At 72.9% G+C, this 55,727-nt stretch carries 56 protein-coding genes and 1 pseudogene (1 of these 57 cut by a window edge); 38 read left to right on the plus strand and 19 right to left on the minus strand.

The features are described 5' to 3' along the window. The 5 genes from ACVJO7_RS17565 to ACVJO7_RS17585 all read left to right on the plus strand — a co-directional run. Positions 1–314, plus strand: partial view of an acyl-CoA dehydrogenase family protein gene (locus ACVJO7_RS17565; RefSeq protein ID WP_491673755.1) — the end only. The gene continues 865 nt to the left of window position 1, outside the view; only the last 314 of its 1,179 coding nucleotides appear in the window; its start codon lies beyond the left edge, outside the window; the stop codon is at positions 312–314. Then, the gene (locus tag ACVJO7_RS17570) at positions 311–1,114 is read left to right on the plus strand and encodes an enoyl-CoA hydratase/isomerase family protein (protein ID WP_491673756.1); all 804 of its coding nucleotides are present in this window, start codon (positions 311–313) and stop codon (positions 1,112–1,114) included. Before ACVJO7_RS17565 ends, ACVJO7_RS17570 begins: the two co-directional genes overlap by 4 nt. A gap of 49 nt (positions 1,115–1,163) precedes the next feature. After that, the gene (locus tag ACVJO7_RS17575; RefSeq protein WP_491673757.1) at positions 1,164–2,330 is read left to right on the plus strand and encodes an acyl-CoA dehydrogenase family protein; all 1,167 of its coding nucleotides are present in this window, start codon (positions 1,164–1,166) and stop codon (positions 2,328–2,330) included. 62 nt (positions 2,331–2,392) lie between these two features. Then, on the plus strand, positions 2,393–2,524 hold the full coding sequence (locus ACVJO7_RS17580) for a hypothetical protein (protein WP_491673758.1): 132 nt from the start codon (positions 2,393–2,395) through the stop codon (positions 2,522–2,524). Continuing rightward, positions 2,524–3,294: an SDR family oxidoreductase gene (locus tag ACVJO7_RS17585; RefSeq protein WP_491673759.1), complete on the plus strand. Its 771-nt coding sequence runs from the start codon at positions 2,524–2,526 to the stop codon at positions 3,292–3,294. The genes ACVJO7_RS17580 and ACVJO7_RS17585 overlap by 1 nt, the downstream gene beginning before the upstream one ends. A 19-nt stretch (positions 3,295–3,313) precedes the next feature. Here the strand turns inward: ACVJO7_RS17585 and ACVJO7_RS17590 are convergent, their stop codons facing one another. Together ACVJO7_RS17590 and ACVJO7_RS17595 are read right to left on the minus strand one after the other, a co-directional pair. Further along, complete coding sequence (locus tag ACVJO7_RS17590) at positions 3,314–4,780, minus strand: aldehyde dehydrogenase family protein (protein ID WP_491673760.1); 1,467 nt, start codon at positions 4,778–4,780, stop codon at positions 3,314–3,316. After that, the gene (locus ACVJO7_RS17595; RefSeq protein ID WP_491673761.1) at positions 4,777–5,910 is read right to left on the minus strand and encodes a zinc-binding dehydrogenase; all 1,134 of its coding nucleotides are present in this window, start codon (positions 5,908–5,910) and stop codon (positions 4,777–4,779) included. The genes ACVJO7_RS17590 and ACVJO7_RS17595 overlap by 4 nt, the downstream gene beginning before the upstream one ends. Before the next feature lie 325 nt (positions 5,911–6,235). On the opposite strand from ACVJO7_RS17595, the gene ACVJO7_RS17600 reads away from it, so the two are divergent. The 8 genes from ACVJO7_RS17600 (at position 6,236) to ACVJO7_RS17635 (ending at position 11,958) form a co-directional block, all read left to right on the plus strand. Then, positions 6,236–6,400, plus strand: coding sequence for a hypothetical protein (locus ACVJO7_RS17600; RefSeq protein WP_491673762.1), 165 nt, complete (start codon positions 6,236–6,238; stop codon positions 6,398–6,400). Beyond that, positions 6,397–7,431, plus strand: coding sequence for an LLM class flavin-dependent oxidoreductase (locus ACVJO7_RS17605; RefSeq protein WP_491673763.1), 1,035 nt, complete (start codon positions 6,397–6,399; stop codon positions 7,429–7,431). Before ACVJO7_RS17600 ends, ACVJO7_RS17605 begins: the two co-directional genes overlap by 4 nt. After that, entirely contained in the window at positions 7,424–7,873 is a 450-nt protein-coding gene (locus ACVJO7_RS17610; RefSeq protein ID WP_491673764.1) for a MaoC family dehydratase N-terminal domain-containing protein, read from the plus strand. Before ACVJO7_RS17605 ends, ACVJO7_RS17610 begins: the two co-directional genes overlap by 8 nt. 4 nt (positions 7,874–7,877) lie before the next feature. Next, a complete protein-coding gene (locus ACVJO7_RS17615) occupies positions 7,878–8,318 on the plus strand; it encodes a MaoC/PaaZ C-terminal domain-containing protein (protein ID WP_491673765.1) in 441 nt (146 codons plus the stop codon). A 70-nt stretch (positions 8,319–8,388) separates the two neighbouring features. Beyond that, entirely contained in the window at positions 8,389–8,928 is a 540-nt protein-coding gene (locus ACVJO7_RS17620; protein ID WP_491673766.1) for an FAS1-like dehydratase domain-containing protein, read from the plus strand. Further along, a complete protein-coding gene (locus ACVJO7_RS17625) occupies positions 8,925–9,368 on the plus strand; it encodes a MaoC/PaaZ C-terminal domain-containing protein (protein WP_491673767.1) in 444 nt (147 codons plus the stop codon). The genes ACVJO7_RS17620 and ACVJO7_RS17625 overlap by 4 nt, the downstream gene beginning before the upstream one ends. A 2-nt stretch (positions 9,369–9,370) precedes the next feature. Beyond that, the gene (locus ACVJO7_RS17630) at positions 9,371–10,768 is read left to right on the plus strand and encodes an OB-fold domain-containing protein (protein WP_491673768.1); all 1,398 of its coding nucleotides are present in this window, start codon (positions 9,371–9,373) and stop codon (positions 10,766–10,768) included. 2 nt (positions 10,769–10,770) lie between these two features. Further along, on the plus strand, positions 10,771–11,958 hold the full coding sequence (locus ACVJO7_RS17635; RefSeq protein ID WP_491673769.1) for an acetyl-CoA acetyltransferase: 1,188 nt from the start codon (positions 10,771–10,773) through the stop codon (positions 11,956–11,958). An 86-nt stretch (positions 11,959–12,044) separates the two neighbouring features. On the opposite strand, the gene ACVJO7_RS17640 is transcribed toward ACVJO7_RS17635, so the two are convergent. Both ACVJO7_RS17640 and ACVJO7_RS17645 read right to left on the minus strand, forming a co-directional pair. Continuing rightward, on the minus strand, positions 12,045–13,664 hold the full coding sequence (locus ACVJO7_RS17640) for a flavin-containing monooxygenase (RefSeq protein ID WP_491673770.1): 1,620 nt from the start codon (positions 13,662–13,664) through the stop codon (positions 12,045–12,047). A gap of 135 nt (positions 13,665–13,799) precedes the next feature. Next, the gene (locus tag ACVJO7_RS17645; RefSeq protein ID WP_491673771.1) at positions 13,800–14,132 is read right to left on the minus strand and encodes an acyl-CoA dehydrogenase family protein; all 333 of its coding nucleotides are present in this window, start codon (positions 14,130–14,132) and stop codon (positions 13,800–13,802) included. A 669-nt stretch (positions 14,133–14,801) separates the two neighbouring features. On the opposite strand from ACVJO7_RS17645, the gene ACVJO7_RS17650 reads away from it, so the two are divergent. Together ACVJO7_RS17650 and panC are read left to right on the plus strand one after the other, a co-directional pair. Beyond that, positions 14,802–15,143, plus strand: coding sequence for a hypothetical protein (locus ACVJO7_RS17650; RefSeq protein ID WP_491673772.1), 342 nt, complete (start codon positions 14,802–14,804; stop codon positions 15,141–15,143). A gap of 64 nt (positions 15,144–15,207) precedes the next feature. Beyond that, positions 15,208–16,083 carry a pantoate--beta-alanine ligase gene (panC, locus tag ACVJO7_RS17655; RefSeq protein WP_491673773.1) on the plus strand — a complete coding sequence of 292 codons (876 nt, stop codon included), beginning with the start codon at positions 15,208–15,210 and terminating at the stop codon, positions 16,081–16,083. Between the two features lie 66 nt (positions 16,084–16,149). On the opposite strand, the gene ACVJO7_RS17660 is transcribed toward panC, so the two are convergent. Next, the gene (locus ACVJO7_RS17660) at positions 16,150–16,923 is read right to left on the minus strand and encodes an SDR family NAD(P)-dependent oxidoreductase (RefSeq protein ID WP_491673774.1); all 774 of its coding nucleotides are present in this window, start codon (positions 16,921–16,923) and stop codon (positions 16,150–16,152) included. 107 nt (positions 16,924–17,030) lie between these two features. On the opposite strand from ACVJO7_RS17660, the gene ACVJO7_RS17665 reads away from it, so the two are divergent. Genes ACVJO7_RS17665 through ACVJO7_RS17700 form a run of 8 tightly spaced genes read left to right on the plus strand, consistent with a single transcriptional unit; the run spans position 17,031 to position 25,343 of the window. After that, positions 17,031–17,840 (plus strand): enoyl-CoA hydratase-related protein, encoded by an 810-nt coding sequence (locus ACVJO7_RS17665; RefSeq protein WP_491673775.1) that lies wholly within the window; start codon positions 17,031–17,033, stop codon positions 17,838–17,840. Next, the gene (locus ACVJO7_RS17670) at positions 17,831–19,015 is read left to right on the plus strand and encodes an acyl-CoA dehydrogenase family protein (protein WP_491673776.1); all 1,185 of its coding nucleotides are present in this window, start codon (positions 17,831–17,833) and stop codon (positions 19,013–19,015) included. Before ACVJO7_RS17665 ends, ACVJO7_RS17670 begins: the two co-directional genes overlap by 10 nt. After that, positions 19,012–20,094 (plus strand): acyl-CoA dehydrogenase family protein, encoded by a 1,083-nt coding sequence (locus ACVJO7_RS17675; RefSeq protein WP_491673777.1) that lies wholly within the window; start codon positions 19,012–19,014, stop codon positions 20,092–20,094. Before ACVJO7_RS17670 ends, ACVJO7_RS17675 begins: the two co-directional genes overlap by 4 nt. A 1-nt stretch (position 20,095) precedes the next feature. Then, complete coding sequence (locus ACVJO7_RS17680; protein WP_491673778.1) at positions 20,096–21,271, plus strand: acyl-CoA dehydrogenase family protein; 1,176 nt, start codon at positions 20,096–20,098, stop codon at positions 21,269–21,271. After that, complete coding sequence (locus tag ACVJO7_RS17685) at positions 21,256–22,338, plus strand: acyl-CoA dehydrogenase family protein (protein WP_491673779.1); 1,083 nt, start codon at positions 21,256–21,258, stop codon at positions 22,336–22,338. The genes ACVJO7_RS17680 and ACVJO7_RS17685 overlap by 16 nt, the downstream gene beginning before the upstream one ends. Then, entirely contained in the window at positions 22,335–23,510 is a 1,176-nt protein-coding gene (locus ACVJO7_RS17690; protein ID WP_491673780.1) for a CaiB/BaiF CoA transferase family protein, read from the plus strand. Before ACVJO7_RS17685 ends, ACVJO7_RS17690 begins: the two co-directional genes overlap by 4 nt. Before the next feature lie 22 nt (positions 23,511–23,532). Continuing rightward, positions 23,533–24,276: an enoyl-CoA hydratase-related protein gene (locus tag ACVJO7_RS17695; RefSeq protein ID WP_491673781.1), complete on the plus strand. Its 744-nt coding sequence runs from the start codon at positions 23,533–23,535 to the stop codon at positions 24,274–24,276. Next, on the plus strand, positions 24,273–25,343 hold the full coding sequence (locus ACVJO7_RS17700) for a zinc-binding dehydrogenase (RefSeq protein WP_491673782.1): 1,071 nt from the start codon (positions 24,273–24,275) through the stop codon (positions 25,341–25,343). The genes ACVJO7_RS17695 and ACVJO7_RS17700 overlap by 4 nt, the downstream gene beginning before the upstream one ends. Positions 25,344–25,374: 31 nt before the next feature. On the opposite strand, the gene ACVJO7_RS17705 is transcribed toward ACVJO7_RS17700, so the two are convergent. Beyond that, positions 25,375–26,256, minus strand: coding sequence for an SDR family NAD(P)-dependent oxidoreductase (locus ACVJO7_RS17705; protein WP_491673783.1), 882 nt, complete (start codon positions 26,254–26,256; stop codon positions 25,375–25,377). 278 nt (positions 26,257–26,534) lie between these two features. On the opposite strand from ACVJO7_RS17705, the gene ACVJO7_RS17710 reads away from it, so the two are divergent. Continuing rightward, complete coding sequence (locus ACVJO7_RS17710) at positions 26,535–28,109, plus strand: long-chain-fatty-acid--CoA ligase (protein WP_491673784.1); 1,575 nt, start codon at positions 26,535–26,537, stop codon at positions 28,107–28,109. 14 nt (positions 28,110–28,123) lie between these two features. Here ACVJO7_RS17710 and ACVJO7_RS17715 read toward each other — a convergent pair whose 3' ends face one another. Continuing rightward, a complete protein-coding gene (locus ACVJO7_RS17715; protein ID WP_491673785.1) occupies positions 28,124–28,657 on the minus strand; it encodes a PaaI family thioesterase in 534 nt (177 codons plus the stop codon). A gap of 79 nt (positions 28,658–28,736) precedes the next feature. Between ACVJO7_RS17715 and ACVJO7_RS17720 the strand changes: the two genes are divergently transcribed. From ACVJO7_RS17720 to ACVJO7_RS17730, 3 genes are read left to right on the plus strand one after another with little or no spacing between them, the layout of a single operon-like run. Then, positions 28,737–29,903, plus strand: a complete 1,167-nt coding sequence (locus tag ACVJO7_RS17720; RefSeq protein ID WP_491673786.1) for a thiolase family protein — start codon at positions 28,737–28,739, stop codon at positions 29,901–29,903. After that, positions 29,900–30,325 (plus strand): Zn-ribbon domain-containing OB-fold protein, encoded by a 426-nt coding sequence (locus ACVJO7_RS17725; protein WP_491673787.1) that lies wholly within the window; start codon positions 29,900–29,902, stop codon positions 30,323–30,325. Before ACVJO7_RS17720 ends, ACVJO7_RS17725 begins: the two co-directional genes overlap by 4 nt. Before the next feature lie 41 nt (positions 30,326–30,366). After that, positions 30,367–31,968, plus strand: coding sequence for a long-chain-fatty-acid--CoA ligase (locus tag ACVJO7_RS17730; protein WP_491673788.1), 1,602 nt, complete (start codon positions 30,367–30,369; stop codon positions 31,966–31,968). 85 nt (positions 31,969–32,053) lie between these two features. On the opposite strand, the gene ACVJO7_RS17735 is transcribed toward ACVJO7_RS17730, so the two are convergent. Further along, on the minus strand, positions 32,054–32,857 hold the full coding sequence (locus ACVJO7_RS17735) for an enoyl-CoA hydratase/isomerase family protein (RefSeq protein WP_491673789.1): 804 nt from the start codon (positions 32,855–32,857) through the stop codon (positions 32,054–32,056). A gap of 48 nt (positions 32,858–32,905) precedes the next feature. Next, positions 32,906–34,081 carry an acyl-CoA dehydrogenase family protein gene (locus ACVJO7_RS17740; protein WP_491673790.1) on the minus strand — a complete coding sequence of 392 codons (1,176 nt, stop codon included), beginning with the start codon at positions 34,079–34,081 and terminating at the stop codon, positions 32,906–32,908. 119 nt (positions 34,082–34,200) lie between these two features. Between ACVJO7_RS17740 and ACVJO7_RS17745 the strand changes: the two genes are divergently transcribed. The 4 genes from ACVJO7_RS17745 to ACVJO7_RS17760 all read left to right on the plus strand — a co-directional run bounded on the left by ACVJO7_RS17745 (position 34,201) and on the right by ACVJO7_RS17760 (position 40,729). Then, a complete protein-coding gene (locus ACVJO7_RS17745; protein WP_491673791.1) occupies positions 34,201–35,814 on the plus strand; it encodes an acyl-CoA carboxylase subunit beta in 1,614 nt (537 codons plus the stop codon). Continuing rightward, positions 35,814–37,829: an acetyl/propionyl/methylcrotonyl-CoA carboxylase subunit alpha gene (locus ACVJO7_RS17750; protein WP_491673792.1), complete on the plus strand. Its 2,016-nt coding sequence runs from the start codon at positions 35,814–35,816 to the stop codon at positions 37,827–37,829. The genes ACVJO7_RS17745 and ACVJO7_RS17750 overlap by 1 nt, the downstream gene beginning before the upstream one ends. A gap of 62 nt (positions 37,830–37,891) precedes the next feature. Then, complete coding sequence (locus ACVJO7_RS17755) at positions 37,892–39,046, plus strand: acyl-CoA dehydrogenase family protein (protein WP_491673793.1); 1,155 nt, start codon at positions 37,892–37,894, stop codon at positions 39,044–39,046. A gap of 126 nt (positions 39,047–39,172) precedes the next feature. After that, the gene (locus ACVJO7_RS17760) at positions 39,173–40,729 is read left to right on the plus strand and encodes an acyl-CoA synthetase (RefSeq protein ID WP_491673794.1); all 1,557 of its coding nucleotides are present in this window, start codon (positions 39,173–39,175) and stop codon (positions 40,727–40,729) included. Between the two features lie 41 nt (positions 40,730–40,770). Here the strand turns inward: ACVJO7_RS17760 and ACVJO7_RS17765 are convergent, their stop codons facing one another. Continuing rightward, positions 40,771–41,445 (minus strand): transglutaminase-like domain-containing protein, encoded by a 675-nt coding sequence (locus ACVJO7_RS17765; RefSeq protein ID WP_491673795.1) that lies wholly within the window; start codon positions 41,443–41,445, stop codon positions 40,771–40,773. Between the two features lie 268 nt (positions 41,446–41,713). Between ACVJO7_RS17765 and ACVJO7_RS17770 the strand changes: the two genes are divergently transcribed. Continuing rightward, entirely contained in the window at positions 41,714–42,304 is a 591-nt protein-coding gene (locus ACVJO7_RS17770; protein ID WP_491673796.1) for a TetR/AcrR family transcriptional regulator, read from the plus strand. A gap of 320 nt (positions 42,305–42,624) precedes the next feature. Further along, the gene (locus tag ACVJO7_RS17775) at positions 42,625–43,770 is read left to right on the plus strand and encodes an acyl-CoA dehydrogenase family protein (protein WP_491673797.1); all 1,146 of its coding nucleotides are present in this window, start codon (positions 42,625–42,627) and stop codon (positions 43,768–43,770) included. Between the two features lie 12 nt (positions 43,771–43,782). Here ACVJO7_RS17775 and ACVJO7_RS17780 read toward each other — a convergent pair whose 3' ends face one another. The 4 genes and pseudogenes from ACVJO7_RS17780 to ACVJO7_RS17795 form a co-directional block, all read right to left on the minus strand. Beyond that, positions 43,783–44,721, minus strand: a complete 939-nt coding sequence (locus ACVJO7_RS17780) for an LLM class flavin-dependent oxidoreductase (protein ID WP_491673798.1) — start codon at positions 44,719–44,721, stop codon at positions 43,783–43,785. Continuing rightward, entirely contained in the window at positions 44,718–44,906 is a 189-nt protein-coding gene (locus ACVJO7_RS17785) for a hypothetical protein (RefSeq protein WP_491673841.1), read from the minus strand. The genes ACVJO7_RS17780 and ACVJO7_RS17785 overlap by 4 nt, the downstream gene beginning before the upstream one ends. Before the next feature lie 290 nt (positions 44,907–45,196). Next, positions 45,197–45,793, minus strand: coding sequence for an acyl-CoA dehydrogenase family protein (locus ACVJO7_RS17790; RefSeq protein WP_491673799.1), 597 nt, complete (start codon positions 45,791–45,793; stop codon positions 45,197–45,199). Between the two features lie 58 nt (positions 45,794–45,851). Further along, positions 45,852–46,364 (minus strand): annotated as a pseudogene (locus ACVJO7_RS17795) (acyl-CoA dehydrogenase family protein); the annotation flags it as partial. 19 nt (positions 46,365–46,383) lie between these two features. Between ACVJO7_RS17795 and ACVJO7_RS17800 the strand changes: the two are divergent. Both ACVJO7_RS17800 and ACVJO7_RS17805 read left to right on the plus strand, forming a co-directional pair. After that, positions 46,384–47,172 carry a FadR/GntR family transcriptional regulator gene (locus tag ACVJO7_RS17800; RefSeq protein WP_491673800.1) on the plus strand — a complete coding sequence of 263 codons (789 nt, stop codon included), beginning with the start codon at positions 46,384–46,386 and terminating at the stop codon, positions 47,170–47,172. Then, positions 47,163–48,326 (plus strand): thiolase family protein, encoded by a 1,164-nt coding sequence (locus tag ACVJO7_RS17805; RefSeq protein WP_491673801.1) that lies wholly within the window; start codon positions 47,163–47,165, stop codon positions 48,324–48,326. Before ACVJO7_RS17800 ends, ACVJO7_RS17805 begins: the two co-directional genes overlap by 10 nt. A 36-nt stretch (positions 48,327–48,362) precedes the next feature. On the opposite strand, the gene ACVJO7_RS17810 is transcribed toward ACVJO7_RS17805, so the two are convergent. Further along, entirely contained in the window at positions 48,363–48,611 is a 249-nt protein-coding gene (locus ACVJO7_RS17810) for a thiolase C-terminal domain-containing protein (protein WP_491673838.1), read from the minus strand. A gap of 35 nt (positions 48,612–48,646) precedes the next feature. Here ACVJO7_RS17810 and ACVJO7_RS17815 point away from each other — a divergent pair, with 35 nt between their 5' ends. Both ACVJO7_RS17815 and ACVJO7_RS17820 read left to right on the plus strand, forming a co-directional pair. Next, positions 48,647–48,997, plus strand: coding sequence for a TetR-type transcription factor C-terminal domain-containing protein (locus tag ACVJO7_RS17815; protein ID WP_491673839.1), 351 nt, complete (start codon positions 48,647–48,649; stop codon positions 48,995–48,997). Between the two features lie 187 nt (positions 48,998–49,184). Then, complete coding sequence (locus ACVJO7_RS17820) at positions 49,185–50,339, plus strand: thiolase family protein (protein WP_491673802.1); 1,155 nt, start codon at positions 49,185–49,187, stop codon at positions 50,337–50,339. Positions 50,340–50,520: 181 nt separating this feature from the next. Here the strand turns inward: ACVJO7_RS17820 and ACVJO7_RS17825 are convergent, their stop codons facing one another. The 4 genes from ACVJO7_RS17825 to ACVJO7_RS17840 all read right to left on the minus strand — a co-directional run bounded on the left by ACVJO7_RS17825 (position 50,521) and on the right by ACVJO7_RS17840 (position 54,734). Further along, a complete protein-coding gene (locus ACVJO7_RS17825; RefSeq protein WP_491673803.1) occupies positions 50,521–51,351 on the minus strand; it encodes an SDR family NAD(P)-dependent oxidoreductase in 831 nt (276 codons plus the stop codon). A 61-nt stretch (positions 51,352–51,412) separates the two neighbouring features. Further along, positions 51,413–53,155, minus strand: coding sequence for an acyclic terpene utilization AtuA family protein (locus tag ACVJO7_RS17830; protein WP_491673804.1), 1,743 nt, complete (start codon positions 53,153–53,155; stop codon positions 51,413–51,415). Beyond that, positions 53,152–53,964: a TIGR03084 family metal-binding protein gene (locus ACVJO7_RS17835; RefSeq protein WP_491673805.1), complete on the minus strand. Its 813-nt coding sequence runs from the start codon at positions 53,962–53,964 to the stop codon at positions 53,152–53,154. The genes ACVJO7_RS17830 and ACVJO7_RS17835 overlap by 4 nt, the downstream gene beginning before the upstream one ends. 2 nt (positions 53,965–53,966) lie before the next feature. Further along, positions 53,967–54,734: an enoyl-CoA hydratase/isomerase family protein gene (locus ACVJO7_RS17840; RefSeq protein WP_491673806.1), complete on the minus strand. Its 768-nt coding sequence runs from the start codon at positions 54,732–54,734 to the stop codon at positions 53,967–53,969. A gap of 88 nt (positions 54,735–54,822) precedes the next feature. On the opposite strand from ACVJO7_RS17840, the gene ACVJO7_RS17845 reads away from it, so the two are divergent. Next, on the plus strand, positions 54,823–55,446 hold the full coding sequence (locus ACVJO7_RS17845) for a TetR/AcrR family transcriptional regulator (RefSeq protein ID WP_491673807.1): 624 nt from the start codon (positions 54,823–54,825) through the stop codon (positions 55,444–55,446). Positions 55,447–55,727 lie beyond the last annotated feature (281 nt).

Consider the following 55,727-nt stretch of genomic DNA (forward strand, 5'->3'; position numbering starts at 1 on the left):
TGGCCTGGGACCTCGCCGCAGCCGCCGCCGGCGCCCCCGCCGACGTGGTCGCCAGCCGAATGTGGTCCTCGGGCGCCTACCTCGCGGCGGGAGAGGCGGCGGTGCAGTGTCACGGCGGCGCGGGCTTCACGTGGGAGCAGGGCGTGCACGTGTTCTACCGCGCCGCCCTCGCCGGGCGCGGCGGCGCCGACCTCGCCGCGGCCCGCACCGCACTCGCTGCGCACCTGCGTGCGCTCGCCGGCCCGGCCCCGGCCGGCCCGGGCACCGGGCGCGCGGCCGAGCCCGTCGGGGCGACGGGAGGGGCGCACCGATGAGCGAACGGGTCGTGCTGGTCGACCGACCGGAGCCGGGTGTCACGGTGATCACCCTGAACCGGCCGGCCGCGCGGAACGCGGTCGGGTGGCAGACCTGGGAGGAGCTCGGGCCGGTGGTGTCCGAGGTGGCCGCCGACGACCGCTGCCGGTCGGTCGTGCTGACCGGGTCGGGCGGGTCGTTCTGCGCCGGTGGGGACGTCAAGTCCTCCCCGTCGCGCGGCACCGGGCTCGGGGCGCCTGCGGCTCGCCTGCTCGTCGGGCAGCGGGTGCTGGAGGACCTGCTCCGACTGCCCAAACCTGTGCTCGCCGCCGTCGAGGGCCCGGCGATGGGTATCGGCTGGAGCCTGGCGCTGGCCTGCGACGTCGTCGTCGCGGCCCGCGACGCGGTGTTCGGCGCGCCGTTCGTGCTGCGCGGGCTGGTGCCCGACGGCGGTGCGGCCTGGTTCCTGACCCGGGCGCTCGGCCGGCAACGGGCCTCGGCCCTGCTGCTCACCGGCGGCCGGATGACCGCGGCGGAGGCCGCCGCGGCGGGCCTGGTCGCGCATCAGGCGGAGCCGGGTGCCGCGCTCACCGACGCCGTCGCGATGGCCGCGGTCATGGCCCGCGGGCCGGCCGAGGCGCTGCGCCTGACGAAGGGGATGATCCGCGCCGCCGACGACCTGCCGCTGGAGCGCTTCCTCGAGGTCGAGTGGCTCTCGGCGACACTCGACATCACCGGTCCCGACGCCGTGGAGGGTCGTGCCTCCTTCGTCGAGAAACGCGAACCCGACTTCTCCGCCGTCCGGGACAGCCCGCTGTAGCGCCTGCCGCGGCACGGCCGTGGCGGTGGCCGACCCGAAGGGGACACCGATGGACTTCGAGCAGGACGAGGATCACGACGCACTGCGCAAGGGCGTGCGCGAGCTGATCGCCCGTTACGACGACGCGTACTGGTCGGCGTGCGACGCCGAGCACCGCTTCCCGACCGAGTTCTACCGGACACTCGCCGACGGCGGCTGGCTCGGCGTGGCGATCCCGGAGGAGTACGGCGGCGCCGGGCTGGGCATCACCGAGGCGGCGCTGCTGCTGCAGGAGGTCGCCTCCTCGGGTGCGGCGATGAACGGCTGCAGCGCCATCCACCTCACGCTGTTCGGGATGAACCCGCTGGTCAAGCACGGGTCGGCGGAGCTGCGTCGGGAGCTGCTCCCCCGGGTCGTCTCCGGCGACCTGCACGTGTCCTTCGCGGTCACCGAGCCCGACGCCGGCACCGACACCAGCCGCATCACCACCCGGGCCCGCCGCGACGGCGACGGCTACGTCGTGGACGGGCGCAAGGTCTGGATCACCAAGGCCCAGCAGGCGGAGTACCTGCTGCTGCTGACCCGCACCACCCCGTTGGAGGACTGCGCCAAGCGCACCGACGGGATGACGCTGTTCATGGCACCGATGGACCGCTCCGCCATCGACGTCCGCGAGATCCCCAAGATGGGCCGCAACGCCGTCAACTCCAACGAGCTGTTCATCGACGGCCTGCGGGTGCCCGAGGCGTGTCGCATCGGGGAGGAGGGCCAGGGCTTCCGCTACCTGCTCGACGGTCTCAACCCCGAACGCATCCTGCTCGCCCACGAGTCGGTCGGCATCGGGCGTTCGGCGGTGGACCGGGCCGTCACCTACGCCAGGCAGCGGGTGGTGTTCGACCGCCCGATCGGGCAGAACCAGGGCATCGCGTTCCCGCTCGCCGAGGCCACGATGCGGCTCGACGCCGCCGAGCTGGTGGCCCGCAAGGCGGCATGGCTCTACGACCGCGGCCGGCCCTGCGCCCGCGAGGCCAACTCGGCGAAGTACCTGGCGGCCGACGCCGCGTTCTTCGCCGCCGACCGTGCCGTGCAGACCCACGGCGGTTTCGGCTACGCCGTCGAGTACCACGTGGAGCGTTACTTCCGGGAGGCGCGGCTGATGCGGATCGCGCCGATCTCCCAGGAGATGGTGCTCAACTACGTCAGCGAACACGTTCTCGGGCTGCCCCGGTCGTACTGACCACGCTCGCACCGGCCGCCGCGCCGACCGCGGAGCAGCTCGACGAGGAGAGGACCGAACCCGTGACGACCACCGAGACGCGGTTCCACGAGGAGGTCCGTTCGTGGCTGGCGGACGCGCCGGCGGCGGACCGGGGACGCGGCCGGTCCGCGGCCCCGACCGGGCGCGCCCCGATGTGCCGGACGGCGTTCTGATGACCGCGGGGGTCCGCCTCGACGGGCGGGTGGTGCTGATCACCGGGGCCAGCCGCGGGTTGGGCCGCGGGTACGCGCTCGACCTGGCCCGTCGCGGCGCCGCGGTCGCGCTCAACGCCCGTGACGGGGACGCGCTGGCGGCGCTGCGCGCGGAGATCGAGGCGGCGGGCGGGCGGGCCGCCGTGGCCGCGGGCGACGTCGGCGCGCCCGGCGTGGCCGAGCAGGTCCTGGAGGCCGCGACCGCGCTCGGCCCGCTCGACGCCGTGGTGAACAACGCGGGGGTCAACCGGGACCGGACGGTGGCGAGGATGTCCGACGAGGAGTGGCACTCGGTGATCACCGCCAGCCTCGACGGCACGTTCTTCGTGTGCCGGGCTGCGGTACGGGCCTGGCGGGCCGCCGGGCGCGGCGGCCGGATCGTCAACACCGCCTCGGTCGCGGGCCTCGTCGGCAACGTGGGCCAGGCGAACTACGCCGCGGCGAAGGCCGGGATCATCGGCTTCTCGCTCAGCCTCGCCCGCGAGGTCGCACCGTCGGGCATCACCGTCAACGTCGTGTCCCCGCGGGCGGTCACGGAGATGAGCGAGTCGATCCCGCCGGAGCGCCGCCGGGCCTTCTACGAGATGCAGTCCCGCACGAACACCCTGGGTCGGCCGGGCACCCCGGAGGACGTCGCTCCGGTGATCGCGTTCCTGTGCAGTGCGGAGGGCGCCTACCTGACCGGGCAGACCCTCACCGTCACCGGCACTCCGGGCACGTCGGTGGGGTGAGGGTCGGGATCGGCGGGCATCAGCCCGTGGCGAACCAGACCGACTTCTCGCGCGTGAAGTGGCTCATTCCCGAGAAGCCCCCCTCCCGCCCGAACCCGGAGTCCTTGTAGCCGCCGAACGGCACCGCCGGGTGCAGCAAATTGTAGGAGTTGATCCAGACGTTGCCCGCCTCGATCCTCGTGGCGAACCGCAGCGCGCGCTCGACGCTGCGGGTGAAGACGCCCGAGCCGAGACCGTACGTGGCGTCGTTCGCGATGCGCAGCGCATCGTCCTCGTCGGCGAAGGACATGACCGAGAGCACCGGGCCGAAGATCTCCTCGCGGGCGATCCGCGCGGTGGGCTCGACGTTGTCGAACACTGTCGGGGTGACGTAGAAGCCGGGCCGGTCCGGCCTCGACCCGCCGGTCACGAGATCACCGCCCTCGTCCCGGCCGACCTGCACGTACCCCTCGATCCGGTCCCGGTGCGCGGCCGAGATCACCGGGCCGAGGACGGTCGACTCGTCGGCCGGGTCGCCGATCCTCAGCCCGCCGGCCGTGGCGACCACGGCATCGAGCAGTTCGTCGTGCACGGCGCGGTGCACGAGCAGGCGCGAGCTGGCGGTGCACATCTCCCCGGCGTTGAGGAAGATCCCCAGGAAGGCCGCCTTGGCCGCACCCGCGATGTCGGCGTCGTCGAACACGACCAGCGGCGACTTCCCGCCCAGCTCCATCGTGCAGGTCTTGAGCTCCCCGCCCGCGGTGGCCGCCACCGTGCGCCCGACCGCGTCCGAGCCGGTGAACGACACGTGGCCGACACCGGGGTGGCGCACCAGCGCCTCGCCCGCCGCCGACGCGGCGTCGGTCACCACGTTCACCAGCCCCGGAGGGATGCCGGCCTCCAGCGCCACCTGGGCGAGCGCCAGCGCGGACAGGGACGCGAGCGGCGACGGCTTGATCACGATGGCGTTGCCGGCGGCCAGTGCGGACACCGCCTTCCCCGCCGCGCCGACGAGCGCGAAGTTCCACGGCGTGATGCCGGCGACGACACCGATCGGCCCGCGCAGCACCATCGTCACGAACCGGCCGGAGACCGGGATGGTACGGCCCTCGAGCTTGTCGGGCATGCCGGCGTAGTAGCGCATGTTCTCCATCAGCATCGACCCGTCCACGGCGCGGGCCGTGGCGATCGGCTTGCCGACGTCGAGGCTCTCGATCTTCACGAGGTCCTCGACCCGTTCCTGGCAGAGGTCGGCCCAGCGCCGCAGCAGCCCGGCCCGGGTGGCGACCGACCGCCTCGCCCAGGCGCGCTGCGCCTCGCGCGCGACCCCGACGGCGTGGTCGACGTCCGCCGCGCCGCCCGCGGGCAGCCGCGCGATCACCGACCCGTCCGCCGGGTTGTGCACCGCGAAGGTCTCGCCGCTGCGGGCGTCGAGCAGTTCCCCGCCCACGACCATCTTGTCGACCAGCAGCGCGGGCGTCGGGGCGGCGTCGGTCACCTGGGTCATGCGGGGCCTCCCTGGGCCAGATCGAGCACGGGTCGTTCGGCACTGCGGTTCGACACGGCGTCGGCGAACGCCGCGTCGATGTCGTCGAGGGCGTAGCGGTGGCCGGAGCCGAGACGGGTGATGACGGGGTCGGTACGCAGGTCGCCGAGCATCCCGACGACGTCGCGGAGGATCTGCGGGTCGTAGAGCGCGACCCCGACCAGTGAGATGTTGCGCATCAGCAGTGCCAGCGCCGGCACGTGGAACACGTCGGAACCGCGGGTGATCTGCCCCATCTCGATGTAGCGGCCACCGCGGGCGAGCATCCGGACCCCCTCGTCGACCACGCCCGGCGCCCCGGCGACCTCCAGGACGACGTCGGCGCCCCCGCCGGTGAGCTCCCGCACCCGCTCGACCCGTGCGGCCGCGTCACCGATCTCGGTGACGTCGACGGTGGCGTCGGCACCCAGCGCCGTGGCGGCGGCGAGCCGGTCGGCCATCGCGTCGACGGCGACGACCAGGCCCGCCCCCATCCGCTTCGCTGCGGCGACCGCGTAGAGGCCCAGCCCACCGGCGCCCTGCACGACGACCCGCTCGCCCGGGCCGACCCCGCCGCGCACCAGCCCCATCCAGGACTGGGCGGCCGCACAGTTCGCGCTGATGCCGTGCTCGGGTGTCATCCCCTCGGGAATCTTGAGCACGTACTGGCCGCGGCGCAGGTGGTAGTAGTCGGCGAACCCGCCGACGAAGTGCGGCGGTCGCGACGGGGGGCGCAGCAGGCCGCCCATCACCTGCTCGCAGGCGTTCGCCCGGCGCTGCGTGCAGGCGTGACAGCGCCCGCACGGCCGGAAGTAGGCGAAGACGATCGGGTCCCCCTCGGCCAGCGGCTGCCCGGCGGAGTCGGTGGTGACCCCGGAGCCGAGCCGCTCCACATGGCCGACCGTCTCGTGACCGAGCAGCAGGCCGTTCGCCGCGAGGTCCTCCACGACCGGGTCCGCACCGCGCCAGTAGTGCACGTCCGAGCCGCAGATGCTCGTGTAGTCCAGCCGGGCGAGCACTTCGCCCGGCCCGGGGTCGAGCACCGGGTACTCGGCCAGCTCGAAGGGCTTCCCGGCGCCGAAGAAGATCGCAGCGCGCCCCGTTGCTCCCATGCGGTCCCTCTCGACACGGTTCTCCCGATCGGCCACGGTCGACGGTAGGTCGCGGTAGTGCCCGCCGGATGACGCGATACGGGACACCCGCGGTCCCCGTCGGGCCGGCCGGTGACCGGAACACCGCCCGGAGCGGATCCCGCCGTCAGCGGTCGTCAAGTCCGACGGCGACCGGACCGGATCGAGGAGTGCCTTCGCCGTTCCACCGTTGTACGCTAACGACCGTTAACATGCTGTCCGTTCGACGAGGAGCGCATATGGCACACCACCATCGGTACCTGTCGCACCCGGTCACCGGAAAGATCGCCACCTCATGACCGCGGCGATGCCCGCTCCGCTGGAGATCGCGGGTACCGGCCGGCTCGCCGGCAAGGTGGCCATCGTCACCGGAGCGGCCGGTGCGGGCATCGGCCAGGCCGTCGCCCGACGCTACGCGGCCGAGGGTGCCAGGGTGCACACCATCTCCGGCGGCATGTACTACAAGGCATGAGCACCTACGGCGTGTCGGTCCTCGGTGCCGACCTGAGAACGCTCGTCGACACGGCGCAGGCGGCCGACCGCGCCGGCTTCGATGCGGCCTGGGCCTCGGAGTTCTACTCGCGCTCCGGGTCGATCTCGATGGCGGCCATGGCCGGCCGCACCCAGCGCTGCCGACTGGGGTCCTCGATCATGTACGGCATCGGGCGCAGCCCGCTCGTGCTGGCCACCGAAGCCCGCGACCTCGACGAGCTCTCCGGCGGCCGGGTCGTGCTGGGTCTCGGCAACGGCACGAAGCGGATGATGAGCGACTGGCACAGCGTCGCCGACACCTCCGCGCCCGCCCTGCGCATGGAGGAGCTCGTCGGGCTGATCCGCCGCATCTGGAACCTGCACGAGGGCCCGGTGCGGCACGAGGGCCGCTTCTACCACATGAACCTGGTACCGACCGGCGAGCTCGAACCTCCGCAGCGGACCGTCCCGATCGTCACGGCCGGGGTGCGTCCGCGGATGTGCGAGGTCGCGGGCCGGGTGGCCGACGGCCTCGCCGGGCACCCTTTGTTCACCACCACCTACGTGGAGGAGGTCGTCCGGCCGGCCATCGCGAAGGGGGCCGCGCATGCCGGGCGGGACCCGCGCGACGTCGAGCTGATCTCGATGGTGATCTGCGCGATCCACGACGATCCCGAGGTCGCGCGCCGCGAGGCCGCCCAGCAGATCGCCTTCTACTCCTCGGTCAAGTCCTACGACACGGTGCTCGACGTCAACGGCTTCACCGCCCAGGGCGAGGCCATCCGGGAGGCGTTCGGGCGCCGCGACCTGCCCGCGATGTTCGCCGCCGTCACCGACGACATGATCGACACGATGGCCGTGGCCGGCACCGCGGAGCAGGTGCGCGCCGGGCTGAAGCGCTACGAGGGGGTACTCGACCACATCATGCTGTACTCACCGTCCATCGGGCTCGCCCCGCAACGCGTCCAGGAGAACCTCGACAGCTTGATCCGCGAGTGCGCGCCCACCGCAGGAGGCGACGGAAATGGCTGAGGACTCACTCACCGGCCGGGACCTGGGGACCATGACGTTCCCGGTGGACCGGTCCAAGGTCCGCGAGTTCGCCCGTGCGCTGGGCGATCCCGACCCGGTCTACACCGACGTCGACGCGGCACGCGCCGCGGGTTTCAGCGACATCCCGGTGCCGCCGACGTTCGTCGTGTCCTCGGCGCACTGGCGCGAGGAGGACAACATGGTCGCCACCCTCGGGCTGGACCTGCGCCGCGTGCTGCACGGCGAGTGCGGCTGGGAGTACCACGGCCCGGTGGTGGTGGGCGACGAGCTCACGGCCTCGCGTCGGGTGTCCGGCGTCTCCACGCGCGAGGGCAGGCGCGGCGGGACGATGACCATGGTCTCGATCGAGACCGACTTCACCAACCAGCGCGGCGAGCTCGTCGTCCGCCAGACCGACGTGCTCGTCGAGACCGGAGGCTGACCCGGTGAGCAGCACCACCCGGGCGGCGACCCCCACCTCACCCGTCGCCCTCGCCGTCGGCGACGAGATGCCGGCCTCGGAGTTCGGGCCGCTGACCCGCTCGCACATCGTCCGGTACGCCGGCGCGGGCGGGGACTTCAACCCGATCCACCACGACGAGGAGTTCGCGCGCTCGGCCGGGATGCCCGGGGTGTTCGGCATGGGCCTGCTGCACGGCGGCCTGCTCGGGCAGCGGCTGGCGGCCTGGGTGGGCCTGGCCGCCCTCCGGGCCTACCGGATCCGCTTCACCGGCCAGGTCTGGCCCGGCGACGTGCTGGGCTTCACCGGCACCGTCACCGACATCCGCGAGCAGGACGGCGAACGGCTCGCCGACCTCGCGCTGGTCGTGACCCGCCAGAACGGCGACCCGGCGATCAGGGCGACCGCCGTCGCACGGATCGCCTAGTGCGCGGCGCCCGACCAGCGGACCGGCCCGGTTCTCCGGCCGGACCACACCACCGACGGAAAGGACGACCGTGAGCACTGCGACCACCGACGTCACCGGTCTCGGGATGGCCTTCGGGACGCTCGAGGAGGGCCGGGCCTGGGCCGGTCGCACCTCCGAGCCCAAGCAGGCCTGGTTCCCGATCGACCGGTCGATGGTCCTGTACTACTGCTCGCTGGTGGAGGACGCGAACCCGCGGTACTGGGAGGGCGACGAGTGCCCTCCCGGCCTGCTGATGACCCTGGGCTTCAACCCGCAGTGGACCCCCGAGCACCTGCACCGCGACGACTCGCTGTTCGCGCTCAGCGTGCCCCTGCCGGGACACCACATCATCAACGCCTCCACCACCACCGAGCTGGAGCGCCGGCCCCGGGTCGGCGACCACGTGTCGATCGTCGAGGAGATCGTCTCGGTGTCGCCGGAGAAGACGACCCGGATCGGCACCGGGGTGTTCATCACCTCGCTGACCACCTACAGCGACCAGCACGGCGAGGTCATCGCGCGCAACACGAACGTGCTGTTCCGCTACGACATCGCCGAGCCCGCAGCCGGGACCGAGGAGCAGGCATGACCACCACCACCGCCGCGGGACTGCGGTTCGACGACGTCGCGGTCGGCGACGAGATCACCCCGGTCTCGATCCCGGTCACCTACAAGCGGATCTGCATGAACGCCGCCGCCACGTGGGACTGGTTCCCCGGCCACCACGATCCCGAGTACGCACGCAGCCAGGGCCAGCAGACGATCTACCTCTCGACCCTGTTCTTCCACGGCTTCATCGACCGCGGGCTCGGCGACTGGGCCGGACCGGACGCGCTGCTGCGCCGGCGCAAGATCTCGATGACCAGGTCGATCTACCCGGGACAGACCGCGACCCTCACCGGACGCGTCGTCGGCAAGCGCGAGGTGGACGGCACCGGCCTGGTCGACCTGGAGCTGATGGTCTCCAGCGAGGAGGGGCCGTGCGTGCCCAGCGAGGCGACCCTGCAGCTCCCGACCGGGCAGGGGTGATCATGGATTCCGACGGGCGCCGCGGCATCGTCTCCTACGGCGCCTACCTCCCCTTCCACCGCCTCGACCGGGCGGCGATCCGGGCGACCCTCGGCCAGGGCGGCGGCACGGGCACCCGCACGGTGGCCGCCTACGACGAGGACTCGACGTCGATGGGCGTCGAGGCCGCCCGCCGGGCGCTGTGGGGCGCGCCGGCGCCCGAGTCGCTCTACTTCGCCACCACCGCACCCGCCTACGCCGACAAGACCAACGCCACCGCGATCCACGCGGCGCTGGGCGGCAGCCGGGAGGGTTTCGCCACCGACCTCGGCGCGGCGGTCCGTGGCGCGTCCGGTGCCCTGCGGGCCGCCGCGGCCACCGGCGGCATGGCTGTGCTGTCCGACATCCGGACCGGGCGTCCCGGCTCGGCGGACGAGGCGGCCGGGGGCGACGGCGCCGTCGCGTTCGCGTTCGGCACCGGCGAGCGGGTCCTCGCCGAGATCGTCGCCCAGGCCTCGGTGTCCGCGGAGTTCCTGGACCGCTGGAGGGTGCCGGGCGAGCCCTACAGCCGGGTGTGGGAGGAGCGCTTCGGCACCCAGGCCTACCTGCCGCTGATCACCGACGCCGTGACGCGGGCCCTCAAGTCCGCGCAGCTCGAGGCGCCGACCCACGTCATCGTGTCCTCGCCGCAGGCCCGGGCGGCCCGGGCGGCGCTCGGCGCGTTCCCGAAGGCCGCGCGCGCCGACGGGCTGGAGCAGGAGGTCGGGTTCGCCGGTGCCGCGCATGCCGGTCTGGTACTCGCCGACGTCCTGGACCGGGCCGCGCCGGGTGACACCGTCCTGCTCGTCGTGGCCGCCGACGGGGCCGACGCCACCGTCCTGCGGGTAACCGACGCGATCACCCGCCGCCCCACCGGCGACGGGGTGCGCGACCAGCTCGCCGTCTCCCGCCCGGTGTCCTACCCGGACTTCCTGACCTGGCGCGGGTTCCTGGACCGCGAACCCCCGCGCCGCCCCGACCCGGAGCGACCCGCCGGACCGCCCGCGGCGCGCTCGCAGCGCTGGAAGTACGCGTTCGAGGGATCGCGCTGCCTATCCTGCTCCACGGTCAACGTCCCCCCGCAGCGGGTGTGCGTGCACTGCGGCGCCGTCGACCGCGCCGAGCCGGTCCCGCTCGCGGCCACCCGGGCCACCGTGGCCACGTTCACCATCGACAAGCTGGCCTTCTCCCTCGCCCCGCCCGTCGTCGACGTCGTCATCGACTTCGACGGCGGCGGCCGCTACGGGTGCCAGCTCGCCGACGCCGACCCGGCCGCGGTCGCGATCGGCGACCGGGTGGAGATGACCTTCCGCCGCTTCCACACCGCCGGTGGCGTGCACAACTACTTCTGGAAGGCACGTCCCGTCAGGAAGGAGCACTAGTCATGGCCAGCAACGGTATCCGCGACAAGGTCGCCATCGTCGGCATGGGGTGCACCCCCTTCGGCGAGCACTGGGACCGCTCGGTCGACGACCTGCTCATCGACGCCGTCACCGAGTGCATCGGCTCCGTGCCCGGCGTCGAGAAGGACGACATCGACGCCTTCTGGCTCGGGACGATGGGGTCGGGGTCCTCCGGCCTCACCCTGTCCCGGCCGCTCAAGATCGGCTACCGGCCCGTCACCCGCGTGGAGAACTACTGCGCCACCGGTTCGGAGTCGTTCCGCAACGCCGCGTACGCGGTGGCGTCGGGCGCCTACGACTGCGTGATGGCCGTCGGGGTGGAGAAGCTCAAGGACTCCGGGTTCTCCGGTCTGGTCATCCCGACCCCGGCGAACGACGGCACCGAGTCCGAGCTCACCGCACCCGCGATGTTCTCGCTGCTGGCCCCCTCGTACGCGAAGAAGTACGGCGTCGACGCGGACCTGATGAAGGAGGTGATGACCCACATCGCCTGGAAGAACCACCTCAACGGGGCGAAGAACCCCCGTGCCCAGTTCCGCTCCGAGGTCGCCAAGGAGACGATCTCCTGCTCGCCGCTGGTGGCCGGCCAGCTCGGCATCTTCGACTGCTCGGGGGTGTCCGACGGCGCGGCCGCGGCCCTGATCGTGCGGGCCGAGGACGCCCACCGCTACACCGACCGGCCGATCTACATCAAGGCGCTGTCGTTCGTGGCCGGCCCGGCCGAGGGACCGCTCGACCCGGCCTACGACTACACGACGTTCACCGAGGTCGTGCGCTGCGCCGAGGACGCCTACGCGCAGGCCGGGGTCAAGGACCCGCGCACCGAGATCTCCATGGCCGAGGTGCACGACTGCTTCACCCCCACCGAGCTGGTGCTGATGGAGGACCTCGGGTTCTCCGAGCGCGGCCAGGGCTGGAAGGACGTCCTGGAGGGCTTCTTCGATCTCGACGGCGGCCTGCCGATCAACCCCGACGGCGGCCTGAAGTCCTTCGGCCACCCGATCGGCGCCAGCGGGCTGCGGATGCTGTTCGAGATGTGGCTGCAGCTGCGGGGCGAGGCCGGCGAGCGGCAGCTCGCGAGCCCCCGGCTCGGGATGACGCACAACCTCGGAGGCGCGCCGGGCGCCTGCGTCTCGTTCGCCTCCATCGTCGGGGCCGAACGCGACTGACGCCCCGCACCGGACCACCGTCGGCCCTGCGACGGGCCCGGTCCCGTGCCGTCGGGTCGGCGTCGACGCCGACCCGACGGCATCCGTCAGGTGATCGCGAACCCCGCGTAGTCCTTCGCGGCGGACTCCTCCCACTTCGTGAGGTAGGTGGGCAGGCCGCCCGGGTAGTTGAGCATCTGCCGGGTCTTGCCGGGGATGTTGGCCCCCATGTACCAGGAATCGGCCCGGTCGAACAGCGAGGGTCCCACCAGCTCGGCCACGTGCTCGCGCCACGCGTCCTCCGCCCCGGTCTCGGCCTCGACCCGCGTGCGGCCGCTGCGCAGCAGGTCGTCGATCATCCGGACGATCAGCTCGCCCTGGATCTCGGCGCAGGTCGGCCCGTTGCAGAACCCCGACGGGCTCTGCGGCCCGTAGAGGAACAGCAGGTTCGGGAAGCCCGCGGTGGCCACGCCCAGGTAGGCGCTGACGCCGTCGGCCCACTTCTCCCGCATGGTGATCCCGCCGGTGCCCCGGATGTCGATCGCCGTCAGCCCGCCGGTGACCGAGTCGAACCCGGTGGCCAGGACCAGCACGTCGAGCTCCACCTCGCCGGCCGCGGTCCGCACCCCGGTGGCGGTGACCTCCTCGATCGGGCTCTCCCGCAGGTCGACGAGGGTGACGTTGTCCTGGTTGTAGGCCTCGTAGTAGTTCTGCTCCAGCGACGGGCGCTTGACGCCCAGCGGGTGGATCGGGACCGCCGGTGCCAGCTTCTCGGCGACCGCCGGGTCGTCGACCCGCTCCCACACCTTCTTCCGCCAGAACTCGTAGGCGGTGTCGTTGGCCTTGCTGTCGAACAGCACGTCCTGGAAGGTGCCGAGCCAGAAGGTGAACCCGCCCATGCCCCAGATGCGCTCGTAGGTGGCCTCGCGCTCCTCGGGCGTGACGTCCAGAGCCGACACGGGCAGGAAGTCGTAGTCGAAGCCGCCGAAGGTCGTGGTGCGAATGGCGTAGCGGGCCGCCTGGCCGTCCTTGGTCTCCTGCTGCTGCTCGGGGGTGAGCGTCTGCTGGCCCATCCGGAACGCCAGGTTCGGCGTGCGCTGGAAGACGGTGAGCTCGGCCGCGTCGCGGGCCGCCTCCTGGATGACCTGCACGCCACTGGCCCCGGTGCCGATCACCCCGACGCGCTTGCCGGTGAGATCGACACCGGACTGTGGCCACAGTCCGGTGTGGTGGCACTCACCGCGGAAGGACTCCAGCCCGGGGATCGGCGGGATGTAGGGCTTGGAGCCGAAACCGGTGCACGGCACCAGGAAGGTGGCCCGCACCGTCGATCCGTCGGCGGCCCGCACGACCCACTGCTTGCGCTCCTCGTCGAACTCGGCCGAGGTGACCCTGGCGTCGAACCGGATGTCCTTGCTCAGGTCGAGCTTCTCGTCGAGGTAGTCGAAGTACCTCCGGACCTCGCTCCAGTCCGGGAACCGCTCGGAGTACTCCCAGTCTTTCCAGAGGTCCTCCCGCGAGAACTGGTACATCGGCCCGTCGCTGTCGACGCGGGCCCCCGGATAGCAGTTCCAGTACCAGATGCCGCCGATCCGCGAGCCGGCCTCGTAGACCTTCACCGAGTACCCGAGCGAACGCAGCCGGTCGAGCTGGTAGATGCCGGCGAATCCGGCGCCGATCACGAGGACGTCGAGCTCCTCGACCGTGTCCGACTGGGTCTGACTCATGCATGCTCCCCTCGTGACCCCGGGCGGTCGTCCCCGCCCCGGGGTCGGTGTGGTGGGCCGCGTCACACGGCCCGGCCCCATCGTGCGACAGGAACGGCCCGGAAAAGTGTCGCGCAACGGGACATGTGCCGACCCTCAGCGCGGACGCAGGCCCATGCCCCGGGCGATGTGGTTGCGCTGCATCTGCGACGCGCCGGCGGTGACCGTGGTGATGCGCGCGTCGCGGAATTCGCGCTGCCTCGGAACCTCCGTCATGGACGAGCAGCCGCCGAGCACCTGCATGCCCTTGCCCGCGACGTCGACGGCGGTCTCGGACGGAACAGCTCGGCCATCACCACCTGCCGCCGCGCGGGCCGTCCCCGCGCGACCAGCGTCGCGGCCCGGTAGGTCGACAGGCGGGCGGCGTCCGCCGGCGGCCCGGCAGCCTGCGCGATCGCCTGCGAGTCTCCGATCGGCCTGCCCGAGCAACTCGCGCCCCGCGCGTGCACCGGCACGTGGGTCGACGACGGTCGGGTGGGATCCACGTCGTCCACCCGACGGGAGCAGTCTTGCCGACCTGCACTACCAGGATGATGATCCGGATGGATCTGTCACCCGGTTCCTCGTCACCGGGGGCGGCACCCGGACCGTGCTCGCGCGCCACCACACCGTCGACCGAGCGGTGCTGGAAGGGATCAGGGCCGACTACGACGCGATTCGGGCGAAGGCCAAGGCGCTCAGCGGCTTCCCGTGGCAGCACAACGGCCGCTCGGCAGTGGAAGCCACCCCCGAGGAGGTCCGGGAGACGTTCGAGGAGCTGTGGGGACCAGGGCGGGTTCCGGTTCGTGTTCGGCTCCTACCGCGACCTGGCCACCGACATCAGGGCCAACGACCTCGCCGCCGACTTCGTCCGGCAGAAGATCCGCGAGACCGTGTCCGACCCGGACACGGCCGCGAATCTGATGCCGACCGACCATCCGTTCGGCGGTCGGCGGCCGATCATCGACACCCACTACTGCGAGACCTACAACCGGGACGACGTGACACTCGTCGACCACGAGGATCGACATCACCGGCCGCGGCGGCCGGGCGCTGCGCGACGCGTGGGCCGAGGGGCCGAGCACCTACCTGGGACTGGCCGTCGCCGGGTTCCCCAACATGTTCACCATCACCGGTCCCGGCGCCACCTTCGGCAACCTGCCGGTGTCCATCGAGCACCACGTCGAGTGGATCGCCGCCTGCATCGAGGACGCCCTGCGCCGCGATCTCGCCGTGGTCGAGGCCCGGTACGAGGCTCAGCAGCGGTGGGCGGACCACGTGCGGGCCCAGGCCGAGCGCATCGTTGCCGGGCCGTCGGGGAGCTGGTACGACGGGGCGAACATCCCCGGCAAGGCGCGCAGGCCGCTGTTCTTCTTCGGCAGCTTCGGTCTCTACCGTCGCACGTGCGAGGATGTCGCGGCGAACGGCTACGAGGGCTTCGACCGGCACCCGTCGGCCTGACCCGGCGGATCTGGGCGCCGCAACGAGGAGCGGCCCGGCGGGCGGACCTCGACGAGGAGGACCTGTGGACACCCGGACACCCGATCCCCGCACCGGTGGCGGGCCGCAGGTCCACCGCACCCCCGAGGACATCGGCACGGCCGTGCGGGCCCTGCGCGCGAGCGGCCGCCGCATCGCGTTCGTGCCGACGATGGGTGCGCTGCACGCCGGGCACCGCGAGCTGATCCGACACGCCCACCGGGCCGACGGCGACGCGGCGACGGTCGTGTCGATCTTCGTCAACCCGCTGCAGTTCGGGGCCGGGGAGGACCTCGACCGCTACCCGCGACCGCTGGAGGCCGATCTCGCCGCGTGCCGGGACGAGGGCGTCGAGCTGGTGTTCCTGCCCGGGGTCGGGGACATGTACCCCGAGGGTGCGGACACCACCGTCGTGCCGGGCCCGCTGGGCGCGCAGCTGGAGGGTGCCGTCCGGCCCGGCCACTTCGCCGGGGTGCTCACCGTCGTCGCGAAGCTGTTCCACATCGTCTCACCGGACCTCGCGTACTTCGGCGAGAAGGACTACCAGCAGCTCGCGCTGATCACCCGGATGGTGCGCGACCTGAACTTCCCGCTGTCCGTGGTGCCCGTCCCCACCGTCCGGGAGCCGGACGGGCTGGCCCTGTCCAGCCGCAACGTGTACCTCACCCCGGCCGAACGCTCCCGCGCCGCGACGCTGTACCGCGCGCTGACGGCGGGCGCCGCCGCGGCGGCGGACGGTCCGGCCGCCGTGCTCGACGCGGCGCGGGCGGTGCTCGAGCGGGACGGTGGCCTCGCGGTGGACTACCTGGAGCTGCGCGGCGCCGCGCTGGACGTCGACCCGGGGCCCGGCCCGGCCCGGCTGCTGGTGGCCGCACGGCTGGGCACGACCCACCTCATCGACAACATCGGCCTGCACCTGTAGCGGACGGCCCCGGGCGAGGACGTGCCGGGACCGGTCCGCTGCCGCTGGGCGTCCACCGGCGGCAGGTCAGCCGCTCATCGTCAGCCCGCCACTGGCCGACAGCGTCTGACCGGTGATGTAACCCGCCGCGTCCGAGGCGAGGAACACCACGGCCGGCGCGACGTCGTCGGGGGTGCCCATCCTCCGCATCGGCACCGCCTTGGTCATCGCGGCGATGATGTTCCCGGAGCGCTCGCCTGCGGTGATCTGGCGCAGCAGCGGGGTGTCGGTGGGTCCGGGGCAGACCGTGTTGGCCGAGATGCCGTGCTTCGCGAACTCCCGCGCGATGGTCTTGGTGAACCCGATGACGCCGCTCTTGGCCCCGGAGTACACCGACTCCATCGACGAGCCGACGCGGCCCGCGTCGGAGGCGATGTTGACCACGCGGCCGTACCGGGCCTCGACCATGGCCGGCAGGGTGGCCCGCAGCACCCTGATCGGGCCGTTGAGGTTGATCTCCAGCACCTTGTGGGTGAAGTCCTCGTCGGTCTCCAGGAACGGCTTGAGCTCGTCCCAGCCCGCCACGTTGATCACGATCGTCGGGGCGCCGAGCCGTTCGGTGGTCTCGGCGACCGCCGCAGCCACCGAGTCGGGATCGGTCACGTCGAGCGGGACACCGATGCCGTCGATGTCGGCGGCCACCTTCTCGGCCGCCTCCCGCGACAGGTCGGCGACGGCGACGACGCGACCCGCCGCCGCGAGCTGCCGGCAGATCGCGGTACCGATCCCCCCGGCGCCGCCGGTCACGAATGCGATCCGGCGGGCGTCCCCGTCGGCTGGCTGTCCGGCTGCACCGGTCATGTCGTCTCCTCAGCATCATCGGCGGGGCGCACGAGTGGTGGACTTCGCCCCCACGACATCCCTACGATCCTCGTAATCATCATACCCGACACGGGAGGCGCCGGATCATGACCGCAACGGTCGAGGAGTATTCCGACATCCTGTACGAGGTCAAGGACGCGGTCGCGCGGGTGACGATCAACCGGCCCGAGAAGCTCAACGCGTTCACCCCGCACACGGTCAGGGAGCTCGCACACGCGATCTGGCGGGCGGGCGCGGACAGCCAGGTCGGCGTCATCGTGCTGACCGGCGCGGGCGAGCGCGCGTTCTCCGCGGGCGGCGACGTGAGCGTCGAGAACGAGGACACCTTCCGCGCCGGCGACGACTCGTTCGACAAGCTGATGAAGGAGCTCTACCGCGCCTTCCGGGAATGCCTCAAGCCGGTGATCGCCCGCGTCGACGGCTACGCGATCGGCGGCGGCCACCACATGGCCTACGTCACCGACCTCACGATCGCCTCGGACCGGTCGGTGTTTGGTCAGAACGGCCCGCGCGTGGCCAGCCCGGCGGAGGGCTGGCTGGTGAGCCACCTGTGGACGGTCGTCGGGATGAAGCGGGCGAAGGAGATCTGGATGCTCTGCCGCCGCTACACCGCCCAGCAGGCGCTGGACTGGGGCCTGGTCAACGCCGTCGTGCCCGCCGAGGAGCTCGACGCCGAGGTCGAACGCTGGTGCGCGGAGCTGCTCGCGCTCAGCCCCACCGTGCTCAAGCTGATCAAGAAATCGTTCGACGACTCGACCGCGCACATCCGCGAGGAGCAGGAGCGGTTCACCATCCTCAACCAGGTCAACCCCGGGTTCTTCGCCTCCGGCGAGCAGACCGAGGGCTCGCAGGCCTTCATGGAGAAGCGCAAGCCCGACTTCTCGCCGTGGCGCTGAGCATGCCCGCGACGTCGACGACGACCGCGACGATCCGGCTGCCCGACGCCGGGCTGCCGCCGACGGCCGAGGCGCTGCGGGGCGAGGTCCGGGAGTTCCTCCGGGCCGAGCGCGAGCGCGGCACCATCCAGGGCACCAGCGACGCCTGGCTGGCCGGGTTCGACGCCGGGTTCTCCGGCAGGCTCGGCGACCGCGGCTGGCTGGGGATGACCTGGCCGCGCCGCTACGGCGGCCACGAACAGCCGTCGCTGCACCGCTTCGTGGTGATCGAGGAACTGCTCGCCGCCGGGGCGCCGGTGGTCGCGCACTGGGTGACCGACCGGCAGAGCGGTCCGGCGCTGCTGCGCTACGGCACCGAGGAGCAGCGCGAGCGGTTGCTGCCGGAGATGGCCCGCGGCCGGTCCTTCTTCGCGATCGGGATGAGCGAGCCCGACAGCGGGTCGGACCTGGCCTCGGTGCGGACCACGGCGCGCCGCGACGGTGCCGGGTGGCGGCTCAACGGGACCAAGGTCTGGACCAGCCAGGCCCACCAGTGCGACTACATGATCACGCTGTGCCGCACCTCGCCGCGCGACGACGCCGCCCGCCACGACGGGCTGAGCCAGTTCATCGTCGACCTGCGCTCGCCGGGGCTGACCATCTCCCCGATCCGACTGCTCGACGGCGAGCACCACTTCAACGAGGTCCTCCTCGAGGACGTGTTCGTGGGCGACGACATGGTCCTCGGCGAGATCGGCTCCGGATGGCGCCAGGTCACCTCCGAGCTGGCGTTCGAGCGCAGCGGTCCGGAGCGGTTCCTGTCCACGCTGCCGCTGCTGGTCGCGCTCGTCCGGGTGGCCGATCCCGACGACCGGCGCCAGGCGGTGGCCATCGGGCAGCTGGTCGCCCAGCTGTGGACACTGCGCAGGCTCTCGGTGCAGATCGCCGCCGCGCTGGACCGCGGTGAGGCTCCGGACGTGGCCGCCGCGCTGGTCAAGGACCTCGGCACGACACTGGAGAACGAGATCATCGACGTGGCGCGCTCGGTGGCCCCGGTGGAGCCGAGCGCCACCGCCGCCGACCCGTTCGCCCGCGAGCTGGCCCGCGCCGTGCTGCACGCGCCGGGGTTCACCCTGCGCGGAGGCACCAACGAGGTGCTGCGCGGGATCGTGGCCCGCGGGTTGGGGCTGCGGTGAGTGCGGGGTCGCCCGATGACCGGGCGCTGCTGGAGCGGACCGTCGGCGAGATCATGGCCGACCACTGCCCGCCCGAGGCCGTCGCCGCCGCCGAGGGCTCGTGGAGCGAGGCGCTCTGGGGCGCGCTGGCCGCGACCGGCCTGTCCGCGGTCGGGGTGCCCGAGCACCTCGGCGGATCCGGCGGGGAGCCGGCCGACGCGGCGGCCGTGCTGCGCGTGGTCGCCGCACACGCCGGGCCGGTGCCGCTGGCCGAGGCGCTGTTCCCGGTCGCCGCCGGGTGCGCGGTGTCCGGGCTGGCGTTCCCGCAGGGGCCGAGCACGGTCGCGGTCGGGCCGGGGTTGACAATCCGGCGGACCGGGTCGGGGGTGGTGCTGGACGGGACCGCGCCGCGGGTGCCCTACGCCAGGTTCGCCACCCGCATCCTGGTCGCCGGGGACGGCGGGGGGCACCGTCCCGAGCTGGTCGCGTTGCTCGACCCGGCGCACCTCACGCTGGCCGCCGGCGACAACCTGGCAGGCGAGCCGCGCGACGACCTGGTGTCGGCTCGGACGGAGATCCCCACCGACGACGTCGCGGAGGTCCCGGCGGGCACCGCAGCACGGCTCCACCGGCTGGGGGCGCTGGCCAGGGCGGTGCAGATCGCCGGCGCGCTGGGCACGGTGCTGGAGCTGACCGTGCGCCACGCCGGCGAGCGCGAGCAGTTCGGTCGCCCGATCGGCCGGTTCCAGGCCGTCGCCCACCAGGTCGCGGTGCTCGCGGGCCTGGCCGCCGCGGCCGGTGCGGCCGCCGACGCGGCCGTCGCCTCGCTCTCGCGCGGCTCGGACCCGGTCGACCACGGGCTGGCGGTCGCCGCCGCGAAGGCCCGCACCAGCGCGGCGGCCGGCCCGGCGGCCCGCATCGCCCACCAGGTGCACGGCGCCATCGGCTTCACCCAGGAGCACCGCCTGCACCACCTGACGCGGCGGCTGTGGTCGTGGCGCGAGGAGTTCGGGTCCGACGAGCACTGGGCCGCCGAGCTCGGACGCGCGGTGGTCAGCGCCGGCCCGGACGAGCTCTGGCCGATGATCACGAGGATCTGAGGTGGACCTCACCTACTCCCCCGCGCAGACGTCCTTCCGTGCGCGGGCCCGCGACTGGCTGGCGGCCCACGTCCCGACGGAGCCGCTGCCTCCGCCCTACACCGCGGAGGGGGTGGCCGCGCACCGGGTGTGGGAGCGGCAGCTGCACGACGCCGGCTACGCGGCGCTGCACTGGCCGCGCGAGCACGGCGGCGGGGGCGCGGGGCTCATCGAGCAGGCCCTGTTCGGGGAGGAGTACGTGCGCGCGGGCGCTCCGGTACGCCTCAACCGGCTGGCGTTGGGCATGGCCGGACCCACCATCATGGCGCTCGGCACTCCCGACCAGCAGCAGCGCTGGCTGCCCGGGATGCTCAGCTGCGACCAGCTGTGGTGCCAGGGCTTCTCCGAACCCGACGCCGGCAGCGACCTGGCCGCCGTCCGCACCCGCGGCGAGCGCGACGGCGACGAGCTGGTGATCACCGGGCAGAAGGTCCGGACCTCGCTCTCGGCGTTCGCCCGGTGGATGTTCGCGCTGGTCCGCACGGACCCGCAGCAGCAGCGGCACCGCGGCCTCACCTTCGTGATGATCGACATGGACTCCCCCGGGGTCGAGCTGCGCCCGATCCGCCAGCTGCACGGCGAGCCGGGCTTCTCCGAGGTGTTCCTCACCGGGGTCCGGGTGCCGCTGGCCGACGTCGTCGGCGAGATCGGGCACGGCTGGGCGGTGGCCATGTCCACGCTGGGCTTCGAGCGCGGCGGGCTCGGCGACCACGCCCGCTTCGCCCGCGACGTCGACGACCTGGTGGAGCTGGCCCGCCGGGCCGGGGTGGCCGACGACCCCGTGGTGCGCGACGAGGTCGCCGCCCGGTTCGTCGAGGTGCAGCAGTTCCGCCGGCACGTCGAACTCGTGACGGGCCGGATGGCGGCCGGTGCACCCGCCGACGCCCAGGCGAGCATCACCAAGCTGTACTGGTCGGAGATGGAGGCCCGGATCTTCGAGACGGCGCTGCGCATCCTCGGCCCGCTCGCCGAGCTGACGCCGGAGGCGTCGCTGAACCTGGCCGCGCCCGGGCTGCACCGCCGCTACTGGCACGCGCGGGCGGCCCGCATTTTCGCCGGCACCAGCGAGGTGCAGCGCAACATCATCTCCGAGCGCGTGCTCGGCCTGCCGAGGGAGCCCCGGTGGACCTCGACCTGACCCCGGACCAGCGCTCGCTCGCCGCCGGGGCGCGCTCCTTCCTCACGGCGCAGTGCCCACCGTCGCGGGTCCGCGCCGCCTGGGACGACGGGGCCGGGCTCGACCGCACGCTGTGGGCCCAGCTCGCCGAGGTCGGCTTCCTCGGCGTCGCCGTGCCGGAGCGGTTCGGCGGTCTGGGCTGCGCCGACCTGGAGGTCGCGGTGCTGCTGGAGGAGGCGGGCCGGGTCGCCCTGCCCGCGCCACTGGCCGAGACCGCCCTGGCCGCGCTGACCCTGGCCGAGTGCGGCTCCGACGCGCAGCGCGAGCGCTGGCTGCCCGCGATCGCGTCGGGTGCGGCCGTGGCCACCGTGGCCCTGCCCGGCCATCCGCTGGTGGCTGCCGCCGCCGACGCCGACCTGCTGCTCGTGGCGGCGCCCGACGGCCTGCACGCCGTCGAGCGCGGACGCTGGGCCAGCGTCGCCCAGCCCGCGTTCGATCGCTCCCGGCGGCTGGCGACCGTGTCCGCCGACACCGGCCCGGACACGCTGCTGCCCGGTACCGGTCCGGTCCGGCGACTGCTCGACCGGGCGGCGGTCGCCAACGCGGCGCTGCTGCTCGGCGTCGCGTCCCACCTGGTCGGGTCCACGGTCGGCCACGTCGGGCAGCGCCACCAGTTCGGCCGCCCGGTGGGATCGTTCCAGGCCGTCAAGCACCGCCTCGCCAACGCCCACGTGGCCGTCGAGATGGCCCGGCCGGCCGTGCACGTCGCCGCCCACCTGCTCGCCGTCGGCGACCCGGACGCCTCCACGGCGGCAGCGGTCGCCGCCGTCGCCGCCTCCGACGCAGGGCGGTCGGCCAACGAGCACGCCCTGCAGTGCCACGGTGGCATCGGCTTCACCCGGGAGCACGACCTGCATCTGTGGCTCACCCGCGGCAAGGCGCTCGAGCTCGCGTGCGGGACGCCGGCCGCCCACCGGGCCCGCCTGGCCGCGGCGCTGTTCGACGGCCCGGTCCAGCTGTTCGACGGCCCGGTCCAGCTGTTCGACGGCCCGGTCCACCAGCCACACCACGGGAGGCCCACGACATGACCGCAGGCACGGGACCACTGGCCGGGATCCGGGTGCTCGACCTCTCGGCGCTCGCGCCGGGCCCGTTCGCGACGACGCTGCTCGGCGACCTCGGTGCCGACGTGATCACGCTCGAGGCCCCACCGGCGGCCCGGCCCGGGAGCGGCGTGGGCGACCTGGGGGTGCACGGGGGACGCGAGGCGCGCCGCCTCGGGCTCAGCCCCCTGCACCGGTCACGCCGCTCGATCGTGGTGAACCTCAAGGATCCGGCCGGCCTGGACATCGCGCTGCGGCTCGCCGCGCGCAGCGACGTGTTCGTGGAGGGGTTCCGCCCGGGCGTCTGCGAGCGGCTCGGACTCGGATACCCGGCGCTGTCGGCCACCAGCCCCGGGCTGGTCTACTGCTCGCTCACCGGGTACGGGCAGACCGGCGAGCTCGCCCAGCACGCGGGCCACGACCTCAACTACATCGCCGAGGCCGGGCTCCTCTCGGCCACCACCCGGGCCGGCCAGCGTCCCGGGATCCCGCTGAACATGGCCGCCGACTACGCCGCCGGCGGGCTGCTCGCCGCGTTCGGCATCCTCGCCGGGCTGACCGGCCGGGCGAGCACCGGCCGCGGCACCCACGTCGACGTGTCGATGTACGAGGGCCTGCTGAGCCTGCTGCAGGTGGTTCCCGCCTGGGTCGACGCCGGGGCACCCGACCCGTCGTGGGGCGGTGGGCTGCTCTCCGGCGCGGTGCCCTTCTACGACTGCTACCGCACCTCCGACGACCGGTGGATCTCGGTCGGCGCGCTGGAGCCGAAGTTCTTCGCGAACCTCTGCACGGCGCTCGGCCGGCCCGAGCTGATCGCGCTGCAGAACGACCCGACCCGGTGGGACGAGATGCGCACGGTGTTCACCGCGACCTTCGCCGAGGCCCCGCTGGACACCTGGCTGGACCGGCTCGGCGCGGTCGACACCGCGGTGGCACCGGTCCGGTCGCTCCCCGACGCCTTCGCCACCGCACACCGGCGAGGGGTACTGCCCGCACCCGGCCAGGTCGGGCCGGTCCCGCGGATGAGCGGCTGGGTCACCACCGCGGGTCCGGTCGTGACCCGGCCAGGGGCGCACACCAGGGAGGTGCTGGGTGGGCTGGAGATGACCGGCGAGCAGATCGACGAGCTGATCGCGGCCGGCGTGGTCGCGGAATGACCGACAGGACACAGGAGGAACGGTGGAGGTAGATCTCGAGGTCGGCGACGGTGTCGCGGTCCTGACGCTGAACGCACCGGAGCGGCGCAACGCGCTGACGCCCCAGATGGCGGGCGAGATGGTGGCGGCCCTGGAGCGGGTCGACGCGGACGACAGCGTCGGGGCGCTGGTGATCCGCGGCGCCGACGGCCGGTTCTGCGCCGGGGCGCACACCGGCACCCTGGCCGGTGCGGGCGCCGATCCGGCCGACGACGCCACCTACACCGGGCTGTCGGTCGTCTACGAGTCCTTCACCCGGGTCGGCCGGGTCCGGGCGTTCACCATCGCCGCGGTCCGGGGCGCCGCCGTCGGTGCGGGGATGAACCTGGCCCTGGCCACGGACATGCGCGTGGTCGCCGGGAACGCCCGGCTGATGTCGGGGTTCCTGCGGATCGGGCTGCACCCCGGTGGCGGGCACTTCGTGCTGCTGTCGCGGCTGGCGGGGCGCGAGGCCGCGGCCGCGATGGCGCTGGGCGGGGCGGAGATCGACGGTGAGCGGGCCGTCGCGCTCGGCCTGGCGTGGGAGTCCGTGGACGACGACGCCGTCGAGGCCCGCGCGATGGAGTTCGCCGCCGGCGTGGCCAAGGACCCGGCGCTGGCCAGGGCGGCGGTGCGCAGCTTCCGGTTGGAGACCGGCCCGCCCGCGGTCGGCTGGGACACGGCGGTACAGACCGAGCGGGCACCACAGATGTGGTCGATGCGCAGACGAGGCGGAGGACGACGATGACCACCCCGACGATCAACCGGACCTGGTCGAAGACCGGCATGGGCAAGCTCGAGCTGCGGGAGGCGCCCACGCCGGAACCGGGGCCGGAGGAGGCCGTGCTGCGCACCCGGCTCGCCACCGTCTGCGGCTCGGACCTGCACTTCCTGCAGGAGTTCCCGATGCCCCGCGGTGCCGAGCAGGTCGGGATGGGCCACGAGGCGGTCGGCACCGTCGTCGCGCTCGGCGCCAACGTCCGCGGGTTCTCCGTCGGCGACCGCGTGGTCGCGTCCTGCGTGGTCGGCTGCGGCGAGTGCGGCAACTGCCTGCGCGGGCAGCTGCAGGCCTGCCTGGTCCTGGGCAGGGTGCCGGGCATCTCCAACGCCCTGGCCGGCTGCCAGGGCGACCACTTCGTCGTGCCGCGCGCGACCATCAACATGGCCAAGGTGCCCGAGGGCCTGTCCGACGAGCGCGCCCTGCTGGCGGGCGACGTGATGTCCACCGGGTTCTCCGCGGTCGAGCGCGCGAACGTGGAGACCGGCGACACGGTCGCGATCTTCGCCCAGGGGCCCGTCGGGCTCTGCGCCACCGCGGGCGCCCGGCTGCACGGTGCGGGGCTCGTGATCGCGGTGGAGGGGGTGCCGGAGCGGGCCGAGCTGGCGCTGCGGCTCGGGGCCAACGTCGTGGTCGAGCCCGAGGGCGCGGTGGCCCGCATCCGGGAGCTGACCGGCAAGCGCGGCGTGGACGTCGCGATCGAGGCGCTCGGCCGGCAGGAGACCTTCGCCGCGGCGCTGGAGTGCACCCGCCTGGACGGCACCGTGTCCAGCGTCGGGGTCTACGCGGCGCACCGCAGCCTCGACGTCCCGGTCGGACTCGGGTTCTACCAGCGCAAGATCGTCACCAGCCTCTGCCCGGCGGGGAGCGACCGCCTGCGCCGGCTCTTCGCGCTCGCCGAGCACGGCTCGACGGACCTGTCGCAACTGTTCACCCACCGGATGCCGCTCTCGGCCACCGACGAGGCGTACGAGCTGTTCGGCTCCCGTCGCGACGGCGTGGTCAAGATCGCCCTGGTGCCTGATGGAGAGGCGTGACGGGGGCCGACGGCCTCGTGCCCGTGGGCCGTCAGGACGATCCGGCCCGGCGGGCGACGGCCACGGCGGCCTCGCCCTGCTTCGCGCCGGCCATGTCGGCGATCGCGGCCCAGCGATCGGCCAGTGCCTCGTCCGTCGGCGGCTCGGCGAAGTCCACCCCGAGCGACTCCACGAGCCGCACCCGGCTGAAGTGCGGCCCGTTGACCCGCACGATCTCCGCGGTGAGGTCGCACTCCTCGGTGCACAGCCAGCCCACCGCCGCCGACACCCAGGCCGGGTCGAGGTCGGTGGAGGCGTCGAGCAACCCGTCGGTCATCCGGGTCAGCGCGACCGGGGCGACCGAGTTGACGCGGATGCCGTAGCGCGCGCCCTCGAGCGCGAGGGTGTGCATGAGGCCGACGACGCCGAGCTTCGCCGCGGCGTAGTTGGCCTGCCCGAAGTTGCCGAACAGGCCGGCGCCCGAGGTGGTCATCACCACCCGTCCGTAGCGCTGCTCGCGCAGGTGCGGCCAGGCCGCCCTGGTGACGAACGCCGTGCCGTCGAGGTGCACCCGGATCACGGCCTGCCACTGCTCGGTGGTCATCTTGTGGAACGTCGTGTCCCGCAGGATGCCGGCGTTGTTCACCACGACGTGCACGCCGCCGAACGCCTCCACCGCGGCGGCGACCGCTGCCCGGGCACCGTCGTCGGTGGAGATGTCGTGGTGGTCCGCCACCGCGACCCCACCGGCCGCGGTGATCTCCGCGACCACGTCCTGCGCGGGGCTGCTGTCGCCGCCACCCCCCTCGCGACCCACCCCCGGATCGTTCACCAGTACCTGTGCACCGCCTGCGGCCAGCCGCAGGGCGTGGCTGCGGCCGAGGCCGCGACCGGCCCCGGTCACGACGGCCACCCGTCCGTCCACACCTGGCATCGTCGTCTCCCTGCGCTCGTCGTCCGTCCGGTCGGCCGCCCGGCGTGTGCATTCGATGATGTCGCTCCACGGCACCGACCGGCTCGGTGGACCGGCCGGCTCCCCGCGGGCGGTGCCGGTGGGGAGAACCTCACCGTCCCCCTGACCGCATCATCACCGCATAATCATTACACCGAAAAATCGGCCGATCCCCGCTCGTGCCACCCGATCGGACCTGTGCACCGCGCCTTGCCTCGCCCATCGTGACACCCGCCACCCCACTGCCTGGAGGCTCTTCCATGACCGAATCCCTGCGCTGGGCGCTGGAGCGGGCCGCACTCGTCGCGGGCGACCGCACCGCGGTCGTCGACGGCGACATCAGGTTCGACTACACCACCTTGGCCGAGCGGGTCGACGCGCTCGGCGGCGGGCTGCAGTCACTCGGCATCGGCACCGGCGACGTGGTCGGCGTGCTGGCCCTGAACGGGCACCGGCACCTGGAGTACTGGCTGGGCGTGCCGGCCATCGGCGCCATCCTCAACGACCTCAACTTCCGGCTCAGCGAGGAGGAGCTCGCCTTCATCGTCGACGACTGCGGCACCGTGGCACTGGCCGTGGACGACATGCACCTCGAGGTGGGGCGCTCGCTGCTCGACCGGTGCCCGACGCTCACCACGCTCGTGCACATGGGCTCCGGGCCCGCGCCGGACGGCATGGCCTCCCACGACGTGCTGGTCACCCACGCGCCGGCGACCCCGGTGAACCCGGGCCCCGAGGACATCGCCGGCATCTTCTACACCGGCGGCACGACCGGGCGGCCCAAGGGCGTGCTGCTCAGCCACCGCAACCTGGTCGCGAACGCGAAGCACGCGCTGCTCGCCATCCGGCACACCCCGGACGAGCGCTACCTGCACGCCGGGCCGATGTTCCACCTCGCCGACGGGTCACAGACCTATGCGGTGACGTGGATCGGCGGGGTGCACGTCTTCGTCCCCGGCTTCGACGCCGACCTGGTGGGGCGGGTGATCGAGCGCGAGCGGGTGTCCCTGCTGCTCATCGTGCCGTCGATGATCAACATGTTCGTGAACCACCCCGGGACGGCCGACCGCGACCTGTCCAGCCTGCGACTGCTGCTCTACGGCGCCTCACCGATGCCCGACCAGCTCCAGCAGGCCGCGATGAAGCTGTTGCCGTGTGAGTTCAGCCAGCTCTACGGGATGACCGAGGCGGCGCCGCTGCTCACCCAGTGCACCCCGGAGGACCACCGGCGCGGGGCGGCGGGCGAGCAGCCGTTCGCGGGCCGGTTGCGGTCGGCGGGGGCGCCGGTGATCGGGGTGCAGGTCGAGATCCGGCGCGAGGACGGGACCCGGGCCGCACCGGGGGAGGTCGGCGAGATCTGGGCCCGGGGCCCGAACATCATGGTGGGCTACCTCAACCGACCGGAGGAGACGGCGGCCGCGCTCGACGCCGAGGGCTGGTACCACAGTGGCGACGCGGCGTGGGCCGACGAGCAGGGATACGTCTTCATCGTCGACCGCGTCAAGGACATGATCATCTCGGGTGGGGAGAACGTGTACTCGGCCGAGGTCGAGAACGTGCTCTACACCCATCCGGACGTCCTGGAAGCGGCCGTCATCGGCGTTCCGGACGACTCCTGGGGCGAGCGCGTGCACGCCGTCGTCGTGCCGCGGCCCGGCACGGAGCCCGCGGTCGAGGACCTCGTCGCACACTGCCGGACCAGGCTCGGCGGCTTCAAGGTGCCCCGCAGCGTGGACTTCCGGGCCGAGGCCCTGCCCAAGTCGGGCGCGGGGAAGATCCTCAAGCGCGAGCTGCGGGCACCGTACTGGGCCGGGAAGGACCGGGGGGTCAACTGAGCCGGCGGCCGGGCTCAGCCCGCGGCGTTCTCCCGACCGTCGAGCCACTCCTTGAACCGTCCGTAGTGCTTGTCCGGGTCGCGCTCGACGAACCGGGCCCGGGCGTGGCAGAGCGGCCGGTCGTCACCGGGCAGGTACAGCTCGGCGTGGATGATCCAGTGCCCGCGCTCGTCACGGGACTCGGGCCAGGCCCGCACGTCCAGCTCGCGATCCAGCGGGACGGGACGCCGGAACGCCACGTTCATCTCGGCGGTCACCGACAGGACGGCCGCCGCGATCGGTACCGCGCCGCACGCCTCGTCGAGCGCGCCCATCACCGAGCCGCCGTGCACGACGCCACCCGCGCCCTCGTGCTCGGCGGAGAACCGGGCCGTGCCCTCGACCGCCCCGTTCTCGCCGCGGCGCAGCACCAGGCCGAAGCGGCACCGGCCGGCGGGCCGGCAGCCCATGCACAGCATCTTGCCGAACTCGATGCTGAACAGCGGCGAAGCATCGTCGGGGGGCTCCACGGGGGCCGGGACGGCGCCCGGCCGGGCAGGCAGGCTCACCGGCGCAACGGTATCCGAACCCGGCCCGCACACCGCAGCCGGTGGTCAGAGATGTTAGTCACTGCTAACGTCTGGAACCATGTCTGACCCGCTCGCCACCCTGGCCGGCTTCGCCGAAGTCGCCCCGGGTCGGCTCGACCGCCCGTTCCTCGACCTGCACCTCGAGTCCGCCGTCGCGGCCCTGCACGACGCCGGCATGGCACCCGACGACGTCGACGGCCTGCTGTGCGTGGGCTCGATGATGGGTGAGTCCGTCGAGCACACCTTCCTGTCCGAGGAGATCCAGGACTCGCTCGGGCTGCACAACCTCGGCCTGCAGCTCGGCGTGCAGCTCGGCGGCGGCAGCCACCTGGCGATGCTCGGCGTCGCCACCCGCGCCATCCAGAGCGGGCAGTGCTCGGCGGTGCTCTGCGTGTCCGCAGGGGTGTTCCCGCCGATCCGCGACGTCGGCCGCAACCTGATGACGATGACCTGCCACCCGGACTACGAGCTGCCCTACGCGCCGTCGATCCCGACCCTGTACGGGTTGATCGCACAGTCCTGGCTCGACGAGGTCGGGCAGGGCCGGGAGGTGTTCGCCGAGGCGGTGGCGGCCCAGCAGGAGTGGGCCGTCGCGCACCCGACGGCGATCGGGGCGGGGGCGGGACCGTTCACCGTGGCCCAGGTGCTGGAGGCCCGGCACATCGCGGGGCCCTTCGGCTATCTCGACTGCTCGATCCCGTGCGAGGGCGGCGGCGCGTTCGTGCTGGTCTCGCCGGAGCGGGCGGCGGGCCTGCGGCACCGCCCGGTGCACGTGGTGGGCGTCGGCGAGGGCCACACCCACGGCTTCCTCACCTCGATGCCCGACCTGTCGCGCACCGGGGCGGTCCGCTCCGGGGCGAAGGCGTTCGCCGAGGCCGGCTTCGGGCCCGCCGACGTGGACCTCGCCCAGCTCTACGACGCGTTCAGCTCCAACCCGCTGATGCTGATCGAGGAGCTGGGACTGGCCGAGCGCGGCAAGGCGGTCGAGCTCTACCGCGAGGGCGCCACGAGGCCGGGCGGACGGCTGCCGGTGAACACCAACGGCGGCCTGCTGCGGTTCGGGCACTCCGGCACGGCCTCGGGGATCTGCGGAATCCTGGAGGCCTATCAGCAGATGACCGGCCGGGCCGCCGGCATCCAGGTCGAGCGGGCCGACCGGGCCGTCGTGCACGCCTACGGATCCATGTTGTGCAGCCATGTCACCGTCGTACTGGAGGGCTCGTGACCACCTACCTGGACGGCCTGGCCGACCCCGAGGTCCTGCCGCGCGTCGACGACGTCAACCGCGGCCACTTCGAGGCCGCGGCGAAGGGCCGGCTCGCGGTGCGCCAGTGCACCGCGTGCGACCTGTTGTTCCACTACCCGCGCCCGTTCTGCCCGCGCTGCCACTCCGCTCAGCTGCGCTGGACCGACCTCTCCGGCGAGGCCACCGTCGTGGTCTCCGCGGTCGTCAGCCGGCCCCCGTGGAACGACCTGCCGCGGTCCGCGCCCTACCCGGTGGTGATCGTGCGGCTGGCCGAGGGCCCGCAGATGCTGTCCACCGTCGAGCACTGCGATCCCGCCTCCGTCGTGCCCGGCATGGCGGTCCGCGCCGCGTTCGAGCGCGTGGGCGACATCGGGCTGGTCCGTTTCGTGCCCGTGTCCTGAGCCACCGACCCCGGGCCCACCCCCACCCCTCCGGAGGAACCGTGACCATCGACCACGACCTGCACGCCAACCTCGTCACCCGGGTCAACGTCGGCGACATGCTGACCCGCAGCGCGTGGCGCAACCCCGACCGCGAGGCGGTCGTCGACGGCGCCCGCCGGTTCACCTACGCCGAGCTCAACGCCGAGGTCAACCGGCTGGCCCACGCACTGCTGGCCGCCGGGTACCGGCGCGGCGACGTGCTCGCCCTGGCCAGCGGCAACAGCGTGGAGTTCCTCACGACCTACTACGCCTGCGCCAAGACCGGTGTCGTCTGCGTGCCGGTGAACCTCGCGTGGGGGCCGCCCGAGGTCTCCTACGTCCTGGAGCACTCCCGGGCCCGCGGCGTGGTGGTGGAGAGCCAGCTCGGCGGGCTCGTCGAGGGTGCGCTGCAGCTCGTCGAGGGCAGCGCCGTCGTCGACGTGGTCGTCGCCCCCGGGACCGGGGCCGACTGGGCCGCCGGGTCGACGGGCACCTGGCGGGACCTGGCGACGTTCCTCGGTGACGCCGGGACGAGCGAGCCGGAGTGCCTGGTCGGCGACCGGGACGCGATCAGCTACCTCTACACCAGCGGCACCACCTCCGCCCCCAAGGGCGTGGTCAGCAGCCACGTCGCGGTCTACATCGAGTCGCTGAACGCCCCGCTGGTGCTGGGCATCGACGGCAAGGAGCGGTCGGTGGCGATGATGCCGCTGTTCCACACCGCCCAGCTCAACGGCTTCACCACTGGGCTGCTCTACATGGGCGGCACGTTGGTGCTGATGCGCGCGTTCGACCCGGCCGCGCTGCTGGCGACGATCGAGTCCGAGCGGATCACCCAGATCTTCGGGCTGCCGATGATGTACCGGATGCTGATGGACCACCCCGACATCGACAAGCGCGACCTGTCCACGCTGCGGCTGGCCCTCTACGCGATGGCCCCGATGCCCGACACCGACCTGCGCCGGGCGATGGACGTGTTCGGCTGCGACTTCGCGCTGGGCTTCGGGCAGACCGAGATGAACCCGATCACCACGGTGTTCCCGCCCGAGTACCAGCTCAGCCACGCCGGGTCGGTCGGTCTCCCGGTACCCAACGTCCAGGTCGGCATCATGGACGACGCCGGCAACCTCCTGCCGAACGGGGAGACCGGCGAGATCGTCTACCGCGGCCCGCACGCCATGGAGGGTTACCTGCGCAACCCCGACGCCACCGCCGAGGCGTTCGCGCACGGCTGGTTCCACTCCGGCGACGTGGGCCGGTTCGACGCCGACGGGCTGCTGTGGTTCGCCGACCGCAAGAAGGACGTGATCAAGTCCGGCGGCGAGAACGTGGCGTCCATCGAGGTGGAGAAGGCGCTCTACGAGGCCGAGCCGCGGATCCAGGAGGTCGTCGTCGTCGGGCTGCCGCACGAGCGGTGGTCCGAGGCCATTGCCGCGATCGTCACGCCCAAGCCCGGTGTGGAGCTCACCGAGGAGGAGGTGCTCGCCGCGGCGCGCAGCAGGCTGTCGGGGTTCAAGGTGCCCAAGGCGGTGCTGTTCGCCGACGAGATGCCCCGGACCGCGACCGGCAAGATCCAGAAGAACGTGCTGCGCGAGCAGCACAAGGGGCACTTCGGGAGCTGAGCGCCCGCACCGCCGGAGGGGGGCGGTGCACCGGCCCGGCCGGGGTTCCGGCCGACCCGCGCTGCGTGGGTCGGCCGGACCGGTGTCAGCCGCCGGTCACCGAGGGGAACTTCGGCGCCCGCTTCTCCTTGATCGCCGTGGCGCCCTCGAGGACGTCGTCGTCGAAGAAGTTGAGCATCTCGTAGGCGAGCGAGGCCTCGAAGATCGGGCTCGCGTCGCGGATCCAGAGGTTGAGCGAGCGCTTGGTCCAGCGCAGCGCGTGCTGCGGGCCGGCAGCCAGCTTCTCCGCGACGGACAGCGCGGTGGGCAGCACCTCCTCCTGCGGCCGGCACAGCGAGACCAGCCCGATCCGCTCGGCCTCCTTCCCGTCGATGAACTCGGCGGTGAGCAGGTAGTACTTGGCCTTCGCCATACCGCACAGGATCGGCCAGATGATGGCCGCGTGGTCGCCCGCACCGACGCCCAGGCGAAGGTGCCCGTCGGTGAGCCGGGCGTCCTCGGCGATCACCGAGATGTCGGCCATCAGCGCCGCGGCCAGTCCGGCGCCGACCGCCACCCCGTTGATCGCCGAGATCACCACCTTCTGGCAGTTGGCGATGTTGTAGACCAGGTCGGCGGCCTCCTTGGCGATGGCCGCGATCTGCTTGAAGTCCTTGACCTGCTCGACCACCATGTCGAGGTCGCCGCCGGCGGAGAACGCCTTGCCCGCACCGGTGATCACCGCGATCCGCGTCGCGTCGTCGGCGTCGACGTCGAGCCAGACGTTGCCGAGCTCCCAGTGCAGCCGCTTGTTGGTGGCGTTGAGCCGGTCCGGACGGTTGATGGTGATCAGCAGGACGCCGTCGGAGGGACGCTCGAAGGTCAGGTACTCGTACTGGTCGTAGTCCACGGGAGCTCCTCGCTCGTCGATGTGCGCAGGAATGGGTCGTCGGGGCGGCTACAGGCCGATGTGCTTGGCGATGATCTCCTTCATGATCTCCGTGGTGCCGCCGCCGATCCCGAGGATCCGGGAGTCGCGGTAATGCATCTCCACCTCGGTCTCGCGCAGGTAGCCCATCCCGCCGTAGAGCTGCACCGCGGTGTCGACGGCGAGCGCGCAGGCCTCCACGGCCTGGTTCTTGGCCATCGAGACCATCCGCACGTCGGTGTCACCCGCGATGATGCGGTCGACCGCGGCGCGGGTGTAGGTGCGGGCCACGTCGACGGCCGTGGCCATGTCGACGATCTTGTGCCGCACCACCTGGCGGGTGGACAGCGGCCGCCCGAAGGTCTCGCGCTGCTTCACCCACTCCAGGGTCAGGTCCAGGCAGCGCTGGGCCGTGGCGTAGGACTGCACGGCGAGGAAGGCCCGCTCCACCTGGAACTGCTGCATGATCTGCAGGAAACCGCTGTTCTCCGGGCCGACCAGGTTCGCCGCGGGCACCCGCACGTCGGAGTAGCCGAGCTCGGCGGTGTCCGAGCACAGCCAGCCCATCTTCTTCAGCGTGCGCGAGACGGTGAAGCCCGGCGTGCCGCGCTCGACCACGAGCAGGGAGATGCCCGAGGCCCCCGGCCCGCCCGTCCGCACGGCGGTGGTGACGAAGTCGGCCCGCACCGCGGAGGTGATGAAGAGCTTCGCCCCGTTGACGACGTAGTGGTCGCCCTCGCGGCGCGCGGTGGTCCGGATCCCGGCCACGTCGGACCCGGTGTCGGGCTCGGTGATGCCGAGGCTGCCGATCTTCTCCCCGGCGAGGGTGGGTGCGACGTAGCGGCGGATCTGGTCGGGGTCGCCCGCGGCGACCATGTGCGGGAGCGCGATGTTGTGGGTGAGCAGGCTGGCCAGCACCCCCGACGACCCTCCCGCCTCCATCACGGCCTCGGTGAGCAGCACCAGGTCCCGCAGGTCGCCGCCGCTGCCCCCGACCTCCTCCGGGAACCCGATGCCGAGCAGCCCGACCTCTGCCGCGGCCCGGTGCAGCGACCGCGGCAGCTCGCCCTCCTCCTCCCACCGGGACAGGTGCGGGGCGATCTCCCGGCGGGTGAACGACAGGGCCAGGTCACGTAGGGCGAGCCGCTCCGGCGTCGTCCACGGGTCCGGCTGCGCGACCGCGACGTGCTGGTCCAGCTGGGTCATGAGGGCTCCTCCGGTGTGCCGGGCCGGGATCCGCACCACGCGAAACGTGCGCACCCCGTTGTCGCAGGACGTTAGCAACCGCTAACGTAACCGGTCAGGAGATCGACGTCGATGCCGCCATGGAGGAGAAGTTGGTTGACGTGCTGCCCGACCGGGTCGACACCCGTGCCCCGGACTACATCGGCAACCGCGAAGGGCTCACGGCCCAGCTGACCGCGATCTCCGAGCAGCTCGCGCTGGCCAACGGCGGGGGCGGGGAGAAGTACGTCGCGCGCCACCGCAAGCGGGGGAAGCTGCTCGTCCGCGAGCGGATCGAGCTGCTGCTCGACCCGGACACCGCGTTCCTGGAGCTCTGCCCGTTCGCCGCGTGGGGCACCAAGTTCCCGGTCGGTGGCAGCGTGGTCGTGGGGATCGGGGTCGTCGAGGGCGTCGAGTCGATGATCATCGGCCACGACCCGACGGTCCGGGGCGGGGCGTCGAACCCGTTCACCTTCCGCAAGGTCTTCCGCGGCATGGCGATCGCCCGCGAGAACCGGCTCCCGATCATCAACGTCGTCGAGTCCGGCGGGGCCGACCTGCCGACCCAGGCCGAGATCTTCGTCCCCGGCGGCCAGCTGTTCCACGACCTGACCCAGCACAGCGCCCTGGGCCTGCCCACCCTGGCGCTGGTGTTCGGCAACTCCACCGCGGGCGGCGCCTACATCCCGGGCATGTGCGACTACGTGGTGATGATCCGCAACCGCTCCAAGGTCTTCCTCGGCGGCCCGCCCCTGGTGAAGATGGCCACCGGCGAGGTGTCCGACGACGAGTCGCTCGGCGGCGGCGACATGCACGCCCGCACCTCGGGCCTGGCCGACTACCTCGCCGAGGACGAGCAGGACGCCATCCGCATCGGACGCCGGATCATGGCCCGGCTGAACTGGCGCAAGCTCGGCCCCGGCCCCACGATGCCCGCCGACCCGCCGGTGCTCGACCCCGACCAGCTGCTCGGCATCGCCTCGGTCGACCCGAAGGTCCCCTTCGACCCGCGCGACGTCATCGCCCGGGTGGTCGACGGCTCGGCGTTCGACGAGTTCAAGCCGCTCTACGGCACCTCGCTCGTCACCGGTTGGGCCTCGATCCACGGCTACCCGGTCGGCATCCTGGCCAACGCCCGGGGCATCCTGTTCGGCGAGGAGGCGCAGAAGGCCTCCCAGTTCATCCAGCTGGCCAACCAGGTCGACACGCCGCTGATCTTCCTGCAGAACACCACCGGATACATGGTCGGCGCCGAGTACGAGCAGGGCGGGATCATCAAGGACGGCGCCAAGATGATCAACGCGGTGTCCAACAGCACCGTGCCGCACCTGACCATCGTCATGGGCTCCTCCTACGGCGCGGGCAACTACGGCATGTGCGGGCGGTCCTACTCCCCCCGCTTCCTGTTCACCTGGCCGAACTCCAAGTCGGCCGTGATGGGTCCCGCCCAGCTGGCCGGGGTGCTCTCGATCGTGGCCAGGGAGTCGGCCGCGGACCGCGGCCTGCCCTTCGACGAGGACGCCGACGCCCAGATGCGCGCCGCCGTCGAGGGTCAGATCGAACGCGAGTCGCTGGCGCTGGCCAACAGCGGGCGGCTCTACGACGACGGGATCATCGACCCGCGCGACACGCGGACCGTGCTCGGGCTCTGCCTGTCCGTGGTGCACAACGACGAGGTCCGTGGCCAGCGTGGCTACGGCGTGTTCCGGATGTGATGGCGATGCCCGTGATCAAGAAGCTGCTGGTCGCCAACCGTGGCGAGATCGCCCGGCGGGTCTTCCGGACCTGCCGCGACCTCGGCATCGCCACCGTCGCGGTGTACTCCGACGCCGACGTCGACGCCTGGCACGTCGAGGACGCCGACGAGGCGGTGCGCCTGCCCGGCTCCTCCCCCGCCGAGACCTACCTCCAGGTCGACCGCGTGATCGCGGCCGCGCTGCGCACCGGCGCGGACGCCGTGCACCCCGGCTACGGCTTCCTGTCCGAGAACGCGGCCTTCGCCCGCGCCTGCGCCGCCGCCGGGCTGGTTTTCGTCGGGCCGCCGCCGGACGCCATCGACGCGATGGGCTCCAAGCTCACCGCGAAGGCGATGATGGCCGACGCCGGGGTCCCGGTCCTCCCCGGCGGCGACGCCACCGGGCTCGACGCCGACGCGCTGCGCAAGCTCGGCGCCGAGGTCGGCTACCCGCTGCTGGTGAAGGCCAGTGCCGGCGGCGGCGGGCGCGGGATGCGGATCGTGGAGTCGGCCGACACGCTCGAGGAGTCCGTCGCCTCGGCGGCACGGGAAGCCACCTCGGCGTTCGCCGACGGCACCGTGTTCCTGGAGCGCTACGTGCAGCGCCCCCGGCACGTCGAGATCCAGGTGATGGCCGACATGCACGGCGGCACCGTCGCGTTGTTCGAGCGCGAGTGCTCGGTGCAGCGACGCCACCAGAAGGTGATCGAGGAGGCTCCCTCGCCGGTCGTCGGCGAGGACCTGCGGGCCAGGATGGGCGCGGCGGCGGTCGCCGCGGCGCAGGCCGTGGGCTACGTGGGGGCGGGCACCGTCGAGTTCGTCCTGGACGCGAACGGCGGCGCCGACGACGGCACGTTCGCCTTTCTCGAGATGAACACGCGCCTGCAGGTCGAACACCCGGTCACCGAGCTGGTCACCGGGCTGGACCTGGTCCGCCTGCAGCTCCTGGTGGCGATGGGCGAGCCGTTGCCTCCCGAGGCGCTCGAGCCGACGATGACCGGCCACGCGGTGGAGGCCCGGCTCTACGCCGAGGACCCGACGGAGGGCTACCTCCCCCGCACCGGCACCCTGCGCACGCTGCGGTTCCCCGAGCTCGCCGGCGTCCGGGTCGACTCCGGGGTGCGTGACGGGTCGGTGGTCAGCCACCACTACGACCCGATGCTCGCCAAGGTCATCGTCTGGGCCCCCACCCGCGCCGAGGCGGTCGGCACGCTCTCCGCGGCGCTGGCCGGTGCCCGGATCCACGGCCTGACCACCAACCGCGACCTGCTGGTCCGGGTCCTGCGGCACCCGGAGTTCGCCGGCCGCGGCACCGACACCGGCTTCCTGGACCGCCACGACGCCACCGAGCTCGGCGGGCCGCTCGTCGACGCCGACAGCGAGCGGCTGCACGCGGTCGCCGCCACTCTCGCCGGCGTGGCCGCCCACCGGGCGGCCGCCCGGGTCCAGCCGACCCTGCCGGCGGGGTGGCGCAACAACCCGTCCCAGCTGCAGCGCGTCGGCTGGACCACGGCCGCCGGTGCCGAGCTGCACGTGGCGTACGCGCTGCACCGCGACGGCGTCGAGGTGGAGGTCGACGGCAAGCCGATCGAGGACGTCGTGGTGCTGCACCACGGCCCCGACCGCGTGGTGCTGGAGGCGGCCGGGGTGCGGCGCTCCTACGAGGTCCTCCTCGACGGCGGGACCGCCTACGTCGACAGCAGTGCGGGATCCAGCACGTTCAACCGGATCCCCCGCTTCGTCGACCCCAGCACGCTCAAGCCGGCCGGTTCGCTGACCGCGCCGATGCCCGGTTCGGTGATCCGGGTGCACGTGGCGGCCGGGGACGTCGTCACCGCGGGCCAGCCCCTGGTCGTGCTGGAGGCGATGAAGATGGAGCACTCGGTGACCAGCCCGATCGACGGCGTGGTGGCGGAGCTGCCGGTCGAGGTCGGCCGGCAGGTCGCCACCGGCGACCCGCTGGCCGTGGTCGAGCCCGTCGACGACGAGACGTAGTAACTAACGGACCACACGATCCGCCGTCCGGCGGCGCGTCACCGTGAGGGTAGGGAGCGGACATGGAACTGCACGAGACCGAGGAACGGCGCGACCTGCGCAAGGCCGTCACCGAGATCGCGAAGGACTTCGGCCACGAGTACTACGTGGCCAAGTCCCTGGCCGGTGAGAAGAGCACCGAACTGTGGAACGCCGTGGGCAAGCAGGGCTTCCTGGGCGTCAACATCACCGAGGAGTACGGCGGCGGCGGTGGTGGCATCTACGACATGCACATCGTCGGTGAGGAGCTGGCCGCGGCCGGGTGCCCGCTGCTGATGACGGTCGTCTCCCCCACCATCTGCGGCACGATCATCCAGGCCTACGGCAGCGACGAACTCAAGGCGCGCTGGCTGCCGGGCATCGCGAGCGGCGAGATCATCATGTCGTTCGCGATCACGGAGCCGGACGCCGGCTCCAACTCGCACAACATCTCCACGCACGCCAAGAAGGTCGGCGGCGAGTGGGTGCTCAACGGCACCAAGTACTACATCTCCGGCGTCGACGAGGCCGAGGCCATCCTGGTCGTCACCCGCACCTCCACCGACGACCGGGGCCGCGGCCGGCTCAGCCTGATCGTGGTCCCCACCGACGCGCCCGGGCTGACGAAGACCGAGATCCCGGTCCAGGCCGTCACCCCGGAGAAGCAGTTCACCCTGTTCTTCGACGACGTGCGGGTGCCCGCGGAGAACCTGATCGGCGAGGAGAACGACGGGCTGCGCCAGGTGTTCATGGGCCTCAACCCCGAGCGCATCATGGGCGCCGCGCTGGGCAACGGCATCGGCCGCTACGCGCTGGACAAGGCCTCGAACTACGCGCGCGAGCGCAAGGTCTGGGACGTGCCGATCGGCTCGCACCAGGGCGTGTCGCACCCGCTCGCGCACGCCAAGATCCAGGTGGAGCTGGCCCGGCTGATGACCCAGCGGGCCGCGTCGCTGCACGACGCCGGTGACCCGGGTTCCGGCGAGGCGTCGAACATGGCCAAGTACGCCGCGGCCGAGGCCGGCATCCTCGCGCTGGACCAGGCGATCCAGACCCACGGCGGCAACGGCATGGCCACCGAGTACGGGCTGGCCACCCTGTGGGGCCCGGCCCGGCTGATGCGCACCGCGCCGATCAGCCGCGAGATGATCCTGAACTACGTGGCCCAGCACAGCCTCAAGCTGCCACGTTCGTACTGACACACCGATCGTCGGCAGGCTGCGCCTCGGCGGAGCCTGCCGACGACCGTCCGCGGCCGTCGGGGCTCGCGCCGCACTCAACCCACTCATCGACGAGCAGCCGTCGAGCGACGGCGAGGAGCAGGTATGGATCGCGGCATCGGTCATTGGGTCACCCGGCGGGCGTTCCTCCACGGCGAACGCATCGCGTTCGTGTCCGGGGACGACCACCACAGCTACGCCGACGTCGACCGGCGCACCGACCAGGTCGCGTCGGCCCTTCGCGACCTGGGCGTCCGCAAGGGCGACCGGGTGGCGGTCCTGCTGGTCAACTCCGTGGAGTTCATGGAGCTGCTGCTGGGCTGCGCGAAGATCGGCGCGATCACCGTGCCGATCAACGTGCGGCTGGCCGGACCGGAGATCGGGTACATCCTGGCCGACTCCGGGGCCGACGTCTTCGCCTTCCACGAGCCGCTCGCGGAGGGGGCCCTGGCCGCGCTCGCCGAGCCGGGGGTGCGGGTACGGCACCGGATCCGCGTGTGGGGCCCGGCCCGCGAGGACGAGATCGGCTACGACGCGTTCCTGGCCGGTGGGGCTCCCGAGCCCTTCCACGGCGACGTCGATGGCGGCGACGTCGCGTTCATCATGTACACCTCGGGCACCACCGGCCGCCCCAAGGGCGCCATGCTCACCCACGACAACCTGCTGTGGAACGCGGTCAACGTCCTGGGTACCGCCCACGGCCTGCGCGGCAGCGACGTGACCGTGGCGGTGGCCCCGATGTTCCACATCGGCGGTCTCGGGGTGCACACCCTCCCGCTGCTCTACGTCGGCGGCACCAGCGTCATCCTGCCCTCGTTCGACCCGGTGGGGACGCTCAAGGCGATGGCGGAGAGCCGGGCCACCGTGCAGTTCATGGTCCCGGCGATGTGGTCGGCGCTCACCCGGGTACCGGACTTCGACAGCTACGACCTGTCGGCGCTGGAGCTGGCCATGGGCGGTGGGTCGCCGGTGCCGCTGACGGTGATCGACTTCATGCAGCAGCGCGGCGTGCCGTTCAGCGAGGGTTTCGGGATGACCGAGACCGCGCCGCTGGTGTCGATCCTGGAGACCGAGCACGTCACCGCCAAGGCGGGGTCGATCGGGCGCGTGGCCGTGCACGTCGACGCGCGGATCGTCGACCCCGACGACCGGGACCTGCCCCCCGACACCGTCGGGGAGCTGCTCGTGCGCGGGCGCAACGTGTTCACCGGGTACTGGATGAAGCCGGCGGCCACCGCCGAGGCCTTCCGGGGCGGCTGGTTCCACACCGGCGACCTGGGCCGGATCGACCCCGAGGGCTTCATCACGCTGGTGGACCGCAAGAAGGACATGATCATCTCCGGCGGGGAGAACGTCTACCCGATCGAGGTGGAGCAGGTGCTGTTCCAGCACCCCGGCGTGCTCGACGCGGCCGTCGTCGGCGGTCCGGACGAGAAGTGGGGCGAGCGGGTCGTCGCCGTCGTGGTGGCCGACCCCGCGGCCGGTGCGGAGCCCGCGGCCGAGGACCTGATCGCCTGGTGCCGTGACCGGCTGGCGCACTTCAAGTGCCCGCGCGAGGTGCACCTGGTGGCCGAGCTGCCCCGCAACGCCACCGGCAAGCTGCTCAAGACCGAGCTGCGCAAGCGGTTCACCGGGGTCGAGGGCGGCGTCGTCCAGCGCTGACGGCGGTCCGGCGGGCGCCGGCCCCGTTCGGGGGCCGGTGCCTAGCCGTTCGCCGGGACCGCTCCGGTGAACTCGTCGACACCCGCGGGAGCGTCGTCGTCGAGCAGGGCGCTGCCGTACACCTGGTGCAGCGTCGTGAGCATCTCCTCGAGCGGCAGGTCGGTGTAGACCCCGCGGTCGCGGACGTACTCCATGTACGTGCCGCCGTCGGCGGTGTGCTCGTGCAGCAGGGCGTCCGACCGGCCGTCGAACGCCATCGGCTGCACCCCGAACCGCGCGCACAGCTCGGCGTTGAACGCCGGCGTGGCCTTGACCCACCGGCCCTCCAGGAACAGGTCGGTGTAGCCGTGGAACACGAACAGGTCGATCCCGTTCATCTTCCTCCTGAGGCGCTCGGTCTGCAGGTGGTTGCGCACGTCGGCGAACCCCAGGCGCGCCGGGATGCCGGCCGCCCGCGCCGCCGCAGCGAGCAGGACCGCCTTCGGCACGCACCAGGAGCGCCCGGACTCCAGGACCGCGCTCGCCCGATAGCTCGCCGGGTCGGTGCTCGTGGCGAACGGGTCGTACCAGATCCGGTCGCGGACCACATCGAACAGGAGCACCGCCTGCGTCACGGGGTCGGTCTCGATGCCGACGACCTCGGACGTGAAGGCGCGTACCGCAGCCGAGTCGGAGTCGACGAACCGGCCGGGGGCGAGGTACTCATCAGTATTCACTACCGAAGAGTAACGAGCGCGAGCGCGGCCTGTCCCGCGCCGGGGACACGGGTCACGCGGCCTGCTCTGTCACGGGCCGACCTGACGCCGTGAATCCACCGCGCCCAGCGTGAGCTGAGCAGTCGGCACGCGGCCGCATGCTCGGGGCGTCGGGCCGCCGCCACGATCGGCGCGCGGCCGCCACTGCGGGATCCGGCCACGCCTATAGGATGGTCTCGTTCGCCCGCACGAGGACGACGACCGACGGTACTCCTGGTGAGGTGACGACGTGGCTGGGTTCCGCCGCACCGTGCTCCTCGAGGTCGCGACCGAGCTGTTCTCCCGGCAGGGCTACCACGCAGTCGGTATCGACGACATCGGAGCGGCCGCGGGCGTCACCGGTCCGGCGGTGTACCGCCATTTCCAGAACAAGGACGCCATCCTGCGAGAGCTGTGCAACACGGCGATGACGGAGTTGCTGGCCGGTGCGCGGCGCGCCGCCCAAGCGGGCGATCCGCAGCACGTCCTGAACGCGCTGATCTCCGTGCACGCCGGGTTCGGGTCACGCCACCGTCGGCTCGTGGCGGTGTACGTCCGCGAGCACCGGGCACTGTCCCCGATCGCGCTGCGCGCACTGCGGCGTCGCCAGCGCGACTACGAGGCGATCTGGTCCGAGGCGCTCAGGCAGGTGCGGTCCGACCTGGGCACCGCGGAGATACGCGGTGTAGTCACCGCGGTGCTGTCGCTGATCAACGCCGCCGCTCACATGCCGACCGAGCTCGACGACGCCGCGGTGGAGCGGCTGCTGAGCGCCGGCGCTGCGGCGGCGCTGCTTGCCCGGTCCCCCGTCGACGTCGACGTCGACTCCGCCGCGGGCTGACCCGGCGCGCACCGTCCCGGCCGCTCGCCAGCGAGTACCGCGGGCGGTCACGCGCATGCGGGACGGCATGGTGGGCAGCTGTATCGCCTCGCGGCGACGCTACTGGCGGATCCGTTCACCGTCGGACCTGCGCCTGCTGTCAGCCCACCCACCCGCCGTCCCCAACGGTGCGCACGCTCTCCGTCTGCGAGGGCGAGTCGGTCACCGAGGGCGGGTGCTGCTCGTCCTCGGGTAGTGCCCGACCGGTCGACCGGGATACGGTCGGGGCGATCGTGATACTGATCATCCCGATGCCACGAGCCAGCAGAGCGGAGCAGCGAGTGCACTACGCCTTCGACGCCGACCAGGAGACCTTCCGGCGTGAGCTCGCGACCTTCGCGCAGAAGGTCCTCGCCCCGCACTACCAGCCCGACGACCGGGCGGGCCGGATGCGCCCGGAGCTCCCCCGGGAGATGGCGTCGATGGGCCTCACCGGCCTGCGCATCCCGGAGCGCTTCGGCGGCCAGGAGGCCGACGCCGTCACCACCGGCCTGGCGGCCGAGGAGGTGTCCCGGGCCGACATCAACGCCTGCTACATCCTGCTGGTCGCCGCGCTGAACGCCGACATTCTCGTCGGCAACGCCGGCGAGGAGCAGCTGGCCCGCTGGCTGCCGCCGATCGCCGACGGCTCGGTGCTCTCGGCACTGGTGCTGACCGAGCCCGAGCACGGGTCCGACGCGGCCAACCTCTCCCTGCGCGCGCAGCCCGACGGGGCGGGCTGGCGCCTCACCGGCGAGAAGACCTCGATCTCGATGGGCATGCTCGCCGACACCGGCATCGTCTTCGCCAGGACCGGCGGGCCGGGCGCCCGCGGGGTCAGCGCGTTCTACGTCGACCTGCACGACGACCGGATCGCCCGGACCGCGCTCGACGACCACGGTGGCCGGGCGATCGGGCGCGCGTCGCTGCACTTCGACGGCGTGCCGGTGGGTCGCGACGAGCTGATCGGGCAGGAGGGGGCGGGCTTCGTCTCGGTGATGCAGGGGTTCGACTACTCCCGCGCGGTGATCGGGCTGATGTGCGTCGGGATCGCCGAGGCGGCCCTGGACGACGCCCTGGACTACGCCCGGACGCGGGAGGCCTTCGGCGGCCCGATCGGGCGCAACCAGGGTGTGGCGTTCCCCCTGGTCGAGCAGGCGACGCGGCTCGCCGGGGCCCGGCACATCTGCTACGAGGCCCTGTGGCGCAAGGACCAGGGGCTGGACCACACGGTGGCGGCGAACATGGCGAAGTGGTTCGCACCCAAGACCGCGGGCGAGGTCGTGCACCAGGCGCTGCTGACCTTCGGGCACGCGGGGTGGGGCAGCGACAGCCCCCAGGGGCAGCGGCTGCGCGACGTCATGGCCTTCGAGATCGCCGACGGCACCGCTCAGGTCGCGAAGCTGGTGGTCGCCCGGCACCTCCTGGGCCGCAAGTTCGCCCCATAGCGAGACCGCCGGTCAGACCGACGCGGCGAGCCGGTCCCGCACGCTGGCGAGCCGCTCGTACTGGCGCAGGACGTCGACGGCGGTCGGCATCATCACGAACGCCTCGGCGCCGACGTCCCGGTACCGGGCGAGCGCGTCGGCCACGCGGTCCTCGGCACCGATCACGCACCACCGCTCGACGGCCTCGACGGGCATGCCGTACTGGCCCGCGACGAACCGCTCCAGCTCTCGTCGCCCCGTCTCGGCATCGTCGGTGACGTGCACGAACACCAGCATCACGGTGGTGCACACCGGGCGGCCGAACTCCTCGGCGTACGCCCGCAGGTCCTCGACCGCCCTGCGCACCCGCTCGGGCTCCAGCCACACCGCGAACCAGCCCTCGGCGAACCGTGCTGCGCGACGCACCGCGTGGGCGGACCGGCCGCCGACGACCAGTGGTGGCCGCGAGGACGGCACCGGCTCCAGCATCGGCGAGCGCACCGGCAGCAGCGGGCCGGCATGGTCCACGGCCTCGCCGCGCAGCAGTGCATCGACGACGCCGATGGCCTCGTCGAGCCGGCGGCCCCGCTGCGCCACGGGGTAGCCGGCCGCCTCGAACTCGGCCGGGTTCTCCCCGCCCGCACCGACCCCGACGACGAGGCGGTCCGGCGCGAGCGCGGCGACCGTCCCGAGCTGCTTGGCGGTCCAGACCGGGTTGCGCATCGGAAGCAGCAGCACCCCGGTCCCCAGCACCAGCCGCTGCGTGACCGCGGCGACCGCGGCCAACGCTCCGCACGGTTCCAGGACCGGCGGGTGGAAGCTCAGGTGGTCGCCGACCCAGCCCGAGTCGAATCCGAGGTCCTCCGCCAGCCGCGCGGCGGCCAGCAGCGGCGGTGTCCCCAGCCGCAGCGGGTCGAAGTTCGGCAGCATCACGCCGAACCCGGACTCCCGCACCGTCAGGGGCACGCTCACGCCGCATCGACCCGGTCCGGCTCGCCGCCGACGATCCGTGCGGTCAGCTCGCGCTCGTCCGGTGCGCAGCGGCCGGCACCGGCGGGAGCCGCCGCCTCGGGGTAGAACTGCGCCGCCCACCGCCGGTAGGCCAGGTACTGCTTGGCCTCCTCGGGGGGCAGCGGGGGCCGCGCGATGTAGGTCATGGGCTCCCACACCACGAGGTCCCGGCCCACCTGCTCGATGCGCCTGAGCGCTCGGCGGACTCGCCTCGGAGGGCCACGCCCACGTGGAACCAGCCGGTGGGATGGCTGCGGTTGGGGAACCCGCGGCTCGACGCACGCACCATCGGCGGTGCCGCGGTGTTGACCATTCGAGAGCCTCCGACGATCACGACCGGCCGCCACGCCGGATGAGGTACGACTCGTGGTAGCGAAGGTCATCCGAACACCGGGGCGATCGGCTGTCAAGGCGCCGACACCGCCCACGCCCGCGGTCAGCCGACGTGCTCCCGGCCGATCAGCTGGCGGGCGATCACCAGCTTCTGGATCTGCGGGGTGCCGTCGCCGATCTGCAGGCCGCTGACGTCGAGCAGCAGCTGCTGCAACGGCATCTCGGTGGACCACCCGACGTGGCCGTGCAGCACGATGCAGTCGTTGATGGCCTGCACCGCGATCCGCGGCGCCCACCACTTGCACATCGCGGCCTCCCGCGTGTGCGGCAGTCCCGCGGCGCGCAGGCCGAGCGTCCGGTAGCACAGCCAGCGGGCCGCCTCGAGCTGCGTGTCCCACTCGGCGAGGGTGAACGACACGCCCTGGTAGGTGGCGATCGGCGCGCCGAACGCCTCGCGCCGGCGCACCCAGTCGACCGTGCTGTCCATGGCGCGACGGGCGGCGCCGAGCACCATCAGCCCCAGCAGTGCGCGGGTGAAGTCGAAATCGGCCAGCTGCGCGGCCAGGCCGCTGCCGCCGTCGGAGATCTCGTGGTCGGCCGGGACGAACGTGTCGTCGAAGCTCAGCCCGACCCGGCTCAGCGGCCGGAAGCCGGGGTCGGCGAACCGCTGCCGGCCGATGCTCGGGTCGTCCAGCGGCACCAGCAGGGCGCCTGGTCCCGCGCGACCGCAGGGCGGGGTCGACGGTGCCGACGACGATCGCATGGCTCGCGTGCGCGCCCAACGTGACCGAGGTCTTCTCCCCCGACAACCGGAAGCCGCCCTCGACGGGCCGGGCGCGCACCGAGAGCCCGGAGGCGTCGGAACCACCGCGGGGCTCGGTCAGCGCCAGGCACACGACCTGCTCGCCGGCCGCCACCGCGTGCACCACCGGCTCGCCCACGTGCGCCGGCAACCCCGACAGGAGGCCGTCGAGCAGGACCGACCCGAAGATCAGGTAGGCCAGGTTGAAGTCCGAACGGGCCATCTGCTCGCACGCGATGCCGACCGTCACGGGGTCCGCGTCCTGTCCCCCGTGCGCGGCCGGGAGCGTCATCCCGAGCAACCCGTGGCGCCCCAGGGCCTTGAGCTCGTCCCAGCACATCTCCTCCGTGGTCGCCCGCGCGAGGTAGCCGTCGTGGAACTCGCGACGGCCCAGCGCCGCGACCGAGGCCTCGAAGTCGGCGTGCTCGCGGGAGAAGACGAAAGGACTATCTGGTGTACCAGATTGCATTGATCTAGGGTACGAGACCGTGCGGGACCTGTCGAGCACCGAAGGCCGGGCCGCCGGTGGCTCCGTCCCCCGGCTGACGGCGCGCCGGATGATGCGCGAGGCCGTCGCGCGCCGGCTCGTCCCCGGCGACCGGCTGGCGTCGGAGCCGACCCTGATGAGCTACTTCGGCGTCTCGCGCGGCTCCCTGCGGGAGACGCTGCGCGTGCTGTCCTACCTCGGCGCCGTCGAGGTGCGCAGCGGACCGGGCGGCGGCGCCCGGATCGCCCGGCCGGGGCCGCGGGTCGTGGGCAGCGCGCTGGCCATCGCCCTGCAGTTCCGCGGCACCACGTTGCGCGGCCTGCTGGAGGCGCGAGCGGTGCTGGAGGCCGTCGCGGCCCGGCTGGCCGCGCAGCGCGGGGACGCGTCCGACCTCGCGATGCTGCGCGCCTGCCACGGTCGTCTCTCCGCCTCCACCGCCTCCGCGCGCCGGCGGCGCGAGCGCCTGGAGTTCCACCGACTCCTGGCCGCGGCCACCGGGAACGACGTGCTGGAGCTGGTCCTCACGGCCCTGGCCTGGATGAGCGACGCCCTCGACCCGACGGGGCCGGGGCCGGGAGACGGGTCCGACGAGGCGCGCGGCGCCCTGCTGGCGGCGATCGGGGCGGGCGACGCCACCGCCGCGGCCGGGCACGCGGCGGCCGTGCTCGCCGCCACGACCGGCCGGCTGCGCGACGGCGCACCGCGAGCCCTCGACGAGCGGGTGCTGTGGCCCGACGTCGACGAGTTGCCCGACATCGAGGACAGGAAGGACGTCGCGACATGGACGTAGCGATCGTGGGTACCGGCATCACCCGGTTCGGCATGTTCGTCGGTACCCGGCTGCGCGAGCTGGCCGCCGAGGCCGCCGGCGCGGCGCTGGCCGATGCCGGGGTGGAGCCGGACGAGATCGGGCTGGTCGTGTTCGGCAACGCCGCGGCGGGCGTCCTCACCGGACAGGAGATGATCCGGGCGCACACGGCGCTGGGCGGATCGCGCGTCGCCGGACGGCCGATGCTGTCGGTCGAGAACGCCTGCGCGTCCAGTTCGAGCGCGTTCCACCTCGGGGCGATGGCGGTCTCCTCCGGCTCCTACGACCACGTCCTGGTGGTCGGCGCGGAGAAGATGACCGGCACCGACCGGACGCGCGCCGGGCGGGCACTGGCCACGGCGGTCGACGTCGAGCTGGCCGGGGAGCAGGACGGGTCCCGCCCCGTGTTCATGGAGATCTACGCGGCCGAGGCGCGCGCCTACCTGGAACGGACCGGGGCATCGGCCCGCGACCTGGCACTGGTCGCGGCCAAGAGCCTGCTCAACGGCAGCCTCAACCCGATCGCGCAGAACCGCACGGCGCTCACCGCCGAGGAGATCCTGGCCGCGCGGACGATCGTGGCCCCGCTGACGCGGCCGATGTGCTCCTCCATCGGCGACGGGGCGGCCGCCTGCGTGCTGACCCGGACCGACCTGGCCGCCCGGCACGACCGGCCGTCCGTGCGGGTGCTGGCCTCGGCGGTCGGGGCGGCCCGGGTCGGCGACCAGGGGGACGTGGTCGGACGCACCGCCCGGGCCGCCTACGAACAGGCCGGCGTCGGCCCGGACGGGATCGACCTGTTCGAGGTGCACGACGCCGCGTCACCCGCCGAACTCGTGATCGCCGAGGAGATCGGCATCGCCGCGGCGGGCGAGGGCGCCCGGCTCGCCCGCGACGGCGCCACGGGCATCGGCGGCACGCGGCCGGTGAACGTGTCCGGCGGGCTGCTGGCCCGGGGCCACCCGATCGGCGCCACCGGGGCGGCCCAGATCGTCGAGCTCGCCGACCAGCTGCGCGGCCGGGGCGGCGCGCGCCAGGTGCCGCAGGCACGGATCGGCCTCGCCGAGAACGCCGGTGGATCCCTGGGCGGCGGGCCCGCCGCCTGTGTCGTCACGATCCTGGCCGCCGTCGGGTGACGGCGCGGCCGAGCGCCGGGCGGCTCGCGCGGTGCCTCACCGGTCCACCGTCAGGACCAGCGCGGAGCCGTCGGTGAGCGCTCCGGAGGTGACGACGCCGACCTCGTGCCGGGGCACCTGCCGGTCCCCGCCGCGGCCCTGGATCTGCAGGACCGCCTCCGCGACGGTGTTCATGCCGTGCCGGTAGCCCTCCGCGAGCAGGCCGCCGTGGGTGTTCACCGGCAACGACCCGCCGAGCGCGGTGTTGCCCTCGCGGACGAACGCGCCCGCCTCCCCCGCCCGCAGAAGCCGAGCCCCTCGAGCACCATCTGGTACTGCTGCTGGCCTTCGTCCGCGCGCATCTGCGGGTCGCGGTGACGAGGCCGGCCGGACGGGTGCTGAGCAACCATCAGGACATCGCCGTCAGTGAGACCTACAGCGATTCCATCCGTGAGGCGCGCCGCCGTCACGAGCGGCGACTCGAGTCGATCATCGCGGATGGCGGCGCGGAACAGGTCCACCGCACTCCCGACCCGCACACCACCGCCCGGTTCGTCCTCGGTGCCCTCAACGGTGTCCCGCGGTGGGCCGGTTCACCGGCAACCGCGGCGCTGACCGACTCGATCGCGGAGCAACTCGTCGATCACCTGATCAACGGCATCGGAACCGGGCCGGGCACGGGCGGCGCCTGACCGCCGCCGCGTCGGTCCACGAGGTGTGGGCTCGACCGGGTGGCGCCCGCGGTGTCACCGCCGTCAGCGAGCTGTCCGAGCACTGACCGGCCACCTGTCGCCGTGGCGAGCACCCTTCACCCGCGGGCCGCGGGTATCCTCATGATGATTACGCGCAAACATCAGGTCCGGTGACCGGGAGGTCGGCATGCCCGAAGCAGTGATCGTCGAGGCCGTCCGCACGCCCATCGGCAAGCGCGGCGGCTCGCTCGCGGGGGTGCACCCCGTCGACCTCGCGGCCAAGGTGCTCGAGGCTCTCGCGGCGCGGACCGGCCTCGACCCCGCGCTCGTCGACGACGTCGTGTGGGGTTGCGTCAACCAGGTGGGCGACCAGTCCGCCAACCCCGCCCGGTCGGCTGTGCTGGCGGCCGGCTGGCCCGAGACGGTTCCGGGGACGACGGTCAACCGGGCCTGCGGCTCGAGCCAGCAGGCACTCGACTTCGCGGCCGGCATGGTGATGGCGGGCCAGTACGACCTCGTGGTGGCGGGCGGTGTGGAGTCGATGAGCCGGGTTCCGCTCGGTGCCGGGCGGGACGTCGGCCTGCCCTACGGCCCTCGCCTGCTGCACCGCTACGAGACCGAGCTCGGGGGCGGGACCTTCCACCAGGGCCGCGGCGCCGAGCTGATCGCCGCGAAGTGGGGCCTCACCCGCTCGGTGCTCGACGAGTTCTCCGCGCTCAGCCACGCCCGGGCCGCCGCCGCCATCGACTCCGGCGCGTTCGACGACCAGCTCGTCACGATCCCGGAGGCCCCCGGGCACACCGCCGACGAGGGGCTGCGCCGCGGCACGACCGCGGAGAAGCTGGCGGCGCTCAAGCCGTCCTTCGACGCCGACGGCGTGATCCACGCCGGCAACGCCTCGCAGATCTCCGACGGCGCCGCCGCCTTGCTCGTCACCACCCCGACCCGGGCGGGCGAGCTGGGGCTCACCCCGATCGCCCGCTACCACAGCGGGGCCGTCGGTGGAGCGGACCCCGTCATGATGCTCACCGGGCCCGTCCCCGCCACCGCGAAGGTGCTCGGCCGGGCCGGGCTGTCGATCGACGACATCGGCGCCTTCGAGGTCAACGAGGCCTTCGCCCCGATCCCACTGGCCTGGCTGGCCGAGACCGGTGCCGATCCCGAGCGGGTCAACCCGCTGGGCGGGGCGATCGCCGTCGGGCACCCGCTCGGGGCGTCCGGCGCCATCCTGATGACCCGCCTGGTCCACCACATGCGGGATCGCGGCATCCGCTACGGGCTGCAGACCATGTGCGAGGGCGGCGGGATGGCCAACGCCACGGTCGTCGAACTGCTCAGCTGACGGCCGCTGCGGGTTCGGACCCGGATCGAGGTCCGGACCCTGTTCCCGCCTACCGGTCAGCCGCCATGATCCCGAAGGACTCGGACTCCAGGCTGGTGATGTTGTCCGCCAGCACGCGGGACCTACACCACCGGTTGTCCTGTTCTACGCCTTGACGCCCGGTCCGGACGGTCCGCACCGCTCAGGCGTTGAAACCTCCACCGCAGATGACGACCTGGCCGCTCACGTAGTCGGACTCGGGGATACAGAGCAGGTAGACGGCGCCCGCGGCGTCGGCCGGTGTTCCCGCCCGGCCCAGCGGGATGCCGCGTTCCATCGCGTCGAGCAGCTCCGGGTTCACCCCGACCGCCAGCTGGCGACCCGCGATGTCGATCTTCCCGTCGCCCCCGGCGGGCACCTCGGTGAGCCGGGTGCGGATCAGGCCGAAGGCCACCGCGTTGACCGTCACGTTGTAGCGGCCCCACTCCTTGGACAGCGCCTTGGTCAGCCCGATCACCCCGGCCTTGCCCGCGGAGTAGTTGGCCTGACCGGCGTTGCCGCCGGTGCCCGCGATCGACGAGATGTTGACGACCTTGCGGCACGGCACCTCGGTACCGGCCGCCCTGGCCTGCTTGACCGCGGCGCTGATCACCGGCTGGGCGGCCCGCAGGATCCGGAACGGCGCCTTGAGGTGCACGTCGAGGATGGCGTCCCACTGGTCGTCGCTCATCTTCTGCACGACCGAGTCCCATGTGTAGCCGGCGTTGTTGACGATGATGTCGACCCCGCCGAACTCGTCGACCGCGGTGGTGACGAACCGCTCCGCGAAGCCGTCCTCGGTGACGCTCCCGGCACAGGCGACCGCGGTGCCACCGGCCGCCTCGATCGCCGCCACGGCCTCCTTCGCCGGGTCGGCGTCCAGGTCGTTCACCACGACCCTGGCGCCCTGCCCGGCCAGCTTCTCCGCGATGGCCCGCCCGATCCCGCGCCCGGACCCGGACACCAGGGCCACCTTGCCGTCCAACGTACCCATGTGTCTCCACCTCTCGATCGGGGCGCGGCGGCGCCGGGCCCGGTCTGCGTCGGTAGTGCGGTCAGCTTCCCGTCAGCAACGCGTCGGGCACGTCGACCAGGCGGGACCGCAGGTACTCCCCCAGTCCCTTCGCCTGCGCGTCGGGACGGGTCGAGGAGGCGACGCCCTCGCCGAGCAGCCCGTGCACGACCACGTTGAGCGCCCGGATGCTCGGCAGCTCGAACCGCTCGATCCGGAGGTCGGCGGCCTCCGGGCCGAGCAGCCCGCGCAGCCGGTCGACGGTCAGGTGCTCCCGCGCCCAGGCGTACCCGGCGTCGTCGCGCGCCCACAGGCCGATGTTCGCGTTGCCGCCCTTGTCACCGGACCGGGCACCGAGCACCGCGCCCAGCGGCGCGCGGCGGGTGGGCCCGACCGGCGCCGGGGCCTGCGCGGCGGGAGCGGCCGCGGCGGCCGGCACCGGTGCGGTGGGCGGACCCGGTGCGGTGGGCGGATCGGGAATCACGCGCCGCTCGCCGTCGGGCAGGACGAGTACGTGGTTCACCGACGAACGGGGGACGGCCGCGGGCCGGTAGACCCCGTAGGCCGACTCCGACGTCGGTGGGGTGGTCGTGTGGAAGCCCGCGTAGCCGGCCAGCGCGACCTCCATGATCCCGCTGGAGAACGCCCGTCCGACCTTGCGCGGATCGGGGTCCTTCACGGTGACCCGCAGGTGCGCGGTGGCCTGCTCGTTGGTGGGCGCGTCGGGACTGTCGAAGCGCAGCAGCCGCACGTCGACGTCGGCGAACCGGTCGCGTCCGCCCAGCACGTCGAACAGCTGCTGCTCGGCGAACTCCGCCTTGGCCTCGACGTCGAGCCCGGTGAGCACCATCGTCATCGTGTTGCGGAACCCGCCGACGTCGTTGAGCGCCACCTTCAGCGTCTCCGGCGGCGGGCTCCCGGTTGCCCCGGTGATCTCCACCCGGTGCTCGGCCTGCTGGCGCAGCGTGATCGTGTCGAAGTGGGTCACCACGTCCGGGCCCAGGTAGGCCGGTTCGGCGATCTCGTAGAGCAGCTGCGCGGTGACGGTGCCCACCGACACCAGCCCACCGGTGCCCTCGTGCTTGGTGATCACCGAGGAGCCGTCGGCGGCCACCTCGGCGATCGGGAAGCCCGGGTAGCGGCGGTCGGTCACCTCGTCGAGGAACGCGTAGTTGCCACCGGTCGCCTGTGGGCCGCACTCGATGACGTGGCCGGCCGCGACGGCGCCGGCGAGGGGGTCCCAGTCGCTGCGCTCCCACCCGTGCCACCAGGCCGCCGGCCCGACGACGAGGGAGGCGTCGGTGACCCGCCCGGTGACGACGACGTCCGCCCCGGCGCCGAGGGCCTCGGCGATGCCCCAGCCACCCAGGTAGGCGTTGGCCGAGACGGGCTTGGCCTCACCGACCGGCGGGGTGATCGCGGCGAAATCGCCACGCAGGTCGTCGCCCTCGACGTGGGCGACCCGGACCGGCACGCCGAGCCGCTGCGCCAGCTCGCGCAGGGCGGCGGCCAGCCCGGCCGGGTTGAGCCCACCGGCGTTGGCGACGACCTTGATGCCGCGGTCGGCACAGGTGCCCAGCACCTGCTCCATCTGGGTGAGGAAGGTGCGGGCGTAGCCGCCCGCCGGGTCCTTCGCCTGGGCCTTGGCCAGGATCAGCATCGTCAGCTCGGCGAGGTAGTCCCCGCAGAGCACGTCGATGGGCCCACCCTCGACCATCTCCCGCGCCGCGGAGATCCGGTCCCCGTAGAAGCCCGAGCAGTTGCCGATGCGGATCGGGGCCCTCATGCCGCACCTCCCGTGAACTGGCCCGGCGTGCGGCCTCCGCCGGGTGGCCCGGCGAACGCCTGCGCGATCGAGAGCCACTCGTCGGCCAGGGGGCCCTCGGCGAGCAGCACGGTGTCGTCGCGGTGGCGACGCTGGGTGACCAGCAGGCAGAAGTCGAGCGCGGGACCGCTGACCCGGTCGGGTGCCTCCTCGGCGCCCCACGTCCACCGGCTCCCGTCGGGTGCGGTGAGCTCCACCCGGACCGGCTCGGTGGGCACCTCGCGGCCGTTGGCCAGGTAGCTGAACGCCCGCGCTCCGACCCCGATGTGGGCGACGTGGCGCAGCCGGGACGACGGCGGGCGGGTGCGGCCCAGGCCGTCGGCCACGTCCTGGCCGTGCGCCCAGGTCTCCATGATCCGCGCCGTCAACGACGACGCCGCACTCATCGGCGGGCCGAACCACGGCACCCGCACCGACGGCTCGATCCGGGCGAACGCGATGACCAGCGCGGCACGCGCACCGTCGAACCAGGCCAGCAGCTCCGCGCCCGGCATCGCCCGGTACCGCGCGGCGATGGTGTCCGGTGAGATCGTCCCGTCGGCCAGCTTCGGCACCACCTCGGCGGTGAAGCCCTCCGGGTCGGTGGCCGAGCGGACGGCGGCGTCGTCGAAGAACGCCAGGTGGCTGATCTGGTCCCGGACGGCCCAGCCCGCGGCGGGCGTCGGGGCGTCCCAGCCCTCGGGACCCTCCGGCAGCCCGGTGAGCAGCTCTCGCAGATCGGCGGTCTCCGCCTCGATGTCGGCGATGACGGACTCCATGGACACGGCCACGGCTACAGCCCCTTCCAGACCGGTGTGCGCTTCTCGCGGAACGCGGCCGGGCCCTCCTGGGCGTCGGCGCTGTGGTAGACCGGCTCCCAGATGTCCTCGGCCAGCTCGTAGGCCCGGGCCAGCGGGTACTCGGCCGAGAGGTACGCGGTGCGTTTGGCCGCGAGCACCGACAGCGGGGCGTTCGAGGCGATCCGCACGGCGAGTTCCTGCGTCCGGGCCCGCAGCTCGGCCGCGGGGACCACCTCGTTGACCATGCCGACCTCGCGGGCGCGCTCCGCGGAGATCGGGTCGCCGGTCAGCAGGATCTGCAGCGCCAGCCGTGGCGGCAGCAGCCACGACAGCGGCGCCGCCCAGGGGGATCCACGGCCCACCTTGACCTCGCTGACGGCGAACGTGGCGTGCTCGGCGGCCACGACGAGGTCGCACTGCTGGGCGAGCAGGAACCCACCGGCGAACGCGACGCCGTTCACCGCGGCGATCGTCGGCTTGACGACGTCGATGTTGCGGCCGAACTGCGGGGCGAAGTCGGGCGGCGGGACGGTGAGCGCGGTCTCGGACATCTCCTTGAGGTCGCCCCCGGCGCAGAACGCCCGGTCGCCCGCCCCGGTGAGCACCATGACCTTGGCCGAGTCGTCGCCGTTGAACCGGTGGGTCGCGGCGAACAGGCCCTCCCGGGCCGCCGCGTTGAGCGCGTTGCGGGCCTCCGGACGGTTGATGGTCACCCAGGCCACCCCGTCGTCGACCTCGTACGTGATCGTTTCCTCGCTCACCGGTTCCCGTCCTGTCGTGCCGAGGCCCCACGCGAAGTGAGGACTTGTTCACTCGCGACCGTACCGTCTCGCCTGTCATGATGACCAGATGGCGAGTGGTACACCAGCCGACGGCGTGCGGCGACGCGACCCGGACCGGCGCCGCCGCATCCTCGCCGCCGCCGCCGACCTGGTGTCCCGCCGCGGCTTCCACGCCGTGGCGATGGACGAGATCGGCGCCGAGGCGGGCATCGTCGGCTCGGGCGTCTACCGGCACTTCGCCAGCAAGAACGACCTCCTCGTCGCCCTGCTCGACCAGGCGATGCAGCGGCTGCAGAACCGGGCCACCACGATCGTCGCCCAGACCGACGACGACCACGTCGCGCTGTCTCTGCTGGTACGCGACCACATCCGGGTCGCCCTGCACGACCGCGACATCCTCGCGGTCTACCACCGCGAGGCGCACAGCCTGCCCGACGCCGACCGCAGACGGCTGCGCCGCGAGCAGCGCCACTACATCGAGGAGTGGGTCGGCGTGCTCGGGCCGCTGCGACCCGACCTCGGCGACGGCGAGCTGCGGCTGCTCGTGCACGCCGCCATCGGCGCGGTGCAGGCGACGCTGTTCTACCGCAGCGGGCTGACCGAGCAGCGGCTCGCCGAGCTGCTCGACGTGACCGCCCACGCCTGCCTGGGCGTGCCCCCGAGCTCGGCGCCGGATGTGAACCTGATCTGACTAGGGCCTGTTCCTACCACACAACCCGGCCGCGCTCCGCCATCGACGTCAGCAGGCTCTTCCGGCCCGGCGGCACACCGGTCCCCGCAGCGGACCCCGCACTCCGACCACGCATCGACCGCAGCGCGCCCGATCCTCCCTGTCCGGCAACCCGGTGATACCGCCACGGTCATCCCGGGCGCGATAGCGCCCGGCCGGCGGCGGAGCGCAGGTCGGCAGACGCGTGGGAGCCGCGACCGACGACTCTGGTGTCGTCGTCACCAAGGAGCCCGCGCATGGCA

This window comes from Pseudonocardia sp. DxW, assembly GCF_058448985.1.

Coding starts and splice junctions, on each gene's coding strand:
- ACVJO7_RS17825 (WP_491673803.1), bottom strand. CDS start 51,351: ATGGGTACGTTGGACGGCAAGGTGGCCCTGGTGTCCGGGTCCGGGCGC.
- ACVJO7_RS17700 (WP_491673782.1), top strand. CDS start 24,273: ATGACCACCCCGACGATCAACCGGACCTGGTCGAAGACCGGCATGGGC.
- ACVJO7_RS17585 (WP_491673759.1), top strand. CDS start 2,524: ATGACCGCGGGGGTCCGCCTCGACGGGCGGGTGGTGCTGATCACCGGG.
- ACVJO7_RS17705 (WP_491673783.1), bottom strand. CDS start 26,256: ATGCCAGGTGTGGACGGACGGGTGGCCGTCGTGACCGGGGCCGGTCGC.
- ACVJO7_RS17625 (WP_491673767.1), top strand. CDS start 8,925: ATGACCACCACCACCGCCGCGGGACTGCGGTTCGACGACGTCGCGGTC.
- ACVJO7_RS17630 (WP_491673768.1), top strand. CDS start 9,371: ATGGATTCCGACGGGCGCCGCGGCATCGTCTCCTACGGCGCCTACCTC.
- ACVJO7_RS17590 (WP_491673760.1), bottom strand. CDS start 4,780: ATGACCCAGGTGACCGACGCCGCCCCGACGCCCGCGCTGCTGGTCGAC.
- ACVJO7_RS17745 (WP_491673791.1), top strand. CDS start 34,201: ATGGAGGAGAAGTTGGTTGACGTGCTGCCCGACCGGGTCGACACCCGT.
- ACVJO7_RS17750 (WP_491673792.1), top strand. CDS start 35,814: ATGGCGATGCCCGTGATCAAGAAGCTGCTGGTCGCCAACCGTGGCGAG.
- ACVJO7_RS17690 (WP_491673780.1), top strand. CDS start 22,335: ATGACCGCAGGCACGGGACCACTGGCCGGGATCCGGGTGCTCGACCTC.
- ACVJO7_RS17720 (WP_491673786.1), top strand. CDS start 28,737: ATGTCTGACCCGCTCGCCACCCTGGCCGGCTTCGCCGAAGTCGCCCCG.
- ACVJO7_RS17740 (WP_491673790.1), bottom strand. CDS start 34,081: ATGACCCAGCTGGACCAGCACGTCGCGGTCGCGCAGCCGGACCCGTGG.
- ACVJO7_RS17760 (WP_491673794.1), top strand. CDS start 39,173: ATGGATCGCGGCATCGGTCATTGGGTCACCCGGCGGGCGTTCCTCCAC.
- ACVJO7_RS17710 (WP_491673784.1), top strand. CDS start 26,535: ATGACCGAATCCCTGCGCTGGGCGCTGGAGCGGGCCGCACTCGTCGCG.
- ACVJO7_RS17650 (WP_491673772.1), top strand. CDS start 14,802: ATGTTCACCATCACCGGTCCCGGCGCCACCTTCGGCAACCTGCCGGTG.
- ACVJO7_RS17785 (WP_491673841.1), bottom strand. CDS start 44,906: ATGACCTACATCGCGCGGCCCCCGCTGCCCCCCGAGGAGGCCAAGCAG.
- ACVJO7_RS17610 (WP_491673764.1), top strand. CDS start 7,424: ATGGCTGAGGACTCACTCACCGGCCGGGACCTGGGGACCATGACGTTC.
- ACVJO7_RS17575 (WP_491673757.1), top strand. CDS start 1,164: ATGGACTTCGAGCAGGACGAGGATCACGACGCACTGCGCAAGGGCGTG.
- ACVJO7_RS17660 (WP_491673774.1), bottom strand. CDS start 16,923: ATGACCGGTGCAGCCGGACAGCCAGCCGACGGGGACGCCCGCCGGATC.
- ACVJO7_RS17665 (WP_491673775.1), top strand. CDS start 17,031: ATGACCGCAACGGTCGAGGAGTATTCCGACATCCTGTACGAGGTCAAG.
- ACVJO7_RS17755 (WP_491673793.1), top strand. CDS start 37,892: ATGGAACTGCACGAGACCGAGGAACGGCGCGACCTGCGCAAGGCCGTC.
- ACVJO7_RS17830 (WP_491673804.1), bottom strand. CDS start 53,155: ATGAGGGCCCCGATCCGCATCGGCAACTGCTCGGGCTTCTACGGGGAC.
- ACVJO7_RS17820 (WP_491673802.1), top strand. CDS start 49,185: ATGCCCGAAGCAGTGATCGTCGAGGCCGTCCGCACGCCCATCGGCAAG.
- ACVJO7_RS17605 (WP_491673763.1), top strand. CDS start 6,397: ATGAGCACCTACGGCGTGTCGGTCCTCGGTGCCGACCTGAGAACGCTC.
- ACVJO7_RS17595 (WP_491673761.1), bottom strand. CDS start 5,910: ATGGGAGCAACGGGGCGCGCTGCGATCTTCTTCGGCGCCGGGAAGCCC.
- ACVJO7_RS17570 (WP_491673756.1), top strand. CDS start 311: ATGAGCGAACGGGTCGTGCTGGTCGACCGACCGGAGCCGGGTGTCACG.
- ACVJO7_RS17845 (WP_491673807.1), top strand. CDS start 54,823: ATGGCGAGTGGTACACCAGCCGACGGCGTGCGGCGACGCGACCCGGAC.
- ACVJO7_RS17805 (WP_491673801.1), top strand. CDS start 47,163: ATGGACGTAGCGATCGTGGGTACCGGCATCACCCGGTTCGGCATGTTC.
- ACVJO7_RS17600 (WP_491673762.1), top strand. CDS start 6,236: ATGCCCGCTCCGCTGGAGATCGCGGGTACCGGCCGGCTCGCCGGCAAG.
- ACVJO7_RS17640 (WP_491673770.1), bottom strand. CDS start 13,664: ATGAGTCAGACCCAGTCGGACACGGTCGAGGAGCTCGACGTCCTCGTG.
- ACVJO7_RS17635 (WP_491673769.1), top strand. CDS start 10,771: ATGGCCAGCAACGGTATCCGCGACAAGGTCGCCATCGTCGGCATGGGG.